Here is a 55,173-nt window from a genome sequence, read left to right as displayed (position 1 = left end):
CGACGCGCTTGTTGTCGACACGTCGCGCTTCCCCGATGTGACGAACCGACCGGGATTTTCCGAATGGTTCGAGTTGCTGCATACCGACCACCATGTCCGGCTATACCGCCTCTTGCCACATCTCTCCAACCTCCGGTGAAACAGGAGGGCTTCGAGACCACAACCCGCGGGGGGCGGGCGCGTGGAGATGAGTCCGTGTCTTCAAGCAACCTGAAAACACGCCCCTCGCCACCACCAAAATGCGCGACCGGCCTCAGGGCCGGTACTCCCACCCATGGGGATTGGTGTCCTTCTGCAAGCACAGCGCCAGCCCCAGCGCCGTGACCGACCCGCTGAAGCACACGAAGGTGGCCTGGTGGGTGCCCCACTCGCGCTGGCAGTGGTGCAGGAAGCCGGCCTTCAGGCGGCCCTGGCGGTGCTCTTCGGCCAGGGCCAGCACGGACGGGTTCCTGGCTTCGGCCTTGAACTCCACGACGAGGTCGCGCCATTCCGGGACCAGGCCATCGAGCTTGCCGGCCGCGCGCTGGCAGACGGCCGCTGAATCGCCGTGCGCCCGCGCCATGGCGGGGGCCGCAGCGCAGCACCCCGCCCACATGAAGAAGAAGAAGAAGAAGATCAAGGCCCCACGCTGCACGACAACTATCTCCCGGACAATGGCGCTCTCTTGCGCAAGAGCCGCAGCATAACGACATACCGCATGCAAGCCCTGAACCTTTGGCCCCCGGAGGCCCGCCGCGACCTGGTGGGCGTTTTCACCGACATCGACGACACCCTGACCACCGAGGGCGCCATCACGCCCGACGCGCTGCAGGCGCTGGCCGACCTGAAGGCGGCGGGCCTCGTGGTCATCCCCATCACCGGCCGGCCGATCGGCTGGTGCGAGCCCTTCATGACCGCAGGCGCGGGCGCGGCCTGGCCCGTGGATGCGATGGTGGCGGAGAACGGTGCCGTGGCGTTTGCGCGGGGCCCGGGCTCCGGGCAGCCGCTGGCCAAGCGCTACCAGCAGGACGCCGCCACGCGCAGCGCCAACCAGGCGCGCATGCGCGAGATCGCGGCCCTGGTGGCGGCCGAAGTGCCCGGCGTGGACTTGAGCAGCGACAGCGCGGGGCGCGAGACGGACATCGCGTTCGACTACGCCGAGTTCGCCCGGCATACGCCCGACACCGTGCAGCGGGTGCTGGCCGTGCTGCAGCGCGTGGGCATGCAGACCACGGTGAGCAGCATCCACATCCACGGCTGCTTCGGTGATTTCAACAAGTGGCAGGGCGCGAACTGGATCGTGCGCGCGCTGTGGGGCCGGGACCTGGCGCAGGAGCTGGACCGCTGGGTGTTCGTGGGCGATTCGGGCAACGACCAGGCGATGTTCGAGCACTTCACCCACAGCGTGGGCGTGGCCAACATCGCGCGCTTTGTGCCGCAGCTGCGGCACCTGCCGCGCTATGTGACAAAGGGCGAACGCGGCGCGGGGTTTGCCGAGGTGGCGCGGGCCATCCTGTCGGGCCACGGGCGCGGCCAGGCGCCGAGCGCCCAGCGAGCCACCCCTGGGCTTGAATGAAAACACCGCTTGGCGCTTGATAGGAAAGCGCCAATAGCTATATATTTTATAGCAAATTAACCACCCGACCCCACGCGGGTGCGCGGGCAGGCGGCGCGCCAGGACATGTACCGAAGGCCGCGCCGCAAGGCGCCCGGGCGCCGTGCCGCGTCGGCATGCGCTGCTGCACGGCCCGGCGGCTCCGTGGCAACTTTGGCAGGCTTGGCAAGCGTCGCAGGCCTATTCGGCGGGCTGGGGCGGCTTGCCCGCCCCGCGCGGTTTGCGCGCGCGGGTTGCCGCTGCCTTGGCGGGCGCGGCCGCAGGGGCCGCCGCCTTGGACGATGGCGCGGCCGGGGCCCCGGCATCGGCCTGCGCTGCGGCGCCCGCCGCGCCGGCCTTGCGCCCGCCGCTGCTCTTGCGCGGGGTGGATGCCGGGCGGCGGCTGCGGGGCGCGGGTGCCGGCGCAGGGGCATCGGGCAGCGCATCGCTCGCGGTCCCTTCCGCCGCCGCCACGGGCGCCTGCACGGGCACGTGCACGGGTTCCTCGTCCGCGAGGTCCTCGCCCTGCGCCGTCTCATGGCCGGATTGCGCCTGGGCCGTCACGGGCGCCGGCAGCTGCGGGCGAAAGTAGCTGCCCGCCGGGCGCTCCGGCAGCGCATCGTCGCGCGCGCCGGAAGCCGGCGGCTCGGCACGGGTTTCTGCCGGCATGTCCTGGCGCGCATCCGGCGGCATCGCCCCGGCGCGCGCAGCGGCATCGCCCCGGCGCCCGCGCGAACGACCGCCACGCCCACCGCCCTCGCTGCCGCCAGCGGATGCCTCCGGCACCGACGCGACCGCATGGAAATCATGGCGGAAGTACCCCGCCCCGCCCTGCCGCTCGGCGGGCGCGTCGGCTCGGCCCACGGGCTCGGCCCCCGTGGCCGCGGGACCGTGGCCCCGGAACACATACGCGCCCGATTTCTCGTCGCGCCCGAACTCCAGCAGCCCCCGCGCCTGCGCTTCTTCGAGCAGGTTGCCAAAGGTGCGAAAGCCGTAGTAGCCCTCGCTGAAATCGGGCTTGCGGCGCTTGATGGCTTCCTTGAGCACCGAGGCCCAGATCTTGCCGCTGTCGCCACGCTCGGAGGTCAGGGCCTCGAAGGTCTCCACCGCCAGCTCGACGCCCTGGGCGCGGCGCACCTCCTGGCTTTCCTTGCGATGGCGCTCTTCCTCGGGGGACCGGCGCGGTGCGGGTGCCGCGCCGGGGGGCTGGCGCCGGGCCAGCGCGCGCTGCTTCTCGCGCACGAGGTCGTCGTAGAAGATGAATTCGTCGCAGTTGGCGATCAGCAGGTCGGACGTGGACTGCTTCACGCCCACGCCGATGACCTGCTTGTTGTTCTCGCGCAGCTTGGACACCAGCGGCGAAAAGTCCGAGTCGCCGCTGATGATGACGAAGGTGTTGACATGCGACTTGGTGTAGCACAGGTCCAGCGCGTCCACCACCAGGCGGATGTCGGCCGAGTTCTTGCCCGACTGGCGCACATGGGGGATCTCGATCAGCTCGAAATTCGCCTCGTGCATGGTCGCCTTGAAGCCCTTGTAGCGCTCCCAGTCGCAATAGGCCTTCTTGACCACGATGGAGCCCTTGAGGAGCAGGCGCTCCAGCACGGGCTTGATGTCGAACTTTTCGTACTGCGCATCGCGCACGCCCAGGGCGACGTTTTCAAAGTCGCAAAACAGGGCCATGCTGATGCTGTCGGAGGGGGATGCCATAAATGCTCGCGGTGTTCCGTTCAATGTTGGGACGGATCATCACACGGAACGTCATACGCCCCTCCAGAGGCCACGTCGCGGTACCGATGAATAGCTTGAGCGCGGACCTTCAGTGACAAAAGTTTGCCAGCGAAACGTCGTAACTGGCGCGTCCCAGGCCAGTGCCCCCGCGCAAGGGCCGCCAAGCCGCTTGCGGCGCTTCACTTCCGTGCGCTGGGGGCGTCCCCCTCCCGCCAGCGCAGCGCAGCGAGAGAGGGGGAAGCGGCGCAGCCGCTCAGGGGGAGCTCACTTCAACTCGGCTTTGCCAGGCCCAGTTTCTCGACCAGCGCCTTCTCGCGCGTGAAGGTGTCCTGCGCGAATTTCTTGTACGCCGCCGTGCTCATGTACATCGGCACCATGTCGTAGCGGGCCAGGGCCGTGCGGTAGCTTTCCTGCTCCATGGCCTGCTTGAACGCGTCGTGCAGGCGCTTGACCACCGCATCGGGCGTGCCCTTGGGCGCGCCGATGCCAAAGGGCGAGTTCTGCACCAGGTTCAGGCCCAGCTCCTTGAGCGTGGGCGCATCGGGGAACTTGGCCAGGCGCTCGGCGCCCCAGGTGTTGAGCACGCGCAGCTTGCCGGCCTCGACCTGCGGCGCAAAACCGGTGGAGTCGGCCGCCGCCATGATCTGCCCGCCCAGGATGGACTGCATGAGGTCGGCGCTGCCCTTGTAGGGCACGTGCAGCAGCTCGATGCCCAGCTGCTGCGCGATGAGCTCCATGGTCAGGTGCGGGCTTGTCATGGTGCCGGTGGAGCCGTAGCTGAGCTTGCCGGGGTTGGCCTTGGCCCAGGCGACGAAGTGCGTCCAGGTCTTGAGCGGCGAGTCGGCGGGTACCACCAGGCCGAACGCATAGCCCGTGACGTTCAGCACGTAGCTGATGTCCTTGACCGGGTCCCAGTTGATCTTGGTGGTGTAGGGCAGGCGGAACACCCCGAGCGGGATCTGCGCCACCGTGTAGCCATCGGCAGCGGCCGATTGCAGCGCCTGCGCGGGCAGCGTGCCGCCGGCGCCCGGCTTGTTCTCCACGATCACGGGCTGGCCCAGGATCTTGCTGGCGTTGTCGGCCAGGGAGCGCATGGTGATGTCGGTGGGGCCGCCCGCCGGGAAGGCGATCACGAGCTTGATGGGCTTGTTGGGAAAGCTCTGGGCCTGAGCCAGGAATGCGGGGGCGGCGAGGCTGGCGGCTCCCCATTGGATGATCTGGCGGCGTTGCATGGCGGGCTCCTGAAAAGGCAAAACGAAGACCCCTTCATTGGACTGCAGCCACGGCGGCCAGGGCATGCGGAAACCCCCTAGCCGCTGTCGCCAACGCGGCACCCCTGGGCCGCGTTTCGCGCCTCGGTGCCACCGCCAGGGGCGGCGGCCGCCGCCGCTCGCCCGCGCCGCGCCGGTGGGGCGGGCATGGGCCGGAATGGGCTGTCCGCCAACCCCGGGGTTCAAGCCTTGTAGGTGGACAGCAGGATGCTGGTCTCGGTGTTGGCGATGCCGGGCGTGAGGCGGATGCGGCCCAGCGCCGCGTCGAACGCCTCCAGGCTCTCGGCGCGCACCTCGGCCACGATGTCCCAGCGGCCGTTGGTGGTGTGCAGCGTGCCCACCATGGGCTCGCCGCGCAGCGCGCGGATCACCTCGGGCGCGGCGTTGCCCTCCACCGCGATGCTCATCCACGCGCGGATGCGCTGCGGTTCGGAATCCGGCCGCAGGCGCACGGTGTAGCCCACGATCACGCCGCCCTCCTCCATCTTGTGCAGCCGGTTCTGCACCGTGCCGCGCGATACGCGCAGCTTCTGCGCGAGGGTGGCCACGGGGGTGCGCGCGTCGGCGCGCAGGATGCTGAGGATTTCCCGGTCGGTGTCGTCCAGCCTGTTCATAGTGGGCCTCATTGCTATCAGAGTGGCAGATTTTGCAGCATTTTGACCAGTTCTAAGGCTATTGGTTGGCGTGGGCTGCCAGCAAAATTCTCCCACCCCCTTCCTTGCACCATCCACCGCCATGCCCACACCTGCTTCCGCCCAGGCCCCCCGCGCCGTCGTGATGGTGCGCCCGCACCACTTTCACCCCAACCCGGAAACCGCGCACGACAACGCCTTCCAAACCCGGCCGTGGAACGCCACCGCGGCAGAGACGGCGCTCCAAGCCCATGCCGAAGTCACGCAGGCCGCCGCGCGGCTCGAAGCCGCGGGCGTGCGCGTGCACCTGTTCGAGGACCGGGGCGAGCGCCACGCGCCGGACGCCGTGTTTCCCAACAACTGGTTCTCCACCCACGCGGGCGGGCACGTGGCCGTGTACCCGATGTACGCCGCGAGCCGCCGGCGCGAGCGCCGCAGCGACGTGCTGGACCTGCTCAAGGCCGAGTACCGCGTGCAGGACGTGATCGACTACTCGGGCCTCGAGGCCGACGGCATGTTCCTCGAAGGCACGGGCGCCATGGTGCTCGACCACATCTCCCGGGTCGCCTACACCGCGCAGTCGAACCGCGCCGACCCCGTGGCCCTGGAGCGCTTTTGCACCCACTTCAACTACGAGCCCATGGTGTTCGCCACCGCCGACGCGCGGGGGCAGCCCTGCTACCACACCAACGTGATGCTCTGCGTGGGCACCGATTTCGCGCTGGGCGGCTTCTACATGATCACCGACCCGGCGCGGCGCGAGGCCGTGCGCGAGCGCCTGCGCGAAACCGGGCGCGAGGTGATCGAACTGAGCGCGGCGCAGATCGCCGACTTCGCAGGCAACGCGCTGGAACTCACGGGCGCCCAGGGCCGCGTGCTGGCCCTGTCGTCGCGCGCGGCGGCCAGCCTGGCGCCCGCGCAAAAGGCCGTGATCGAGCGCAGCGCCCGCCTGCTGCCGCTGGCCGTGCCCACCATCGAACTGGCCGGGGGCTCGGTGCGCTGCATGCTGGCGGGCATCCATCTGGCGCGGCGCCATGCCCCCGTATCCACGGAAATCCATATCAAAGTGGCCGCTAGCGCCTTCTGAACAACCGCGGACAGCTATACATTCAATAGCTAATTCAATCCCGGGAAGGCGGCGGCAACGCCTGCGTGTGCAGCCGCGCATCGCACCCCACGCCCGAGGCGATCCAGCGCCGCGCCAGCGCCGACAGCGCGCGCACGGCCCAGGGGTGGTCCAGGCCGGTCACGCCGGCGGGGTCGGCCACCATGCCGCACCAGTAGCGCTGGTCGGCATCGCTCCAGCGCAGGGCCGTGCACGGCCCCGTGCGGCGCCGCGACACCAGCATGCCCAGCGGGCAGGGCTCCGCCAGGCAGCACAGCCCGCAGCCATTGCAGGGCGCGCCTTCCGGGGGCTTGGGCGGTGCCTGGGTGTGCAGCCACACCACGGCGTGCGGACCAGGGGATTGTGCGGGCATGGAGAAAGCGGATCGAATGGACCGCGCGCAGCGGCCTCGGGCCGCAGCGCTCAGGCCTGCATTGTGGCGCCATGCACGCATGGGCGCGTGGCGCGCCCGCAGGCCGGCCGCAGGGGCATGCACGCAAAAAAGCCCCGCGCGGCCGGGGCCACGGGGGCTGAACCGGTCGAGAGGACCGGGAGAGGGAGACAAGCAAGGGGGAGCGAGCTGCCCCGGAATCAGCAAGGCCGCATCAGCATCCCAGCGGGCGGTTCGGGCGCATGGGGACGATGCCCGAGACACGCAGCGTGGCGCTGGAGCCGTCGGTGGCGGTGAGCGTCTTGCCGGTGAAGCGCACCTGGTTGCTCTCGCGCACCACGGCCGTGTCGGTGGGCTCGCCGCTCGCGTATTCCTTGCCGTCGAAGGTCAGGAACACCTGGTGCAGGCCGGTGGCGTCGGGGCGGTAGCGGATGTCGCCAAAGGCCGTGGCCGACGATCCCACCTTGTTGGCACCGTCGAAGCGGAAGGCGCACAGCTCGGGCACGGAACCGACAGGGTTTTCCTTGTCCACGTCCGTGAGGTTCAGCGTGCCGTTGCCATACACGCCGTTGAGGCCGTCCAGGGTGGCGCTGCTCACGGTGAGCACGCCGGGCTCATTGCTGGGCGTCGGATCGTCGTCATTGCCGCCGCCGCAGGCGACCAGCAGAACGGAGGTGGCTGCAAGGGCAGCGCAGGTCTTGAGCAGTGATTTCATGGTGATGGGTCCGTAGGAGTTGGTGGAGATGTGCGGGGCCGCTGCGCCTGGCGCCAACCCCTGCACTGAATCCTAGAAACCTCACCCCGCGCCGCGCGTGCGCCATGTTCCGCGCCGTGCGTAGGACATGGGCCGACAGTGGCGTGCGCCACCGCCGGGCCCTCCGGTCACCGCGCCAGCACCGCCGCCAGCGCCTTGCCGGTGTGCGTGCCCAGCCGCACCACCTCTTCCGGCACGGTGGCCGCCACGATGCGGCCGCCCTCCCTGCCCCCTTCCGGGCCGAGGTCGATGATCCAGTCGGCCTCGGCGATCACGTCGAGGTCGTGCTCGATCACCACCACGCTGTGGCCGCCGTCGACCAGGCGGTGCAGCACGCGGATGAGCTTGTCCACGTCGGCCATGTGCAGGCCCACCGTGGGTTCGTCCAGCACGTAGAGCGTGTGCGGCACCTTCTGGCCCCGGCGGCCCACCTCGTCGCGCACCTTGGTCAGCTCGGTCACGAGCTTGATGCGCTGCGCCTCGCCGCCCGAGAGCGTGGGCGAGGGCTGGCCCAGCGTGAGGTAGCCCAGGCCCACGTCCTTCAGGAGCTGCAGCGGGTGCGCGATGGAGGGCATGCTGGCGAAGAACTCCACCGCCTCGTCCACCTCCATCTGCAGCACGTCGCCGATGCTCTTGCCGCGCCAGGTCACGGCCAGCGTCTCGGGGTTGAAGCGCGCGCCGTGGCAGGTCTCGCAGGGCACCTTCACGTCGGGCAGGAAGCTCATCTCGATGGTGCGCACGCCCGCGCCCTCGCAGCTCGCGCAGCGGCCCTCGCCGGTGTTGAAGGAAAAGCGCCCGGCCGCGTAGCCGCGCGCCTTGGCCTCCAGCGTTTCGGCGAACAGCTTGCGGATGGTGTCCCAGAAGCCGATGTAGGTGGCCGGGCAGCTGCGCGGCGTCTTGCCGATGGGGGTCTGGTCCACTTCGAGCACGCGGTCGATGCTCTCGAAGCCCGACAGGCCCGTGCAGCCCACCAGCGGCGGCGCCTTGCCCGCGTCCATCGCGTCGCGCCCGGCCTTGGTGGCGCGCTGCTGCACCCAGGCCTGTACGTTGGCCAGCAGCACGTCGCGCGCCAGCGTGGACTTGCCCGAGCCGCTCACGCCCGTGACGGCCACCAGGCGGTGCAGCGGCACGGTGGCCGTCACGTCCTGCAGGTTGTGCAGGTGCGCACCGTGCACGGTAAGCCAGCGGATCGCGGCGCGCGCCTTGGCATCGGCCAGCGCATCGGCCGTGAGCGCCGCCGCCGCCGCGGCCCGCTTCTTGACCGCGGCGCTCTGCCGGCCCTTGGGCACGTCGGCGGGTTCGCCCAGCGCGAGGGCCTCGGCGCTCAGCTCGCTCGGCAGCATGCTGCGGCGCAGCTGCAGCGGGTGTTTCATGGCGTGCAGCAGGTAGCGGCCGGTCTGGGATTCGGGCGCGCCGGTGATGTCGTCCACGCTGCCCTGCGCCACCAGCCGCCCGCCGCGCTTGCCCGCGCTCGGGCCGATGTCGATGATGTGGTCCGCGCGGCGGATGGTGTCCTCGTCGTGCTCCACCACCACCAGCGTGTTGCCCTTGTCGCCCAGCTTGTGCAGGGCGTTGAGCAGGATCTGGTTGTCGCGCGCATGCAGGCCGATGGTGGGCTCGTCGAGCACGTAGCACACGCCCTGCAGGTTGCTGCCCAGCTGCGCGGCCAGGCGGATGCGCTGCGCCTCGCCGCCGCTGAGCGTGGGCGCGCCCCGGTCGAGCGTGAGGTAGGACAGGCCCACTTCCTCCAGGAATTCGAGCCGGCTCTGGATCTCGGGCACGAGGTCGCGGGCGATGTCGGCCTCGCGCCGGCTCATGCCGCCTTCGATCTGCAGGGTCTCGATCCAGCGGCGCACGTCCGTCACCGACAGCGCGGCGATGTCGGTGATGCCGATGCCCGCGAACCGCACCGCGCGCGCCGTGGCGTTCAGGCGCGTGCCCTGGCAGCTGGGGCAGGCGGTGTCGGCCAGGTCTTCCACCTCGGGCTCGGCGAAGGTCTGCTCGCGGCCCTTTTCCTTGTCGTCCTGCACCGAGTCGTCGAACACCTTGCGCTGGTCGCGGGTGAGCTTGACGCCCGTGCCCACGCAATCGGGGCACCAGCCGTGCTTGCTGTTGTAACTGAACAGGCGCGGGTCCAGCTCGGCATAGCTGGTGGCGCACACGGGGCAGGCGCGCTTGGTGGAAAAGGCCTGCAGCTGGCCGATGCCCGCCGTGGGCTGGCCGCTTTCCATGGCGGCGCGCAGGTCGCCGATGCTGCTGAGCACGTGCACCACGCCCTTGCCGTGCGTGAGGGCCTCGGCCAGCGAGGCGCGCAGCAGCGCCTCGTTCCCTGCGGACACCTCGACGCTGGCCACGGGCAGTTCGATGGTGTGCTCCTTGAAGCGGTCGATGCGCGGGAAATGGGTGGTGGGCAGGAAATTGCCGTCCACCCGCAAATGCGTGTAGCCGCGCGGCCGCGCCCAGTCCGCCAGTTCGGTGTACACGCCCTTGCGGTTCATCACCAGCGGCGCGAGCAGCCCGATGTGCTGGCCCCGGAACTGCGTGAGCAGCTGGGCGGCGATGCTCTCGGGCGTCTGCGGCTGCACGGCCGCGCCGTCCTTCACGCAGTGCTGGGTGCCGAGCTTGACGTACAGCAGGCGCAGGAAGTGCCACACCTCGGTGGTGGTGCCCACCGTGGACTTGCGCCCGCCGCGCGACAGGCGCTGCTCGATGGCCACGGTGGGCGGTATGCCGTACACCGCATCCACCTCGGGCCGGCCCGCGGGCTGCACGATGGAGCGGGCATAGGCGTTGAGCGATTCGAGGTAGCGCCGCTGCCCCTCGTTGAACAGGATGTCGAACGCGAGCGTGGACTTGCCCGAGCCGCTCACGCCCGTGACCACGTTGAATTGGCCGCGCGGGATGTTCACGCTCAGGTTCTTGAGGTTGTGCTCCTTGGCGTTGACGATTTCAATGGCGTTTTTGGCCGCTGGCGCTTTATCCATGAGCGCAGAGCGCTCCTGTTTTCGTAGCGCCGCGGCTTTTTCGTGCACCGAGTGGCCGCCGATGCCCAGCGTGAGTTCGTAGTCGCGCAGCGCCAGGCCCGTGTGCGAGGTGGCGTGCTGGCGCACGTCCTCGGGCGTGCCCTCGGCCACGACGAGGCCGCCCGCGTCGCCGCCCTCGGGGCCCAGGTCGATGAGCCAGTCGCTCGCGCGGATCACGTCCAGGTTGTGCTCGATGACGATGAGCGAGTGCCCCGCGTCGATGAGCTTGCGCAGCGCGCGCATGAGCTTGGCGATGTCGTCGAAGTGCAGGCCCGTGGTGGGCTCGTCGAACAGGAACAGCGTGCCCTTGCGCGCCACGGCCTGTCGCGACTTGCTTTGCACACGGGCCGCCTCGGCCAGGAAGCCCGCGAGTTTGAGGCGCTGCGCCTCGCCGCCGCTGAGCGTGGGCACGGGCTGGCCCAGTGCCACGTATTCCAGCCCCACGTCCACGATGGGCTGCAGCGCACGGATCACGTCGCGGTCGGCGGCGAACAGCGCGGCGGCTTCGGCCACGGTCAGGGCCAGCACGTCGGCCACGTTGAGCGTGCGGCCACCGCGCTCGATGGTGATCTCCAGGATCTCGGGGCGGTAGCGCTTGCCGTCGCAGTCCGGGCAGCGCAGGTACACGTCCGACAAGAACTGCATCTCCACATGCTCGAAGCCCGAGCCGCCGCAGGTGGGGCAGCGCCCGTCGCCGCTGTTGAAGCTGAACTTGGCGGCTGTGTAGCTGCGCTGTTTGGACAGCGGCGCGACGGCGAACAGCTCGCGGATGCTGTCCCATGCGCCCACATAGCTCACCGGGTTGGAGCGCGCGGTCTTGCCGATGGGCGACTGGTCCACGAACACCACGTCCGACAGGTGGTCGGCGCCCAGCATGCGGTCGTGCGCGCCCGGCGTGTCGGTGGCCTTGCCGAAGTGGCGCAGCAGCGCGGGGGCCAGCACGTCCTGGATCAGGCTCGACTTGCCCGAGCCGCTCACGCCGGTGACGGTGACCAGGCGCTGCAGCGGGAACTCGACCGACACGTTCTGCAGGTTGTGCTCGCGCGCGCCTTCGAGGATGAGGCGCGGCGTGGCCTCGGTCACCATGCGCTTGAAGCCGAAGCCCACGTGCTTGCGCCCGCCCAGGTAGGCGCCGGTGAGCGTGTCGGCATGGCGCAGGTCGGCCGTTGTGCCGTCGAACACGATCTGCCCGCCCAGGCGGCCGGGGCCGGGGCCCATGTCGATCATGCGGTCGGCCGCGAGCATCACGGCCGGGTCGTGCTCGACCACCACCAGGGTGTTGCCCGCGTCGCGCAGGCGCAGCATGGCCTCGGTGATGCGGTGCATGTCGCGCGGGTGCAGGCCGATGCTGGGCTCGTCCAGCACGAACAGCGTGTTGACCAGCGAGGTGCCCAGCGCCGTGGTCAGGTTGATGCGCTGCACCTCGCCGCCGCTCAGTGTGCGGCTTTGGCGGTCCAGCGTCAGGTAGCCGATGCCCACGTCGCACAGGTACTTCAGGCGCGTGGTGATTTCTTCATGCAGGAGTTTCAGCGCCTGCGCATCGCCACCGGCCGCCGCGTCGCCCACGGGCAGCTCCATGCGGTCGAAGAAGCGGCGCAGCCGGTCGATGGGCAGCAGCATCAGGTCGTGCAGGCACAGGCCGGGCAGGGCTTCGAGCTGCTCGCGCGACCACAACACGCCCTCGGGCATGAAGCGGCGGGCAGGATCGACCGCGGCGTCCGCATCCTCCTTGCTGCCCACGCGCCAGAGCAGGCTCTCGGTCTTGAGGCGCGCGCCCGCGCAGGTGGGGCACGGCGTGTAGCTGCGGTACTTGGACAGCAGCACGCGGATGTGCATCTTGTAGGCCTTGCTCTCCAGGTACTCGAAGAAGCGCTTGATGCCGTACCACTGCTTGCTCCACTGCCCGTCCTTGTAGCCCGGCGTGCCGCCGATGACCCATTTCTTCTGGTCGTCGGTGAGCTTGTACCAGGGGGTGTCGCGCGGGATGCCGGCCGCCTCGGCATGGCGCATGAGGTCGTCCTGCGCTTCCTTCCAGGCGGGGGTCTGGATGGTCTTGATCGCCCCCGCGCGCAGCGTGAGCCTGTCGTTGGGGATCACGAGGCCGTAGTCCACGCCGATCACGCGGCCGAAGCCCCGGCAGCTCTCGCAGGCGCCCACGGCGGAGTTGAACGAGAACATCGAGGGAATGGGGTCGCTGTAGCGCAGGTCGCTGTCGGGGCAGTGCAGGCCGGTCGAGAAGCGCCACAGCTCGGGCTCGCCCTCGTCCACGAGGCGGTACACGTTCAGGCGCCCCGTGCCGCGCTTGAGCGCGACCTCGATGGCCTCGACCACGCGCGCCTTCTCGGCATGGCCCAGGCGGAACCGGTCGGCCACCACATCGAGCACCTTGCGCGGGCCCGTGGGCGTGGCCACCTCGCGCTCGGCCTGCACCTTGGTGAAGCCGCTGGCGGACAGCCACTGCTCGACCTGCTCGGCCGACGTGCCGCCCGGCAGCTCCACGGGGAATGTCAGCACGATGCGGGGGTCGCCGGCCTCGGCGCCGCGGCGCTGCAGCTCGGCGTAGATGGTCTCGGGCGAGTCGTGGCGCACCGGCTGGGCGGTCTGCTTGTCGAACAGCTGTCCGGCGCGCGCGAACAGGAGCTTCAGGTGGTCGTTGAGCTCCGTCATCGTGCCCACGGTGGAGCGGCTGGAGCGCACGGGGTTGGTCTGGTCGATGGCGATGGCGGGCGGCACGCCCTCGACCTTGTCCACCGCCGGCTTGTCCATGCGGTCGAGGAACTGGCGCGCGTAGGCGCTGAAGGTCTCCACGTAGCGGCGCTGGCCCTCGGCGTACAGCGTGTCGAACACCAGGCTGGACTTGCCCGAGCCGCTGGGGCCGGTGACCACGGTGAGTTCCCCCGTGCGGATGTCCAGATCCAGGTTCTTGAGGTTGTGCTGGCGTGCGCCGCGGATACGGATCAGTCCCTGGGTCATGGAGGCAGTCTTTTTCGAGGGTGAGGCGGGACATTCTAGGCACCGCCTCGGACCCCGTCCGGCCATGCCGCAATAGCCCCTGATCGCACATCTGCTGACAAGTCCTGTCACACCTTCGGGTTATGCCGATTCGCAAACCGAGGACATTTGTCTAGAGTGGCCGGACAATTCAAAGGAGACGACCATGCACACATGGACACAATGGGGAGCCGCGACCGCCCTGGCCGCCGCGCTGTGCGGCACCGGCCATGCCCAGATCCTGATCGGCCAGACCGCGGGCTTCTCCGGGCAGGTGGCGGCGGGCGTGAAGGAGACCACCGATGGCGCCCTGCTGCACATCGAGGCCGTCAATGCCAAGGGCGGTGTCCACGGCCAGAAGATCGAGCTGACCTCGCTGGACGACAAGTTCGACCCCAAGCTGGCCGCCGCGAACGCGCGCAAGCTGATCGAGGAGAACAACGTGTCCGCGCTGTTCCTCACGCGCGGCACGCCCCACACCGAAGCCATCATCCCCCTGCTGGAGAAGCATGGCGTGGCGCTGGTGGGCCCGTCCACGGGCGCGATGGTGCTGCACCAGCCGGTGCGCAAGTACATCTTCAACGTGCGCGCCACCTACCAGCGCGAGGCGGAAAAGGCCATGACCCACCTGGCCTCCATGGGCATTTCGCGCATCGCCGTGGTGTACGCGGACGACAGCTTTGGCGCCGACGGCGTGGCCGGCGCCCAGAAGGGCCTGGCGGCCGCCAAGCTCACGCCCGTGGTGCTGGAAAAGTTCGACCGCGCCAAGCCCGATTTCGCGCCCATCGCGGCCAAGGTGGCCAAGGCCGATACCCAGGCCGTGCTGATGATCGCCTCGGGTTCGGCCGTGGTGGACGCGGGCAACGCGCTGCGCGGCGCGGGCTCGGCCGCGCAGATCGTGACGCTGTCCAACAACGCCTCGGGCGGCTTCATCAAGAGCCTGGGGAACAACGCGCGCGGCGTGATCGTGACGCAGGTGTATCCCAATGAGCGCGCGGTGACCTATGCCATGGTGAAGGAGGCCCAGGAACTCGCGCGGGCCAAGGGCCTCACCGAGATCACGCCCGCCATGCTGGAGGGTTTTGCCGCGGCCAAGGTGCTGGTGGAAGGGCTCAGGCGCGCCGGCCCCAAGCCCAGCCGCGAAAAGATCCATGCGGCGCTCGAGAGCATCCGGAAGCTGGACCTGGGCGGCCTGGAGGTCTCCTATGGCCCGGACGACCACACGGGCCTGGACTTCGCGGACTTGTCCATCATCGGCACCGACGGCAAGTTCCGCCGCTGAGGTGTTGTGAAATACCCGCAAACCCGGGAAGAAATTGTTGACAAATCAGTGAAAACACCCCCTGGCCGCTACGCACTTCTACGGATGCCCTGCGGTGCCCAGTCCCTAAACTCGGGCACCTCAATGAAGAGAGGAGCACCATGACAGTCCCTGGCACCCTTGCGAAATGCGCCGCCGCGCTGCTCACCCTGGCGTTCGGCGCGGCCCAGGTCCACGCGCAGATCCTCATCGGCCAGACGGTGGGCATCACCGGCTCCGCCGCCGCCACGGTGGCCGAATCCATGCGGGGTGCCGCCCTCTACCTCGACCACGTCAACAGCAAGGGCGGCGTGGGCGGCCAGAAGGTGGAGGTCGTGTCGATGGACGACAAGTTCGACCCCAAGCTGACGCTGGAGAACACCCGCGCCCTCATCGAGGAAAAAGGCGTGATCGGGCTGTTCATGACGCGCGGCACGCCCCACACCCAGGGGATCATTCCGCTGCTGGAACAGCATGCCGTGCCGCTGGTGGGCCCCTCCACGGGCGCCATCGCGCTGCACCAGCCGGTGAACAAGTACATCTTCAACGTGCGCGCCCCCTACCAGCGCGAAGTGGAAAAGGCCATCACCCACCTCAACACCCTGGGCATCAAGCGCATCGGCGTGGTGCATGTGGACGACACCTTTGGCGCCGACGGCCTGGCGGGCGCGCAGTCCGGGTTCAAGGCCAACCAGCTGGAAGCCCTCTTCGTCGAGAAGTTCGACCGCGCCAAGCCCGACTACAGCGCCATCGCCCCGCGCGTGGCACAGAAGGAGCCCCAGGCCATCATCTTCATCGGCACGGGCGCGGCCGTGGTGGACGGCATCAAGGCGCTGCGCGCCGCCGGCGCGACCGGGCAGATCGTGACGCTGTCCAACAATGCCTCGGGCGGCTTCGTCAAGGCGCTGGGCGAGCAGGCCCGGGGCGTGGTGGTCACGCAGGTGTTCCCGTCGGAGCGGTCCTTGAACTACGCGGTGATCAAGGAGGCCATGGACCTGGTGCGCGCCAGGAACCTGGGCGAGCTGACCCCCGCCATGGTGGAAGGCTTCGTGAGCGCCAAGGTGCTCGTGGAAGGCCTGAAGCGCGCGGGCGCCAAGCCGGACCGCGCCAGGCTGCAGGCCGGGCTGGAGAGCATCCGGAAATGGGACCTGGGCGGGCTGGAACTGAGCTACAGCGCCACGGACCACAGCGGGCTGGATTTCTCCGACCTGTCCATCATCGGAAGCGACGGCCGCTTCAAGCGCTGAGCGAGGCCCCCGCAAAAGAAAAAAGCCCGAAGCCAGTGGCTTCGGGCTTTTTCATGGAGGCCCGCAGGGCCCCGGGGCACGCACCCCGCGCTCCGGGGCCGCCATGGACTCAGCGCATCACTGCGCGCTGGCGGCCGAAGCCGGCGCCGACGCGGGCGCAGCCGCCGCCGGCGCGCTGGCCGCAGGCTCGGGCGCATGCACGGCATCGGCGCCGTGCTTCTCGCCGCCCATGTCGGCCTTGTCGCCCGCCTTGATGATCACGTACATCGACAACGCGGCGAACAGGACGAAACCAACAACAATCTTCCACATATCAATATCTCCTTGGATGGGTTTGTTCAATCAAGGGGCCTGGAGCGCGGCGTTGTAGGTTGTACTGGTGCAGCACAAGCCCCTTGATGGAACACAGGGCCCGACCCTTGCGGGGCGGGCCCTGCACACCGATCAGAAACGGTCAGTCGTTGGCGTAGATGTCAACGTCCTTGGTTTCCTTGACGAACAGGCCGCCGATCACCACGGTGGCGCCCGCGATGATGATGGGGTACCACAGGCCGTTGTACATGTTGCCGGTCTGGGCCACGATGGCGAATGCCGTGGTGGGCAGCAGGCCGCCGAACCAGCCGTTACCGATGTGGTACGGCAGGGACATCGACGTGTAGCGGATGCGGGTCGGGAACATTTCCACCAGCATGGCGGCGATGGGGCCGTACACCATGGTCACCAGCAGCACCAGGTAGGTCAGGATGACCGTGACCATGACCTTGTCGATGCGGGCGGGATCGGCCTTGGTGGGGTAGCCGGCGGCCTTCAGCGCATCGGCCACGGCCTTCTTGAACTCGCCGTCCTTCTTCTTGGCTTCGTCAGCGGGCAGGCCCTTGCTGGAGTACGAGGTGATGACCGTCTCGCCGATCTTGATCGAGGCGGGCGTGCCGGCGGCGGACGTGGCGTTCTCATAGCTCACCGAAGCGCCAGCCAGAACCTGCTTGGCGATGTCGCACGAGCTGGTGAACTTGGAGGTGCCGGTGGGGTTGAACTGGAACGAGCATTCCTTGGGGTCTGCCGTCACGATCACCTGGTTCTTGGCCTGTGCTTCGGCCAGGGCGGGGTTGGCCGCCTTGGTCAGCGCGCCGAACACGGGGAAGTACGTCAGCGCGGCCAGCAGGCAGCCCGCCAGGATGATGGGCTTGCGGCCGATCTTGTCCGACAGCGCGCCGAACACGATGAAGAACGGCGTGCCGATCAAGAGCGACACGGCCACGAAGATGTTGGCGGTGGCGCCATCGACCTTCAGCGCCTGCGTCAGGAAGAACAGCGCATAGAACTGGCCCGAGTACCACACCACGGCCTGGCCGGCGGTCAGGCCCACCAGCGCCAGGATAACGATCTTCAGGTTCTTCCACTGGCCGAAAGACTCGGTCAGCGGCGCCTTGGAGGTCTTGCCTTCGGCCTTCATCTTCTGGAAGGCGGGGGATTCGTTCATCGACAAGCGGATCCAGACCGAGATGGCCAGGAGCAGGATCGACACGATGAACGGGATGCGCCAGCCCCAGTCGGCGAAGGCTTCCTCGCCCATGGCCGTGCGGGTGCCCAGGATCACCATCAGCGACAGGAACAGGCCCAGCGTGGCCGTGGTCTGGATCCAGGCCGTGTAGGCGCCGCGCTTGCCGTGCGGGGCATGCTCGGCCACGTAGGTGGCCGCGCCGCCGTACTCACCGCCCAGCGCCAGGCCTTGCAGCAGGCGCAGTGCGATCAGGATGACGGGAGCCGCCACGCCGATCGATGCATACGTGGGCAGGATACCCACGATGAAGGTCGACAGGCCCATGATCAGGATGGTGACCAGGAACGTGTACTTGCGCCCGATCATGTCGCCCAGGCGGCCGAAGAAGATGGCGCCGAAGGGGCGGACGATGAAGCCCGCGGCAAACGCCAGCAGCGCGAAGATGAACGCCGAGCCGGCATCCAGGCCGCTGAAGAACTGCTTGGCGATGATGGCCGCGAGCGAGCCGTACAGATAAAAGTCGTACCACTCGAAAACGGTGCCGAGGGACGACGCGAAGATGACCTTCCTCTCTTCGGGCGACATCGGCCGCGGTGCGGGATGAACGGTTGCCATGGTGTGTGTCTCCTGTTGGTTGTTCAGACCGCGCTGCGGCGGGCTGCACGCATTCTTGGAGATGGCACTGACCACGCTCTGACGCGAAACCAACACGAGCTTTCACCAAACTGACCGCTCTCTGACAACTTAGGGTGAAACCCGCAGCGCCCCTTTCAGCATCCGGAAATCGCTCACACCTTGCCGGGTAAACCCGATGGGAGCTGGCTGACAGCATCCCAGCCCGGACCGTCGAACCACGCGTCGCCGTCGAGGTACGCACGCAGCATCGGCAGGCCGTCGAGGCCCCAGAACAGCTTGCCGTCCACCTCGAACGCCGGCACGCCAAAAACGCCCGCCGCCTGCGCGGCTTCGGTGTTGGCGCGCAGCAGGGCCTTGGGGCCATCGCTGGCCGCATCCTCGCCGGGCCGCAGCTGGTCCGCGAGTTGCGTGGCCAGATCGGCCAGGCGCGCCGGGTCGAGCGCATCGTGCCCGCCCTGCCACACATGGCGCAGCACCGTGCCGGCCACGAAGCGGTTGATGTGGCCGTCGTCGCTGCAGGCCAGCGCCGTGCGCAGCAGGGGCAGCGGGTTGAACGGATGGCGCGCGGGCATCTGCAGCGGCGTGCCCTGCGCGTGGCCCAGCCAGGTCACATGGCGGTAGGTCCAGTCGCGCTTGGGGGCGATGCCCGCCGGCCCGGGGTTGGCATGCTGCTGCAGCAGCGCACCCAGCAGCACGGGCTGGTAGGCCACGCTGTAGCTCAGCCCCTGCAGCGCCTCGGGCAGGCGCTCGAAGGCCAGCCAGGCGTAGGGGGACACGAAGTCCAGGTAAAAGGTGATGCGCTTCACGGCGATGTCTCCTGTGCCTTCTGCGGGGCGGCCGGGATGCCAGCGCGGCCCAGCAGCTGCGCCCAGATGCCCCGGCGCAAACTGGCGTCGGCACGCGACCAGATGCGGATCTCGTCGAGCGTGCGAAAGCAGCCTTCGCAATGGCTGCGGTCGGGCGACATGCGGCACACCGAGATGCACGGCGAGGGCACGGGCTCCATGCTCTGGGCATCAAAATGGCCGCTAGCGCCCAACTGGTGGGCGCGATCAGCTAGCAAATCAATAGCGTTCATGCGGCGGGCTGCACGCTGGCGTCCACGGGCGCCTGCACCACGTCGACCACGGGCGCCCCGGTCAGGCGCTGCAGGTCGCCCGGATGCAGCGCAAACACGCTGTGCGGGTGCCCGGCCGCGGCCCACACCACGTCAAAGCGCAGCAGGTCCTGGTCGATCAGCGTGACGGGCGGCGTGGCATGCGCCACGGGCGACACGCCGCCGATGGAAAAACCGGTGCGCGACTTCACGAACTCGGCGTCCGCCCGGCCGATCTTGCCGCCCACGTGGGCCTCGACCTTTTTCTCGTCCACGCGCCGGTCGCCCGACGTGACCACGAGCACGGCCACGTCGTCGCTCTTGCGCCGGAAGATGATGCTCTTGGCCACCTGCCCCACGAGGATGCCCAGCGCATCGGCCGCCTGCTGCGCGGTGCGCGCGGCGTCGTCGAGCATCTGCGGCATGTGGGGATGGCCCTGCGATTGCAGCGCCGCGGCCACGCGCTGCACGCCGTCCGGCAAATTCTTCAGTTCAGCTCCGCACACGGTAGTTTTCTCCTGCGCCGGGGGCGCTATCCCGCGCGTTTGGTTAGCAGTGCATTCGCTGCGCGGGAATTGGGTTTACGGTTCAGGAAGCCACTGATGTAGGCCCCCGCATCGATGAGCTTATCAAGATCGATGCCGGTCTCGATGCCCATGCCGTGCAGCATGTAGACCACGTCTTCCGTCGCCACGTTGCCCGTGGCGCCCTTGGCGTACGGGCAGCCGCCCAGGCCCGCCACGGAGGACTGGTAGTTCCACACCCCCAGCTCCAGCGCGGCCAGCGTGTTGGACAACGCCTGACCGTAGGTGTCGTGGAAGTGGCCCGACACATCGTCGATGCCGAAATGCTTCAGCGTCGCTTCCAGCGCGCGCTGCACCTTGCGCGGCGTGCCCACGCCGATGGTGTCGGCCACGTCCACGCGCTGCACGCCGATGCCCTGGAACAGGCCGGCAAGATACTCCACGCGCCCGGGGGCGATCTCGCCCTCGTACGGGCAGCCCACGGTGCAGCTCATCGCACCGCGCACGCCGATGCCGGCCGCCAGCGCCGCCTCGACCACGGGCGCGAAGCGCTCGATGCTCTCGGCGATGGAGCAGTTGATGTTCTTCTGGCTGAAGGCCTCGCTGGCCGAGCCGAAGACCACGATCTCGTCGGGCCGGTCCGCCACCGCGGCTTCATAGCCCTTGAGGTTGGGCGTGAGCACCGAGTAGCGCACGCCGGCCACGCGGTTCACGCCCTGCATCACCTCGTGGTTGTCGGCCATCTGCGGCACCCACTTGGGGCTCACGTAGCTCGTGACCTCGATCTCTTTGAGGCCCGCGTCCTGCAGGCGGTGCACCAGGGCGATCTTGACGTCGGCGGGCACGGGCGATTTTTCGTTCTGCAGCCCGTCGCGCGGACCGACATCGATGAGTTTGACGCGAGAAGGAATGCTCATGGCGGCTACCTGAAAGAAAGGGAAACGGGAAACAGGCCGGACCCTGGCGGCGGCAGCGCCCGGGCGGCGCCGCTGCAGCCCGGGCACCACGGCCGGGAACAGGCCTTCTATTGTCCGGGCTTCGCGGGGTCGGCACCACCCCATATCCTGCCAGACCCTTCCCCGCTCCTGCCATTGCGGCGCCGGCGTCCGAGGCCTCAGCGTGCAGCCCCCTCCTCCATCTCCTGGCGCAGCAGCGCCACCATCTGCACCGCCGCCAGCGACAGGCGCCGCCCGCGCAGCGTGACCAGGCCGATGGGCCGGCGCAGCGAGGGCAGCTTGAGCGGGCGGGCCACCACCTCGGGCCGGCGCACGACCTGCGCGGCCAGCTCGGGCAGCGCGCTCACGCCCAGCTGCGCGGCCACCATGGCCGCGATGGTGGCCAGGTGTTCCACCTCGTAGCGCGGCGCAAAGCGGATGCGGTGCGTGAGCAGCGCCTCGTCGGCGTACTGGCGCACGCTGGTGCCGGCGGGCATGGAGATATGCGGCAGGTCCGCCACGTCGGCCCAGCCCAGGGCTCCGCGGCCGCGCGCCAGCGGGTGGGCGCGGGCCAGCAGCAGCACGAAGCGGTCGGACGACAGCGGGGTGTAGTCGAGGTCGGCATACGCCGGGTTGGCGGCGGTGAGCGCGAAGTCCACGCGCCCTGCGCGCACCATGTCGAACGCCGGGCCCGCCAGGCTGTCGAACAGCTCCAGGTGCACGCCCGGGTGCCCCGCCGCAAAGCGCGCGAACGCGCGCGGCACCACGCCCGCCGCCAGCGACGGCAGCGCCGCCAGCGCCAGCCGCCCCACCTGCACCTGCGCCACGGCCTGCACGCGGCGCACCGTCTCATCCATCTGGTGGCGCAGAAAGCGGGCCTGCTCGGCAAACACCTCGCCCGCCTGCGTGAGCTGCACCGTGCGCGTGGTGCGGTCGAACAGCCGGGCGCCCAGCATCTCTTCGAGCCGCGCGAGCGTGCCCGACACCGCCGACTGCGACAGGTGCATCTGCAGCGCGGTGCGCCGAAAGCTCAGCGTGTCGGCCAGCGCCAGGAACACATCGACCTCGCGGGCCGACCAATTGATCTTCATGGCCGATCAGTCTATCGAAAAATACGTCTGGACCGCGCAATGCCGCCTGCCTAGACTGCACCGCAAGACAACACAAGGAGACACCAGCATGGACATCAGTTCGCCGCGCAATGCACGCACGGTGGTCGTGGGCGGGGGCACCATGGGCGCCGACGTAGCCGTGGTCCTGGCCCGCGGCGGCGCCCGGGTCACGGTGGTGGACCCGCACACCGCACGGCGCGACCTGCTCTTGCCGCACATTGCCGCAGAGCTCGACGCCGCCGGACTGGCCACGAGCGCGGGCCCGGTGGAGGTGTGCGCCAGCCTGCAGGACGTGGCCTGGGACGGCGTGGTGCTGGTGGTCGAATGCATCACCGAGCAGCTGGCCGCCAAGCAGCAGCTGTTTGCCGAGCTGGAAGCCATCGCCCCGGCCAGCGCGGTACTGGCCAGCAACAGCTCGGGTTTTCCGATCAGCGCCATCGCACAGGGCCTGCCCACCGCGCGGCGCATGCTGGGCCTGCACTTCTTCATGCCGGCGCACCTGGTGCCGCTGGTGGAAGTGGTGCTGGGCGAGCGCAGCGACCCCACGCTGGGCCAGTGGCTGCACGGCTTCATGCGCCGCTGCGGCAGCGTGCCGGTGCTGGTGAAGAAGGACAAGCCGGGCTTTCTGGCCAACCGCATGCAGCACGCGCTGTCGCGCGAGGCGTTTGCGCTCATCGACGAAGGCATCGCGTCGCCCGAAGACGTGGACGCCGCCGTGCGCTTTGGCTTCGGCTTTCGCTTCCTGGCGGCGGGGCCGGTGCTGCAGCGCGACCACGCGGGCATCGAGGTGCACTGCGCGGCCGCGGCCACCATGTATCCCACGCTTTCCAACACCGACGTGCCCGCCCAGGCGCTGCGCGACCGCGTGGCCAAGGGCGAGCTGGGCATGAAGACCGGCAAGGGCTTCTTCGACTGGCCCGAGGACCGCAAACGCGCCGAGCGCACCCGCTACGACACGCTGCTGCGCCAGGGCCTGGCCCTGCTGGCCAGCGAGCTACCTGCCATCGAGCCCGCCAGCACACACACCACGCCGGGAGCCACGCCATGAGCGCCACCAGCCAATGGCCTGACCCGCTGATCGTCACCGTGGCGCCCAACGGTGCCTACAAGCTGCCGAGCGACCACCCCGCCGTGCCGACCACGCCGGCCACGCTGGCCGCCACCGCCAAGGCCTGCCTGGATGCGGGCGCGGCCATGATCCACATGCACATCCGCGACGCCCAGGGCCGCCACAGCCTGGACGTGGAAGGCTACCGCGAAGCCCGGCGCGTGGTGCACCAAGCCGTGGGCGATGCCATGGTGGTGCAGGTCACGAGCGAAGCGGCAGGCGTGTACCGCGCCCCGGCGCAGATCGCGATGGTCGAGGCGCTGCAGCCCGAGGCCGTGTCCATCGGCCTGCGCGAGATCGACCAGCCCGAGATCGGCGAGGCGGGGCTGCAGCGCTTCTTCACCGGCCTGGTGCAGCGCCGCTGCATGGTGCAGGTCATCCTGTACGACGTGGCCGACCTGCGCCGCTGGCAGGCGCTGCGCGCCAGCGGCGTGGTGCCGGATGCGCCGTGGTTTTTGCTGTTCGTGCTGGGCCGCTACAGCGCGGGCCAGACATCGAGCCCGCGCGACCTGCTGCCCTTCCTGGCCGCCCACGACGGTCCCGAGCCCTGGGCCGTGTGCGCGTTCGGCGCGGCCGAGAACACCTGCATCACCGCCGCCGCGGTCTTTGGCGGGCATGCCCGCGTGGGGTTCGAGAACAACCTGCTGCGCAAGGACGGCAGCACCGCGCCGAACAACGCCGCCCTGGTGCGCCAGGCGGTCGAGGCCGCGGCAGCGCTGGGGCGGCCGCTGGCCACGGCGCGGGACATCCGCCAGCGCTTCGGCGCGGGCTGAGCCCCTTGCACGCCTCTGCATTTCCCCAACACCCCATCAACCCCATCAGCCCGCGCCAGACGGGCCTTCATCCATCCGCAGGAGACACCATGCAACAACACCCTACCGCCCTCGCCCCGCAGGCACTCCGGGCCACGCGACGCACGGCCATCCGCCTGGCGCTTGCCGTGCCCGCCACCTGGGCCCTGGCCCTGGGCATGGCAGGCCACGCCGTGGCCCAGACGGCCCCGGCCGCCTTCCCCACCAAGACCATTCGCTTCGTGGTGCCCTACCCGCCCGGAGGCCCCACCGACCTGATGGCGCGCATGCTGCAGCCCGAGCTGCAAAGCCGCCTGGGCGTGACCGTGGTGGTGGACAACAAGGGCGGCGCGGGCGGCAACTCCGGCAGCGCCGAGGTGGCCAAGCAGGCGCCCGCCGACGGCCACACCCTGCTGCTGGCCGCCAGCGGCCCGATGGCGGTGAACCCGTCGCTGTACGCCAGCATGCCGTTCAACCCACTGACCGACCTGGTGCCCGTGGTGCAGCTGTCGGCCTTTCCGCTGGTGCTGGAAGTGCACCCCTCGCTGGGCGTGAAGACCTTGCCGGAACTCATCGCCATGGCCAAGGCGGGCAAGCCGGTGCTGAGCTTTGCATCGGCCGGCAACGGCACGCCGCAGCACCTGGCGGGTGAGCTGTTCAACACCACCGCCCACGTGAAGATGGGCCACATTCCGTACCGCGGCGCGGGCCCCGCGCTCAACGACTTGCTGGGCGGCCAGGTGAACGTGATGTTCGACATCGTGGGCAGCTCGCTGCCGCACCTCCAGTCGGGCAAGCTCATCCCGCTGGCGGTCACGTCGGCCGAGCGCGCCAAGGTGCTGCCCAACGTTCCCACCATGGCCGAAGCGGGCGTGCCGGGCTACCAGATCACCGGCTGGCACGGCATCGCCGTGCGCGCGGGTACGCCGCAGGCCGCCGTGGACAAGCTCAACGCCACGGTGAATGCGATCTTCAAGGAACCCGCCTTCCGCGCCAAGTGGGAGGCCATCGGCACGCCGGTGGTGGCGGGCACGGCGGCAGACTTCGGCGCGCTGATCAAGGCCGACGCGCAGCGCCTGGGCAAGCTGGTGCGCGATGCGGGCGTGACGATGGATTGACGGGCTGCCAGCCAGGGGCTCAGGGCGGTGGGGCCGCGGCCCTCGGGCGCAGGCGCAGCAACAGCCAGCCCGCCGCCATGCCCACGGCACCGAACAGCAGCATCACGACGCCGATGAAGCTCCTGATCGTGGTGGAGCTGCTGATCTCGGCCTGCGCGGGGTCCTTGGCGGGATAACGCACCGTGACCGCCTCGCCGACCTTGTGCACCGCCTGAAGCTGGCGCGCCACCGAGTCCGTGAAACGCAGGGTTCGCCCGTCGCCCGCCACGAATTCCACGATGCTCTTCCGGGCGAGCGCCTTGCGGTGGGAGGGGCCGACAAAGGTCTCCTCATGCGCCACCACGCGGCCCTGGGCGGTGAGCGTGCCGCCCAGCAGGCTCATGCCCGAGGCCAGCAGCCACGCCGCGCCCAGCGCGGTCAGGGCACCGGGCACCAGCAGGAACCAGCCCAGGAAGCCAAGCAAGCCGCGAAAGGTTGACGTGTTCATGCCCCCATTTTCAACGCTGGAGACACCGCCGGCCAGCGGCCTCAGTACCCACGCCCGGGGTTCACCACGCCAGCGACCGCCTCGCCCCGCTGCAGCGCGGCCATCTTGCGCGCGATCTGGGCAATGCTCTCCTCGCGCAGCGTGCGCGCCGAGGTGTGGGGGGTGACGGTGATGCGCGGGTGGCTCCAGAACGCGTGGCCCGCGGGCAGCGGCTCGGTGCGGAACACATCGAGCGTGGCGCCGGCCACGTGGCCGCTGCCGATGGCCGCCAGCAGGTCTTCGTCCACGAGGTGCGCGCCGCGCGCCACGTTGATGACGTAGGCGCCCGGCAGCAGGCGGCCCAGCGTTTCCTTGTTGATGACATTGGCCGTGTCGGGCGTGAGCGGCAGCAGGTTGACCAGCACGCGGCTGGCCGCCAGGAAGTCGTGGAACTGCTCCGCGCCACTGAAGGCGCGCACCCCTTCGATGGCCTTGGGGCTGCGGCTCCAGCCGTTGACCGGGAACTCGAACTGCGCCAGCGCCTTGGCCACGCGCTCGCCCAGCACGCCCAGGCCCATCACGCCAATGGGGTAGTCGCCACGCAGGCGCGGCTTGCGGTAGCCCCAGCGCCCTGCCGTCATGTCGGCCTCGTAGCCGTCGAACTCGCGAAAGTGGCGGATGACCGCATGGCACACGTACTCGGCCATCTGCACGGCCATGCCCGCATCGTCGAGCCGCACCACCAGCGCACCGGGCGGCAGGCGCAGCTTGAGCAGCGCATCCACGCCCGCCCCGATATTGAACAGCGCCTTGAGGCCTGGCTGCTCGTCCATGAACTGCTGGGGCGGCGCCCAGACCACGGCGTAGCCGGCCTGCGGCGCACCGGGCTGCCACACGGAAATATCAGCGCCGGGCAATGCGGCGGAAAGCCCCTGGAGCCAGGGGTCGGCCTTGGTGTCGGTACAGCAGAAGGTGATTTTCATGGCGCCCAAGCGTAACGGCATTGCCCCCCGCGCGCTGTCGCATGCGGGGTGCCCTGCGGCCGCCTACGCCTTTTCGGCCACCACCAGCTTGAGCAGCTCCGCGCCTTCGGTCACCTGGTCGCCCGGGGCGTACAGCAGCTCCTGCACCACGCCGTCTGCGGGCGCGGCAATGGTGTGCTCCATCTTCATGGCTTCCATCACCGCCAGCGGCTGGCCCTTGGTGACGGCATCGCCCGCCTTGACGGCAAAAGACACCACCTTGCCGGGCATGGGGGCCGTGAGGCGCCCGCCTTCGGCCGCTGCCTCGCCCGCATGGGCCAGCAGGTCGATGGCGGTGATCTGCGTCGCGCCGCGCGGGGTGAACACATGGTCCACCTCGCCCTGGGCGTACACCGCAGCGCGGGTGCGCTGGCCTGCGAACTGCAGTTCGATGGCGCCGCCTTGTTCCGCGAATTCCAGCGGCCCTGCCACGGCCGCATCGCCCTCGCCAACCGCCAGGTGCAGCGCGCCGTCACGTTCGTAGGTAAGCCAGGCCTTGGCGTGCTCGCCGCCAAACTCGAACTCGAAGCGGCGGCGCGTGAGCGCGTGGGAATGAAAACCGTCGCGGCGGCTGAAGGGGTCCACGCCTTCGCTGGCGCGTTCATGCAGCACCGTCTGCGCCACGGCGGCTGCGGCGGCCAGGGGCAGGCCCACCGGCTCCTGGTGGAACAGCACCGCCTGCTCGCGCGGGATCAGCGCGGTGTCAAGCTGCGCGTTCGCAAACGCACCGGTGCGCGCCACGCGGCGCAGGAACTGCACGTTGGTCGCCAGGCCCACGATGTGCGTCTGCGCCAGGGCCTCGTCCAGCCGCGCCAGCGCCTGCTCGCGCGTGTCGCCGTGCACGATGAGCTTGGCCACCATGGAGTCGTAGAACGGGCTGATCGCATCGCCCTGGCGCACGCCGGAGTCCACGCGCACCGCGCCCCGCTCGAAGGTCACGCACTCGGGCAGCGCGTACACGTTGAGCGCGCCGGTGGCGGGCAGGAAGTTGTTGTCGGGGTTCTCGGCGCAGATGCGCGCTTCGATCGCATGGCCGGTGATGCGCAGCGCGTCCTGTGTCAAAGGCAGCGGCTCGCCAGACGCCACGCGCAGTTGCCACTCCACCAGATCGAGCCCCGTGATGGCCTCGGTCACCGGGTGCTCCACCTGCAGGCGGGTGTTCATTTCCATGAAGTAGAACTTCATCTGGTCGGGCCGCTCGTAGCCGCCCGGCTGCTCCACGATGAACTCCACCGTGCCCGCGCCCACGTAGTTCACGGCCTTGGCAGCGGCCACGGCGGCTTCGCCCATCTGCGCGCGCAGTTCCGGCGTCATGCCGGGGGCGGGGGCTTCTTCCAGCACCTTCTGGTGGCGGCGCTGCACGGAGCAGTCGCGCTCGAACAGGTAGACGCAGTTGCCGTGCGTGTCGCCAAACACCTGGATCTCGATGTGGCGGGGGCGCTGCACGTATTTTTCGACCAGCACCGCGTCGTCGCCAAAGCTGTTGATGGCCTCGCGCTTGCACGATTCGAGCGCGGCGGCGAAGTCCCCGCTCTTGTCCACCGCGCGCATGCCCTTGCCGCCGCCGCCCGCGCTGGCCTTGATGAGCACGGGGTAGCCGATGCGGTCGGCCTCGCGCTGCAGCAGCGCCGGGTCCTGGTCACTGCCGTGGTAGCCGGGCACCAGGGGCACGCCGGCCTTTTCCATGAGCTGCTTGGACTCGGCCTTGAGGCCCATGTCCTTGATGGCCGAGGGTGGCGGGCCGATGAAGACCAGGCCTGCGGCCGCGCAGGCGTGGGCGAAGTCCTCGTTCTCGGACAGGAAGCCGTAGCCGGGGTGGATGGCCTGTGCGCCCGTGGCCTGGGCGGCCTCGATGATGCGCTCCCAGCGCAGGTAGCTGTCCTTGGGCGCGCTGCCGCCGATGTGCACGGCCTCGTCGCACACGGCCACGTGCTTGGCCTTGGCGTCGGCATCGGAGTACACCGCAACGGTCTTCACGCCCAGGCGCTTGGCCGTAGCGGCGACCCGGCAGGCGATCTCGCCACGATTGGCAATCAGAATCTTTTTGAACATTTTTAAGCCACCTTGGCAGAACCAGAAAAGAAAGAAGACAAGCGCCGCACCACGGCGCGCAGAAACTTGAACAGCACCACCAGGAGCAACACCGACACGGCCACCATCAGCACCAGTGCGATGCCGAAGGCCACCGGGTGCTGCGTGGCCAGCCACACCACGGCCACCACCAGGCCGTCTTCGAAAAACGACAGCAGCCAGTTGGAAAACGGCTCGGGCGAGGTGTTGGCCGCTGCGCGCGTGGTCATCTTGGTGGCCATGGACGTGGCGGCCAGCGACCCGCCCAGCAAACCGGCCACCACGCCCATGGTGGCGTTGTCGGCACCGAACACGCCCGCGGCCAGCAGGGCGCCGCCGGGCACGCGGATGACGGTGTGCACGGCGTCCCAGGCGCTGTCGATCCACGGGACCTTGTCCGCAAAAAATTCGACCAGCATCAGGCCGCCCGCCACCAGCAGCACCAGCGGGTTCTGCAGCACGTGCAGACCGGGGGGCAAGGGCATCCAGCCCATGGCACCCATGCCGCCGACGAGGAACACGACCGCGTACAGCCGAAAGCCGCTGGCCCAGCCCAGCGCGGCGGCCAGCGCCAGCAGGCTGGGCATGTCGAGCCGCGCGGTGGCCGTGGCCGCTGCGTCACCCACGGCGCGCGCCGTGCCGCCATCCACATGCAGCCCCAGCGTGTGGAGCCACTGCACGATGTTAAGCCAGAGGGTGTCCATGTCAGTAGGTCTCCCCGACACTGTGAAAGATCGCTGGCCGCGACAACTGGCGCGCCCCAGGCCAGGGACGCCGAGCAAGGGCCGCCCCGCAGCGAGGGCGTCGTCCACCTGCCCGGTGCGCGCAGCGCAACGAGAGCGGGGGGAAGGCGCGCAGCGCCTCAGGGGGGTGTCTCATATCAGCCAGTTCGGCTTGCGCTTGTTCAGGAAGGACTGCACGCCCTCCTTGCCCTCGTCGCTGGCGCGGATGTCGGCAATGCCCTGCACGGTGGCGGCGATCAGGCCCGCGTTGATTTCCCGCTCGGCCACATCCATCACCAGCTTCTTGCATACGCGCACGGCGTTGGGACTGGCGCTGGTCAGGGCTTTCAGCAGTTCGTCCACCTTGGCGTCGAGTTGGTCGGCCGCCACCACCTCGTGCACGAAGCCGATGCGCAGCGCCTCGGCCGCGCCGAAGCGCTCGGCCGTCAGGAAATAGCGGTGCGCGGCGCGCGCCCCCATGGCACGGATCACATAGGGGCTGATGGTGGCGGGGATGAGGCCCAGCTTCACCTCGCTGAGACAAAAGCCCGCCGTGTCCACCGCCACCGCCATGTCGCACGCGGCCACCAGGCCCATGCCGCCCGCGTACACATCGCCCTGCACGCGGGCGATGGTGGGCTTCTCGCATGCGTAGATCACGCGCAGCATCTCGGCCAGCTTGCCGGCGTCGGTGATGTTTTCGTCGCGCGTGTAGTCGGCCATGCGGCGCATCCAGTTCAGGTTGGCGCCCGCGCAGAACGCGGGCCCTTCTGCGGCCAGCACCACGGCGCGCACATCGGCACGCCCGCCCACCTCCATGAAGGCGGCGGTGATCTCGGCGATGACTTCGTCGCTGAAGGCATTGCGGATCTCGGGCTGCGTGAGCGTGATGCGCGCCACGGCGCCGGTGTGGGTGATGGACAGGTTCTGGCTCATGGCTTGGGCGGGTTTTGCAGGAAGTAGACAAGGTCCAGCTCGGGGCTGGACTGGCCCAGGGCGGTCAATGCGGCGGTGATCTGGCCCCGGTGGTGCGTGCCGTGGTTGAACACATGCGCCAGCGTGGCCGCGAACGGCAGCGATGCCGCCGTGCCGCGCATGGTGGTGTAGTCCAGCGTACCGTCCCAGCGGCCTGGGGCGAACGAAGCGATCAGCGGTGCCCAGCGGGCCGCGCCCTCGCGCAGGCGGGCATCCAGCCGCGCGCGGTCGCTTTCCAGTTCGGCGTCCAGCGCCATCTTGGGCGAGGTGCCTTCGGCAAACCGCACGAACCACAGATGGTGTTCGCCCACCAGCAGGTGGTTGAGCGTGCCGTGGATGCTCTTGAAGAACAGGCCCACATCGCGCCGGTAGGCCTCTTCAGGCAGCGCCCGCACGGCATCGAGCAGGCGCGCCGTGGCCCACACGTTGTAGCGTGCGAGCTGGGTGAAGTGGGCGACGGCGTCCATGGCGGCTCCCGGCACGGTCACATGCGGAACAGGCCGAACCTGGTGTCTTCGATGGGCGCATTGCGCGTGGCCGCCAGGCCCAGCGCCAGCACGCGGCGGGTGTCGGCCGGGTCGATCACGCCGTCGTCCCACAGGCGGGCAGTGGCGTAGTAGGGGTGGCCCTGGTCTTCGTACTGGCGGCGGATGGGTGCCTTGAAGGCTTCTTCTTCCTCCATGCTCCACTGGCCGCCCTTGCCCTCGATGCCATCGCGCTTGACGGTGGCGAGCACGCCGGCCGCCTGCTCGCCGCCCATCACGCTGATGCGCGCGTTGGGCCACATCCACAGGAAGCGGGGCGAGTACGCGCGGCCGCACATGCCGTAGTTGCCGGCGCCAAAGCTGCCGCCGATGATGATGGTGAACTTGGGCACGCTGGCCGTGGCCACGGCCGTGACCATCTTGGCGCCGTTGCGCGCGATGCCTTCGTTCTCGTACTTGCGCCCGACCATGAAGCCGGTGATGTTCTGCAGGAACACCAGCGGGATCTTGCGCTGGCAGCACAGCTCGATGAAATGCGCGCCCTTCAGGGCCGACTCGGAAAACAGGATGCCGTTGTTGGCGATGATGCCGACCATCATGCCTTCGATGCGCGCGAAGCCCGTGACCAGCGTGGTGCCATAGCGCGCCTTGAACTCGTCGAACTCGCTGCCATCGACGATGCGGGCAATGATCTCGCGCACGTCGAAGGGCTTGCGTGTGTCGACGGGGATCACGCCGTAGAGCTCTTCAGCTACAAATTTAGGAGCTACTGGCGCTTGATCGGCGGGCGCTGGAGCCTTGTTTTTGTTCAGATTTCGCACCGCATTGCGCGCCAGTTGCAGCGCATGCAGGTCGTTTTGCGCCAGGTGGTCGGCCACGCCCGACAGGCGCGTGTGCACGTCGCCACCGCCCAGGTCCTCGGCCGTGACGACCTCGCCCGTGGCGGCCTTGACCAGCGGCGGGCCGCCCAGGAAGATGGTGCCCTGGTTCTTGACGATGATGGACTCGTCGCTCATCGCCGGCACGTAGGCGCCGCCCGCCGTGCAGCTGCCCATGACCACGGCGATCTGCGAGATGCCCATGGCGCTCATGTTGGCCTGGTTGAAGAAGATGCGGCCGAAGTGGTCGCGGTCCGGAAAGACCTCGTCCTGGTTGGGCAGGTTGGCGCCGCCGGAGTCCACCAGGTAGATGCAGGTAAGGTGGTTCTGCTGCGCCACTTCCTGCGCGCGCAGGTGCTTCTTGACGGTGAGCGGGTAGTAGGTGCCACCCTTCACCGTGGCGTCGTTGCACACGATCATGCAGTCCACGCCGCTCACGCGGCCGATGCCGGCAATCAGCCCCGAACTGGGCGCATCGTTGTTGTACATGTTGAGCGCGGCCAGCGGGGCCAGCTCCAGAAACGGCGTGCCCGGGTCCAGCAGCATCTGCACGCGCTCGCGCGGCAGCAGCTTGCCGCGCGCGGTGTGCTTGGCGCGGGCCGCCTCGCCGCCGCCCTGGGCGACCTTGTCGAGCTGGGCGCGCAGGTCGTCCACCAGCGTGCGCATGGCCGCGGCATTGGCCAGGAAGTCCGCCGAGCGGGCGTTGAGTTGGGTGTCGAGAATGGTCATGCTGTGTTGCTTCTTGTGTGTTTCACGCGGTCTTGGCTTCGACCAAACCGAGCTGATCCTTCATCTCATCGCGGATCTTGAACTTCTGGATCTTGCCCGTCACCGTCATCGGGAAGCTGGTGACGAAGCGGATGTAGCGCGGCACCTTGTAGTGCGCGATCTGGCCCTTGCAGAAGGCGCGGATGTCGTCTTCGGTGGGCTTCGTGCCCGGCTTGGCGATGATCCAGGCGCAGAGCTCCTCGCCATACTTGGCATCGGGCACGCCCACCACCTGCACGTCCTGCACCTGCGGGTGGCGGTACAGGAACTCTTCGATCTCGCGCGGGTAGATGTTCTCGCCGCCACGGATCACCATGTCCTTGATGCGGCCGACGATGTTCACATAGCCCTCGGCGTCCATGGTGGCGAGGTCGCCGGTGTGCATCCAGCCGCCTTCGTCGATGGCTTCGCGGGTCTTGGCATCGTCGCCCCAGTAGCCGTGCATCACCGAATAGCCCTTGGTGCAGAACTCGCCGCGCTGGCCGATGGGCACCACGGCGCCGGTGTCGGGGTCCACGATCTTGACCTCCAGGTGCGGCTGCACCTGGCCCACGGTGGAGACGCGCTTGTCGAGCGGCGTGTCGGTGCTGCTCTGGCAGCTGACCGGGCTGGTCTCGGTCATGCCGTAGGCGATGGTGATTTCGCGCAGGTTCATCTGCTCCACCACGCGCTTCATCACCTCGGTGGGGCAGGGAGAGCCCGCCATGATGCCGGTGCGCAGGGTGGACAGGTCGAACTCGGCGAACCGCGGGTGGTCCAGCTCGGCGATGAACATCGTGGGGACGCCGTGCAGGCCGGTGCAGCGCTCGTCCTGCACCGTCTGCAGCACGGTGAGCGGGTCGAACCCGTCGTTGGGGTACACGATGGTGGCGCCGTGTGTCAGGCACGCCAGGTTGCCCAGCACCATGCCGAAGCAGTGGTACAGCGGCACGGGGATGCACAGGCGGTCCTCGGACGTGAGCTTCATGCATTCGCCGATGAAGAAGCCGTTGTTCAGGATGTTGCGGTGCGTGAGCGTGGCGCCCTTCGGGAAGCCCGTGGTGCCGCTGGTGAACTGGATGTTGATGGGGTCGGTGGCCTTGAGCGTGGCGGCCACCCGGGCCAGGCGCGGGTCGGCCGCATCGCCGCGCGCGATCAGGTCCGAAAAGCGCAGCAGCCCGGGCTCGTCGGCGCCCTGGCCCGCCTCGTCGATCCACACCACCGTGTGCAGGTGGGGCAGCTTCACCGCGCCCAGCTGGCCCGGCTGCTGGTGCTGCCACTGGGGCGCCAGCTCGCGCAGCATGCCCAGGTAGTCGCTGGTCTTGAAGCGCGCCATGGTCACCAGCAGCTTGCAGCCCACCTTGTTCAGGGCGTATTCGACTTCGGACGTGCGGTAGGCCGGGTTGATGTTGACCAGCACCAGGCCCGCCTGCGCGGTGGCCAGCTGCATCAGCACCCATTCGGCGTTGTTGTGCGACCAGATGCCCACGCGGTCGCCGGGCACCAGGCCCTGGCCGAGCAGCGCGCTGGCCAGGCGCTGCGCCTGGACCTGCAGTTCGGCGTAGGTGTAGCGGCGCCCCTGGTGCACGCTGACCAGCGCCTCGCGCCCCGGCTGGCGGGCCACCATGCCGGCAAAGAAGTCGCCGATGGTCTGCTCGATCAGCGGGACGCCGCTGGCGCCACGGGCGTGGCTGCCGGTGAGAGGGGCTGCGGCGGCAAAGGCGGCAGGGGTCGTCGTCATGTTGTGTCTCCTTGCATGGCTCTTCCTCCCGCGTGCGGCGGCGGGGCGGCGATCCGTAAGCATAGAAGCCCTGGTCCGGCCCTGGTTGCCACAAAGGTTGCAAATCGTGCCACGCATCGGGCACACTGCCTTGTGTGAAACCCGTTGCCCCCACCCCCGAGCCGGCTTGGCAGGCCCTGGCCCCCGCCAGCGCACCCGCCGTGACGCCCATGGCCTTCGTGCGGGCGATCGCGCTGGCCTACGAACGCCGGGGCATGGGCCCCGAACGCGCCCTGGCGCAGGCACAGATCGCGCCGGAGCTGCTGCACGATCCCCATGCCCGCATCACCGCCTGGCAGATGGAGCAGATCTCCGATGCCGCCATGCAGGAGCTGGACGACGAGGCCCTGGGCTGGTTCAGCCGGCGCCTGCCCTGGGGCAGCTACGGCATGCTGGCGCGCGCGTCCATCAGCTCGCCCAACCTGCAGGTGGCGCTGGCACGCTGGTGCCGCCACCACGGGCTGCTCGCGGACGATATCGCGCTGCACCTCACGGTCCAGGGCGGCACCGCCACCCTGGGCATCGCCGAAGCACGCGACCTGGGCGCGTTGCGCGAGTTCTGCCTGGTCTCGGTACTGCGCAATGCACACGGGCTGGCCTGCTGGCTGGTGGATTCGCGCATACCGCTGATCGCCGCCGAGTTCGCGTTCGCCGCGCCGCCGCATGCGGACGCGTACGCGGTGCTCTTCCGCGGCCCGGTGGCCTTTGGCGCCCCGCGGACGGCCATCCACTTCGATGCGCGCTACCTCAGCCTGCCCCTGCGGCGCGACGAGCAGGCCCTGCGCCAGATGCTGCAGCACGCCCTGCCCCTGACGGTGCTGCAGTACCGGCGCGACCGGCTGCTGGTGCAGCGCGTGCGCCAGCTGCTGGGCGCCCCCGTGGCCGGGCAACTGGCGCATGCGCTGCCCCAGCACAGCGCCGAATCGCTCGCGGGCCTGCTGCATGTGTCGCCGCGCACGCTGCACCGCCAGCTCAAGGAAGAAGGCGCCACGCTGCAGGGCCTGAAGGACGAGGTGCGCCAAAGCCGCGCCGTGGACCTGCTGCACCGCACGGACCGCCCCATCAAGCAGGTGGCCGAGGCGGCGGGCTTCGTCAACGAGAAGAGCTTCATCCGCGCGTTCCGCGGCTGGACGGGGGATTCGCCGGCGGAGTTCCGGCGCAAGGCGCGCAACGCCGCATGAAGCGTTGCGGCGCTGCGTGACGAGCGTCGCCAGGACGGCACCGGCCAGCGCACTTTCGCCACCCGCCACTACACTGGCGGGCCCGGCCACCACACCGCCATGCCCCCACCGCACCCATGATCCATCTGTACCACTGCGTCAGCGCCCGCTCCTTCCGTCCGTTGTGGATGCTGGAAGAGCTGCGGCTGCCGTACGTGCTGCACATGCTGCCGTTTCCGCCGCGCGCGCACGCCCGCTGGTTCCTGGAAGAGAACCCGCTGGGCACCGTGCCGCTGCTGGTGCAGGGCAAGGCGCCACACCAGGTGCGCATGACCGAATCGGCCGCCATCTGCCAGTACCTGGCCGCCGCGCACCCGGACGCCGGGCTGGACGTGCGCCCCCCCGACCCGGCCTTTGGCGCCTACCTGAACTGGCTGCACCTGGGCGAGGCCACACTCACCTTTCCGCAGACGCTGGTGCTGCGCTATGGGCGTTTCGAACCCGCGGACCGCAAGCAGCCTCAGGTGGTGGAGGACTACAGCCGCTGGTTCCTGGCGCGCCTGCGCGCGGTGGAGGCCGCCGTGGCCCGCAGCGACTACCTGTGCGCGGGCCGCTTCACGGCGGCCGATGTGTCGGTGGGCTATGCGCTGCTGCTGGCCCAGCACCTGGACCTGGAGCCGCAGTTCGGCGAGGCCACGCGCGCCTACTGGCAGCGGCTGCAGCAGCGCCCCGGCTACCAGAGGGCCCTGGCCGCGCAGATCGAAGCGGCCGAGGACCAGGACGTGCCCACCACCCCCGCGCCCGACACGCGGCCCTGAGCCAGGGACGAAAGGCCTGCCCGCGCGGGCTGTCGGCCTACCTGCCCCGCGCCTCTGTCACTGCGACGGCTGCGGCGACCTGGGTGCGCCGTGCAGCAATGACTGCACCAGCGCGCGGAACTCGGGCGAATGCCGCAGCACGCTGCCGCCGGCCTCGATGAGGTCGGTGACCTCTTCGTGGGAGATGGAGAACGCCGTGGGCACCTGCAGCAGGCGCCGCCGCGCCACGTCGTCCGGCGCGTCGCGCAGGTTCACGGGAATCACATGGATCTCGGCATCGGGCGCGAAGGCATCGCCGCTGCCCGTGGAGCCCGCGGCCAGGGCCTGGCGCCACTGCTGGGTGATGTCGCGCAGGAACTCCTGCGTCTCGCGCGTGGCGCGTGCGCCGGTGCCGAACAGCAGCGCATCCACCACCTGGGCCATGTTGGGCACCTGGTCGCTCATGTCGATGTTGACCGACGGGTCGCGCTCCGCGTTCACGGTGATCAGCACCAGCTTGCGGATGGTGGCGGGCGGGATGCCCACCTCGCTGAACGTCTGGCGCAGGCCGCCGCCCGCCAGGGCCCGGTCCAGCAGGCGCTGCACGCCCAGGTTGTCGGCCAGACCGCCGTCCACCAGGTGGATGTAGGGCTTGCGCTGCGCGTCGGTGTAGCTCAGTTCGTGCGCGCGGTACAGCCGGGCACGGTAGTCGCCAGCGGCCGCGGCGCGCGCGCTGGCCGTGGAGCCGGTGCGGCGTTCAGGGCACTGGTCGGCGTAGTTCTTGAGCGTCATCGGGCTGAGCAGCAGCGGCACGGCCGACGAGGACGCCACCGCGAAGGACAGCGGCACCTTGCGCAGGTCCGAGCAGATCAGCGTGAACTGCTCCCAGGTGAACTCGAAGCCCGTGCCCAGCGACATGTCGGTGGCGGTGATGAACAGTTGCGGGTGGCGCGGGCGCCGCTCCACATCGCCGAAGGTCAGCCCGCCGTACAGGTCGTCCAGCCGCCGCGCGAGCAGGTGGGTGCGGCCCAGCCAGGGCGAGGTCAGGTCCACCAGGTTGCCGGGCCGCAGGGCCTGGGTGATGAGGCTGTTCTGGAAGTTCTGCCGCAGGAAGTCGTGCTCGAACCGGGGCAGCCCCTCGATGCCATGCGCCGCGAAGTAGGCGGCAACAATGCTGCCGCCCGACACGCCGCTCACCACGTCCGTGGCGTCCAGCAGGGTGGTGTCCCGCCCGTTCCAGCGAAAGCGGGTCTGCTGCATCTCGGTCAGCACGCCGAAGCCGAAGGCCGCCGCGCGCGCGCCGCCGCCCGAAAGCGTCACGGCCACCAGGATGGTGGGGTCGCGCTCGGACTTGCGCACGGGGATGTCCCGGTCTTCGGGCGGCAGCGGCTCGTTGATCCAGGGGCGCACCGACGAGCAGCCCATGAGAACGCCGAGGGCCGCGAGCGCGGCGCAGTTGCGTAGCCACCGTGGCAGCTGGCTGCTGTGCTTGGGCATGGCGTGTCCTGGTGCGAACAGCAGCGGTCAGCAGCCCAGCAAGGCCGGCAGCTCGGCCATGCTGCGAAACACCTCAGACGCCCCCGCCGCGCGCAGGGCCTCGCCATCGTCCAGCGGCGCATAGGCAAACACCGTGGCGCCCGCCGCCACCCCCGCAGTGACGCCCGTCACCGTGTCTTCGACCACCGCGCAGCGCAGGGGCTGCGCCTGCAGCGCGGCGGCCGCCGCCAGGTACACGTCCGGCGCGGGCTTGGTGCGCGGCATTTCGTGGCCGCTGAAGATGCGGCCCTCGAAGAAGGGCGTGAGGCCCACCTTGGCCAGCTGCATCTCCACCTTGTGCCGGTCGGCCCCCGAGGCGCAGGCGATGCGCCCGCCGTGGTGCGCGTGCACGCGCTCGATGGTGCCGTGGATGTGCTCGATGGCCGTGAGGCGCTGGTCCAGCTCGGCATTGCGCCGCGCATAGAAATCGGCCATCCATGCATCGGTGAGCGGCCGGCCGGTGTGGGTCTCGATGCGGGCGGCCTCGCTGCCCACGGTCTTGCCGATGAAGATGCGCATGCACTCCTGGGCGCTCAGGGCCCAGCCGGCCTCCGCGAGCATGTCGCGCAGCACGCCGTTGGTGATGGGTTCGCTGTCCACCAGGACCCCGTCGCAGTCGAACAGTATTGCTTCAAATTTCATAGCTTATGGCGCTTATGGATAAAGGACTTGAGGTCATTTTCATGCAAATTTCAACCGTGGACATCGCCATCCACATAGAACCAGCGCCCGCCTTCGCGCACGAAGCGGCTGGTCTCGTGCAGGCGCACGGCACGGCCGCCCACGCGGTAGCGCGCCACGAACTCGACTTCCGCACGGCCTTCGCCCGTGGCGCGGTGGCCGCGCACCGCAAGCCCGAGCCACCGCGCGCCCGCATCGAAATCCATCGACGCGGGGCGCGTGGTGGGGTGCCAGGTGGCCTGCAGGTACTCGGCCCGCTCGCCCACGAACGCGGTGTACCGGGACCGCATGAGGCTTTCGGCGTCGGGCGCGGGCGCCGCTTCCAGATGGTCCACATAGCGGCCGCAGCAGTCGGCATAACGCAGCACGGCGGCCGTGCCGCCGGCGCGCCGGCCCGCGGGCGCCACGGTGCGTCCGCACGGGCAGGGTGCGCTGTCGGCCAGGGCCATGGGCGGGGTGCGCATCGCGGTGAACGGCGATCAGCGCAGCGCGCCGAACACCTTGCGGGCGATGGCACTGCCCGCGCCGGCCGGGTCCTGGCGGATGCGGCGCTCTTCCTCGCCGATCATGGTGTACAGGCCATCGAGCGTCTTGCCGGTGACGTACCGCGCCAGGTTGGCCTCTTCGGGCTTGAGCAGTCCGAAGCCCGCGGCCTTGCCAGCGAAGGCGTTGTACTTCTGGGTGAGGCCCACCTTCTCCGTCGCCTGGTCCACCACCGGCAGGAAGCGCTCCCCCAGCGGCACGCGCGTCTTCTCGGCGAAGAAGGCCGTCACCGAGGTGCTTCCTCCCGCCAGGATGTTCTTGGCGTCCGTCACCGTCATGTTCTGCACCGCGCCCACGAGCAGGTCCTTGCCCATGGGCACGGCGGCCTCGGCGGCGCGGTTGATGGAGGTGACCAGCTCATCGACGCGCTTGCCCTGGCCCAGCGACTTCATGACCTTGGCCGCGTCGTCCAGGTAGCCGGGAAGCCCGATGCGCACCTTGGGATTGCCCAGGAAACCGTCGGGCCGCCCCAGCAGCGACACCGCGGCCTGGGCGCCCTGGCCCAGCGCGGCCTTGAGGCCGCCCGTGGCATCGGCATTGGAGAGATCGCCCAGCGACAGGGCCCAGGCCTGCTGCCAGCTGGCGCACAGCAGCGCCCCCAGGGCACTGGCTTGGTGGAATTGGCGGCGTTGCATGGAGGTGTTTCTTTCTGTGAAGGGACCGGGGCCGCACGGGGTGTGGGCCGGCCTGGCAGGTGGCATGTCCGGGATTTTCGCTCAGCGCCGTAGACTGGCACGCGACACAACCCTCCAACAAGGAGCCTGCAATGTGGGAAATGAATGTGCCGTGGTGGGAGTTCGTGCTGCGCGGCGTGGTGGTCTATGTCTTTTTGCTGGTGTTCCTGCGCCTGACAGGCAAGCGGCAGACAGGGCAGTACGCGCCGTTCGACCTCGTGCTGCTGCTGATCCTGTCCAACGCGGTGCAGAACTCGATGAACGCGGGCGACAACTCGCTGGTGGGCGGACTCGTCTCGGCCACCACGCTCATCGGCTGCCACGTGGTGCTGGCGCAGCTGACGTTCCGCTTCGCGTGGATGGAGCGGCTGATCGACGGCACGCCGCGGGTGCTGGTGGAGCAGGGACAGGTGAACGCCGACCTCCTGCGCAAGGAGCTGCTTTCACCGGACGACCTCGAGGCCGCGCTGCGCGCCAGCGGATGCCTGCACCTGCACGAGGTGGAGCGCGCGACCATCGAGACCAATGGGCAGATCACGGTGGTGCTGCGGCGCCGGGGCAGTGGCGGCTGAAATTCCGCCCCGCCCCCCGTCCAGCCGCCCGGCCCGCAGGGAGCACGGGGGTTCAGTTCTGGGTGTAGCAGGCCTTGTTCTGGATGGAGATGTCGGCCGAGGCCTCCACGGCGGCGGCCGAGCCGAACAGGCTGGGGTTCTGGTCGCCCAGCGGGCACAGATAGGGGCCCTTGCGCGCCCACACGGTGCGCGAGGTCAACCCCGTGACCTGGGCCCAGCTGCCCCAGAAGGCGGCGAGCGTGGGTGTCGCGCCCGTGCGGTCAAACGTGAAATTGCCCCCATCGCCCCCTTGCCCGCCAATGACCGCGCCCGCGGCGGTGCAGTTCGCGTCGGAGTAGGTCGCCACGCCCAGGCTGACCGTGGCCCGGGTCTCGCCTTGCCGCGCGATGCGCCACAGCGACCGGCCCCATTGGCCCGGGCCGATGGGCGTGCAACGCTCCTGCTTCCAGTCCCCCTGCGGCAGTGCCACGGCCGTGGTGCAGGCCACCTCCACCGAGCCGACATGGGCCGAACCCACCGTGCCGCTGCCGTTGCGCACCGCGCAGTTCTGGCCTGCGGGCGGGGTCTTCACCGTGACGGCATAGGGGCTGCCCGTGGCCACCGCCGTGGAAAACGCGAAGCCGCCGTTGCTGGCCAGGGACAGGTCATCGCCGCCGTTGTTCTGCAGCACCACTGCGCCGCCCGCCAGGCCCGATACCGAGCCCCCCACCGTGAAGGTGGCCGCCGCCAGGTTCTCGCAGCGCACCTGCACATCGCCCACGTTCGCGGTGGCGGTGCCCGTGCCTTGCGCCACGGCGCAGCGCTGGCCGCCGGGCTGCGTCCTGACGGTGACGGCATAGGCCACGCCGCGGTCCAGCCGGGCCGCGAACACAAAACCGCCGTTGGCGCTCACGGCCAGGTCATCGCCGCCATTGTTCTGCAGGGTCAGCGCCTTGCCGGCGCCCAGGCCGACCACGGAGCCCCCCACGGTGAAGGCCCCGGCCGTGGGCGGGGGCGTGGTGCCGCCGTCGCCATCGCCGCCCCCGCAGCCCGCCAGCAACACCGCGGCCAGCCCAAGAGGGGCCCAGCGGACTGCGGGCCGTGCGTGGTGCCGGGTGAACTTTGCGCTTGTGGGGGTCATGAACGGAAACCTCCTGGGTGGTGAAGGAATGAATGGATGAAAGAGGGGCGGATTCTGTGCGGCACGCCGCCCGCCGCAAAACCCTACCGAGGTAGGGTTTGCGCGCCGCCCCTTCCGGTCCACACTTGGCAGAATTTGCTTTGCTGCGGCATCCCGGCGCCCGGCGCCGCAGCGCCCCCCGGCCCCCATGTCACCCTATGCACTCATCCTGGACGACCACCCGCTGGTAGCACGCGGCGTGGCCGAATTCCTGCGCTTGCGCCTGCCCTACCTGGAGGTGGCCGTGGCCGGGTGCGCCGATGACTTTCTGCCGCTGGTGGCCACGCGGGGTGCCCCCGCCATCGCGCTCGTCGACTTCTGGCTGGCCGAAGGTGCCGCGCTGGGCCTGATCGCGCTGGTGCGCGAACACTGCCCCGGCACCGCGCTGGCGGTCGTCAGCGGCGACGACGACCCGGCCATGATGGAGCGCGTGCGCCAGGCGGGTGCGCACGGCTTCATCCACAAGCAGGCTCCGCCAGAGATCTTCGCCCAGGCGGTGGAGGCCCTGCTGGGCGGCCTGGCCTGGTTTGTGCCCGCCCCCCCCGGCAACCAGCCCCCGCGCAGCCGCGACCTGCCGGTCACGCCCGCCGAACTGGGCCTGTCGGTACGCCAGGGCGAAATCCTGGCGCTGGTGCTGCAGGGGCTGCCCAACAAGCGCATCGCGCTGCAGTACGACCTGTCGGAGAGCACGGTCAAGGAGCACATGAGCGCCATCCTCCTGCGCCTGGGCGCACGCACCCGCGTGGAGGCCATCACGGGACTGCGCGGGCGCCGGCTGGTCCTGCCCGATCCACCCGCCTGAACACCGGCCCGCCCGCGCCCCATGCCACTCCAGTTCTTGCCGCGCCGCTGGTTTCCCCACCCCCATCCCCGCGCCGGCACCGGACCGGGCGAGCGCGGCCAGGTGCGCATCCCGGCCTGGACCGCGGTCCAGGCCCGCGCGGCCCTGGGCATGTGGCGGCAGGCGCGCCGGCTGCGGCGCCGCCGGGAGGCGGCGGCCGCCTTCGCACGCACATGACGCCCAACACCAAGGTCCCGGGCCACGCGCACGGCGCGCCCAGCGCACAAGGCTGGCTGCTGCTGCTCGAAGCCTCTTTTGCGCGCCTGCGGCTGGGCATGTCGGTCATGCCCGCCATGGGGCTGCTGTTTGGCCTGCTGCTGGGCTGGCAGGGTGGGCAGGCCATGCCGCTGCTGGCGTGGGGAGGCGCATACCTGCCCGTGTTGCTGTTCGTGGGGTGGGGCCACCGGCAGTACCGGCACGAACGCGCCTTGCGGCCGCCCGAAGCCCTGCTGCCCCCCTGGACCCGCCGCGTGTGCTACCTGGCCTTGGCGCACGGGGTAGGCGTTTCACTCTCGATAGCGTTGTCGCTGGGCCACGCCAGCTACGAATACATGCTGTTGCTGCATATCACGCTGGCGGGCATTCTGGCCGCCAACGCAGCGCAGATGACCGCCACGCTCGCTGTCTACCGCATGTATTTCGTGGGTGCGGTGGGTGGGCTGGCGATGATCCCCTGGGCGTTTCCGGCGCAGTGGCCGTTTGTACTGCCCATGACGCTGGTGATGGCCGCCGTGATCTACCGCAGCGCCATGAACTCGCACCGGTTCTTCGTGCGCCAGGTGGTGCTGGAAGAGCGCAGCCGCGACCTGGCCGAGCGCTACCGCGAGGCCAGCGACGCGGCCGAAGCCGCGCTGGCCGAGAAGAACCGGTTTCTGAGCACCGCCGCCCACGACCTGCGCCAGCCCGTGCACGCCATGGCGTTGCTGGCCGAAGCCATTGCGCTGCAGGGCCAGGACCACCCGCACATCGGCCCCTTGCTGGGCCAGTGGCGGCTGAGCATGCACTCGCTCAGCCAGATGTTCGACGCCCTGCTCGACCTGTCGCGCATCGAATCAGGCACGGTGGAGCTGCGGCCCGCGCCCGTGCCGCTGGCCCACCTGTTCGACGACCTGCGCCACCAGTTCGTCACCGAAGCCACCGCGCGCGGGCTGGCCCTGCGCATGCGCCCGCCCCCGGCGCACGCCACGGTGCTGGCAGACCCCGCGCTGGTGCGGCAGTCGCTGGCCAACCTGGTGCACAACGCCTTGCGCTACACACTGCGGGGCGGGGTGCTGGTGGGCGCACGGCAGCGCGGTGGCCACTGGCGGCTGGAGGTGTGGGACACCGGCGAAGGCGTGGCACCACAGGAGCAGGCCGCCATCTACCAGGCCTTCTACCGCCCGCAGAGCGCGGGGCACCTCCACCGCGAAGGCCACGGCCTGGGGCTGGCCGTGGTGGCGCGCTGCGTGGCGCTGATGGGTGCACGCCAGGGCATGGCCTCACGTCCGGGGCGGGGGTCGTGTTTCTGGATCGAGCTGCCGGCCACGGCCGCGCCTGCGCTGGCGCCCGACGCACGTGGCACCGCCGCGCCACGCACCTGGCCCCGCCTGCAGGGCCGGTGCCTGGTGCTGGACGACGATCCCCACGTGCTGCGGGCCTGGTCGGCCCTGCTGGGCGGCTGGGGCATCGCGTTGCGCACCGCCCGCACCCCCGGCGAGGCCCACGCCCACCTGGACAACGGCTTTGCACCGCAGGCCATCCTGTGCGACCAGCACCTGTCGTCGGGCGATAGCGGCTTTGACGTGCTGCGCGCCCTGCTGGAGCGCTGCCCCGCCGCGCGCGGAGCCATGGTGAGCGGCGAGTTTGACTCACCCGCCCTGCACGAGGCCGATGCCGAGGGCTACCTGGTGCTGCGCAAGCCCGTGGATGTGGACGCGCTCCATGCGGTGCTGGCCCAGTGGCTGCCGCCGCAAGAAACTTGAACAAAACAGGCCCTGGCGCTTTCCCATTCTGCGCCAACAGCTATTCAATTCATAGCAGTCAGCATCAAGCCAGCGCACGCTGAATGATGATCTTCTGCACATCGCTCGTGCCTTCGTAGATCTGGCACACGCGCACGTCGCGGTAGATGCGTTCCACCGGGAAGTCGTTCACCACGCCGTAGCCGCCCAGGGTCTGGATGGCGGCGCTGCACACGCGTTCGGCCATCTCGCTGGCGAACAGCTTGGCCATGGCGGCTTCCTTCAGGCAGGGGCGGCCCGCATCGCGCAGCGCGGCGGCGTGCCAGATGAGCTGGCGCGCGGCCTCGATCTGCGTGGCGCAGTCGGCCAGGCGAAAGCCCACGGCCTGGTGGTTGAAGATGGCGGTGCCGAAGCTCTCGCGCTCTTTCGAATACGCCAGCGCCGCATCGAAGGCACTGCGTGCCATGCCCACGCTTTGCGCGGCGATGCCGATGCGGCCGCCCTCGAGCGCGCCCAGGGCGATCTTGTAGCCCTCGCCTTCCGCGCCGATCAGGTTCTCGGCCGGAATGCGGCAGTGGTCGAAGTTGATCTGCGCCGTGTCGCTGCTGTGCTGGCCCAGCTTGTCTTCGAGCCGCGCGACCACGTAGCCCGGGTTGCTGGTGGGCACGAGGAAGGCGCTCATGCCCTTCTTGCCCGCGCCCTTGTCGGTGACGGCGATGACGATGGCCACGTGGCCGTTCTTGCCGCTGGTGATGAACTGCTTGACGCCGTTGATCACGTATTCATCGCCCTGCCTGACGGCCGTGGTGCGCAGTGCCGAGGCATCGGAGCCCACATGCGGCTCGGTCAGGCAGAACGCGCCCAGCATCTCGCCACGGGCCAGCGGCGTGAGCCAGTCGCGCTTTTGCTGGGCGTTGCCGTAGCGCATGAGGATGGCGTTGACCGGGCAGTTGGTCACGCTGATGGCGGTGCTGGTGCCGCCGTCGCCGGCCGCGATCTCTTCAAGCACCAGCGCGAGGGTGACGTAGTCGAGGTGTGCGCCGCCAAATTCTTCGGGCACGCAGATGCCATACGCGCCCAGTGCGGCCAGGCCCTGGTGCGCCTCCTTGGGGAAGTGGTGTTCCTTGTCCCAGCGCGCGGCGTGGGGCCACAGCTGTTCCTGCGCGAAGTCGCGCACCGCGTCGCGGATCATTTCCTGGTCTTGGGTCAGCAGCATCGGGGTTGTCTCCAGAAGTCGTTGTGGGTTCGGTCGAAAGGGTTACCAGTGGGTGGCGCGGCGGCCGTCGTGGTGCAGCAGGCGGCCCTTGTCGGCGGCGGTGACGCCCGCCACGGTGGCGCGCAGGCCGCGTACGCTGTCCTGCACCGTCAGCGCGGCGCCTTCGCCGCCCATGTCGGTCTGCACCCAGCCGGGGTCGATGGTGATGAGCGTGGCGCCTGGGTAGTCATGCTGGGCCGCGGCCACCGCCATGTTCAGCGCCGCCTTGCTGGTGCGATACAGCCAGGAGCCGCTGCCCGGCACGCTGCCAATCTGCGACATGGACGAGGACAGGAACGCGAACACGCCCTGCGCGTCGGCCACCAGGGGCGCGACCTGCGGCAGCGCCTGCATGGCGCCCAGCACGTTGGTGTGCATGACGGCGTCGAAGTCCTGCTGCGTGGGCGGCGTGAGCGCGTTGGGACGGCGGATGACGCCCGCCACGTACCAGGCGGTCTCGATCTTTTCGCCGTCCAGTTGCCAGGCCAGCGCGCTCACACTGGCGGGGTTGGCCACGTCCACGGTGAGCACCTCGGCGCCCAGGGCCTGCACCCGCTCGCGGCCCGCGTCGTCGCGCACCGTGGCGATCACGCGGCGGCCCGCCTCGGCGTACTGGCGCACCAGCTCCAGACCGATGCCGCGCGATGCGCCGATGACAAGTATGGATTTCATGGTTGAAATTTGGATTGAATTGGGCCCTGGCGCTTATGCATCAAGCGCCGATAGCTATCAAAATAGTAGCAATCACTCTCAACACCCTCAGGCGTCGCCGAGCTGCTGCTCCTGCGCCAGTTGGGCGCGGTAGCGCTGCAGCATCGCCACTTGCGACTCAGGCTCGGTGGCGAGGCCCATCTGGTCGTGGATCATCTGGCCCATCGTGGGCAGCGCGGCGCGGTCCACCTGCGCATCGGCGGACCACAGCCGCGAGCGCATGAAGGCCTTGGAGCAGTGCAGATACGCCTCGGCCACGCGCACTTCGATCACCATCTTTGGGCGCTGGCGCCCGGCCGTGAAGAAGTCCGTGTACAGCGCCTCGTCGCGCAGGCGCGCCGTGCCGTTCACCCGCAGGGTTTCGTCCACGCCCGGAATCATGAACAGCAGGCCGATGCGCGGGTCATCGAGCAGGTTGGTCAGGGTGTCGAGCCGGTGGTTGCCCCCCGCGTCGGGCAGCAGCAGGGTGTGCGCATCGGGCGACTTCACGAAACCGGGCGCACCGCCGCGCGGCGAGGCATCGAGCAATGCGCCATGGAGACCACCACTGGCCACCACGCAGAACGGCGACAGGGCAATGAAGCGCTGGCAGTGCGCATCCAGCTGCGGTTGCTGCTTGTGCAGGGCCCGCTCGCTTGGGGCGGCATACAGGGCGCGCAGCTGCTCGGTGGTTTCGATCATGGTCGCGTCCAGGTCAATGCACGGCAAATTCGAAGTAGCCCGACCACGCCGGGTCATAGGTGGTGGACAGCACCAGCGACTCGGCCTCGTCCCGCAGCAGCAGGGGTGCCAGCGCCTGCCTGGCCAGTTGCTCGTCGCCCACGTAGTAGACGGCCTTGCGGCGCCCGGCACGGGTCAGGGTGTAGGCCAGGATGCCCAGCTGGGGCAGCTCCAGCAGCGTGGCGGCCTGGTCCTGCAGCGCCTGCACGGCGGCCAGCTCATCGCGGTCCCCCACGGCCAGGTCCAGCACCAGCGCGTGCGACAGGTCGGCGCGCATGGCCACGGGGCTGGCGCTGCGGTTGACCATGACAATGGCGGTGTCCTCGCGCACCCCGGGGCCTTCGTCGTCGTCGCCATCTCCGGGCTCGCCGCCGAACGCCAGCGTCATGCCCGACCAGTCGTGTTCACCCGCCGGGAAGTCTCCCGTGCGGCCCAGCGTCTCGACCCAGTAGCGATCAAACACCGGAGGCAACTGGCTGAGTGGGACCCACTGCGCCTGCGGGTCGCCAGCCTGCCCGACAAAATCCACCGCCCCCACCTTGACGGCGAAGTCGTACTCGCCGAGCACATGGTCGAGCATGATGAACGCCATGTTGCGCGCATGGTCCTGGTAGTCGCTCGGGATCTCGCGGCCAAAGCGGATCTCCAGCGCGGCCTGCCCGCAATCCTGGTCCAGGGCGATGAGCACCTCGGACGTGGCCAGCTGGAAACCGTCCATACCGATGGGAAAGTCCGGCTGCGTGGTGCGCTCGCGGAACGCGCGCACGCGGTAGTTCTGCAGCGCGGGCGCGGCCGCCACCGCCTGCATCAGCAGTGGAAATTTTTCGGTGCTGCCGTGGGCGGTGACGATGAGGTCCACCACCGCATCGCCGTCGCCGCCGGACATCTCCAGCGCCAGGCCGCCCAGGTGGCGCTCGATGAGCGCGTTGGCAGACTCGACCCGCTCGCGCAGCGGCTGGGCCTGGAGCGATGCCTGGGCATCGGAAAACGCGCGCCAGAAGGCGGTGATCTCGGGAGAGGGTGCGGTCATCACTGTCCTTGCGAAAAGAGCCAAATCATCCCATCTCCCTCCCGCATCAAACGAGTTCCAGCGCCACCGCCGTGGCTTCGCCGCCGCCGATGCACAGCGTGGCCAGGCCCTTGGTCAGGCCGCGCGCCTGGAGGGCATACATCAGCGTGACCATGATGCGGGCGCCGCTGGCACCGATGGGGTGGCCCAGGGCGCAGGCGCCGCCGTTCACGTTGACCTTGTCGTGCGGCAGGTCCAGCTCTTTCATCAGCGCCATGGGCACCACGGCGAAGGCCTCGTTGATCTCCCACAGCTGCACGTCGCCCACTTCCCAGCCGGCCTTAGCCAGCGCCTTCTGCGTGGCGCCCAGGGGGGCGGTGGCGAACCACTCGGGCTCTTGCGCGTGGGTGGCGTGGCTCACGATGCGCGCCAGCGGCTTGGCCCCGAGCTTCTTCGCGGTGGATTCGCGCATCATCACCAGCGCGGCGGCGCCGTCGTTGATGCTGGAGCTGGATGCGGCGGTGATGGTGCCGTCCTTCTTGAAGGCGGGCTTCAAGGTGGCGATCTTCTCCAGCTTGACCTTGCCCGGGCCTTCGTCCACCGACACCACGGTCTCGCCCGCGCGGGTCTTGACGGTGACGGGCACGATCTCGGCCGCGAACGCGCCGGACTCGGTGGCGGCCTTGGCGCGCTGCACGCTGGCCGTGGCGAACGCGTCCTGCTGCTCGCGCGTGAACTGGTACTTGGCCGCGCAGTCTTCGCCAAAGGTGCCCATGCTGCGGCCTGCTTCATAGGCGTCTTCCAGGCCGTCGAGCATCATGTGGTCGAAGATGCGGTCATGTCCCAGGCGGTAGCCGCCACGCCCCTTCTGCAGCAGGTAGGGGGCGTTGGTCATGCTCTCCATGCCGCCGGCCACCATCACGTCGTGCGTGCCGGCCAGCAGCATGTCGTGCGCCATCATCGCGGCCTTCATGCCCGAGCCGCACATCTTGCTGAGCGTGACCGCGCCAGCGCCCTTGGGCAGGCCGCCCTTGAAGGCCGCCTGGCGCGCGGGCGCCTGGCCCTGGCCGGCCATCAGGCAGTTGCCGAACAGCACCTCGCCCACGGCGTCGGGCGACACACCGGCGCGCTCGATGGCGGCCTGGATCGCGGCGCCGCCCAGGTCGTGCGCGGCCAGGCTGGAAAAGTCGCCCTGCAGCGAGCCCATGGGGGTGCGCGCGGCGCCGACGATGACGATGGGGTCTTGGGTGGATGCGGACATGGTGCAAATCTCCTGGGAAGGGTTCAGACGAAAGTCGGGGGTTGAATGAAATGGACTACCGGGCCGGCGCGCCCTGCGCGAAGCGCCGGTCCGTGTCGTAGGGAAAAACGTCGAACATGTGGCCCGCCTGGATGCGCTCCTTGTGCGACTGCCAGAACGCGGCGTCGAGCAGGTCGGCGTGGTGCGACATGAACACCTCGCGCACGGCGTCGTTGCCGAGCAGGAAAGGGCCGAAGGTTTCGGGGAACACATCGCGCGGGCCCACGCTGTACCAGACCTCGCCGCTCATCTCTTCCTCCTCGTTGCGCGGCGTGGGCACGCGGCGGAAGTTGCAGTCGGTGAGGTATTCGATCTCGTCGTAGTCGTAGAACACGACCTTGCCATTGCGCGTGACGCCGAAGTTCTTCCACAACATGTCGCCGGGGAAGATGTTGGCGGCCACGAGGTCCTTGATGGCGTTGCCGTATTCGATGACGCTGTGCTCCATCTGCTGGCGCGCACGCGGGTCGGAGAGCCCGGTGTCAAAGGCTTCCTGCAGGTAGATGTTGAGCGGGATCATGCGCCGCTCGATGTACAGGTGCTTGATGATGACTTCGGTCTGGCCGTCGCCATCGCGGTCGCTGATCTCCAGCTGGCTGGGGGCGAACTTCTCGATCTCGGCGATGAGCGCATCGTCAAAACGGTCGCGGGGAAAGGCCACCTCGCTGTACTCCAGCGTGTCGGCCATGCGGCCCACGCGGTCGTGCTGCTTGACCAGCAGGTACTTGGCCTTGATCTGCTCGCGCGTGGTTTCCTTCTGGTGCGGGAAATAGTCCTTGATGAGTTTGAACACGAACGGAAAGCTCGGCAGGTCGAACACCAGCATCACCATGCCCTTGATGCCAGGGGCGATGCGAAACTGATCGCTGGAATGCTTCAGGTGGTACAGGAAGTCGCGGTAGAACAGGGTCTTGCCCTGCTTGGCCAGGCCCAGCGCGTTGTAGATCTCGGCCCGCGGCTTGCGCGGCATGAGGCTGCGCAGGAACTGCACGTAGGCGCTGGGCACCTCCATGTCCACCATGAAGTAGGCGCGGGCGAAACTGAACAGCATCTGCATATCGTCTTCGCCGAACAGCGCGGCGTCGATGAAAAGCCTCCCAGCATCGTCGTGCAGGATGGGCAGCGCAAACGGCACTTCGTTGAAGCCGTTGATGATCTTGCCCACCACATAGGCGCCCTTGTTGCGGAAGAACAGGCTGGTGAGCACCTGGATCTGGAAGTTGGCGCGCAGCCGCACCTTGTCGAGGCGGCCGCGCACGGCGGCCACCACGCAGGCACTGTCTCGCGCCAAGTCCGCAAACTCACGCTGCAACTGGAAGTTCTCGATGATGGTCTGGAACGTCTCGTGCAGGTTGTCGCCGGAGGGGTAGTACGCGCGGTAGGTGGGGCGCGCCGCGGGCTCTTCGTTCTCGATGTATTCGGTGCTGACCGCGGGCCGCACGAAGATGAAGTCGTTGTGAAAATGCGTGCGGTGCAGGATCTTGGTCGTGACCGAGTTGAAGAAGGTCTCGGCCAGTTCGGGCTGGTGGTGGTTGACCAAGAGGCCGATGTAATGCAGCTTGATCTGGTGCCACACGTCCATGGGCTGCGCGCCCGCGTTGAATTCCTTCTCCAGCCGGCGCACGCATTCTTTCACGCGCAGGTCATAGAACTCGATGCGTTCGCGCTGCGCCCGCTGCTGGCCGTGCCAGTCGCCGGTTTCGAAGCGGTGCTTGGCCCGCGCCGACTCGGTGCGGAACAGCCGGTAGTGCCGGTTGAAACCGTCCATCATGGCCTTGGCAATGCCGTAGGCCTGGGGAGCATCAAGCCGTTGCGGGAACATGGCAGTCTTTCAGCGCAGGCATCGCAATGCGGTCAGGCAAGAGGCGGGCTATTGCCTTTTGACGGCAGCCACACCAGCGATCGCCGCCTTGTACAGCGAGTCCAGGCCTTCGGTGCTGCCCACGGACATGTGCAGGTTGTTGATGAGACCGTCCTTGAGCCCATAGCACCAGCCGTGCAGCGTGACCTTCTGGCCCCGTCCCCACGCATCGAGCATCACCGTGGTCTGGGCGATGTTGACCACCTGCTCGATGGCGTTGAGTTCGCACAGCACGTCGTGGCGCCACTCCGGGGCGGTGGCGGCAATCAGGTCGCGGTGGCGGTCACGCACGTCCTGCACATGGCGGATCCAGTTGTCGGCCAGGCCCACGCGCGTGCCTTCCAGGGCCGCCAGCACGCCACCACAACCATAGTGCCCCACCACCATGAGGTGCTCGATGTGCAACTGGTCCACCGCGTACTGGATGGTGGAAAGGCAGTTCAGGTCGGTGGGCACCACCACATTGGCCACGTTGCGGTGCACGAACACTTCGCCCGGCTCCAGGCCCGTGATCTGGTTGGCGGGCACGCGGCTGTCGGAGCAGCCGATCCACATGTACTTGGGCTTTTGCTGGGCCAGCAGGCTGGTGAAGAACCCGGGCCGCTCGCGCTCCATCTGGGCCGCCCAGGCGCGGTTGTGAACAAACAGGTCGTCGATCGAGGAGGGCATGTTGTCCTTGGAGAGTCAGTGAAAGAAGTGAAGCTCAGCAGGTTTCGGCGAACAGCTCGCGGCCGATCAGCATGCGGCGGATCTCGCTGGTGCCCGCACCGATCTCATACAGCTTGGCATCGCGCCACAGGCGGCCCAGCGGGTATTCGTTGATGTAGCCATTGCCACCGTAGATCTGCACGCCTTCGCCGGCCATCCAGGTCGCCTTTTCCGCGCACCACAGGATCACGCTGGCGCAGTCCTTGCGCACCTGGCGCACGTGGTCGGTGCCGAGCATGTCGAGATTCTTGGCCACAGTGTAGGCAAACGAGCGCCCCGCCTGCAGCACGGTGTACATGTCGGCCACCTTGCCCTGAATGAGCTGGAACTCGCCAATGCTCTGGCCGAACTGCTTGCGGTCGTGAATGTACGGGATCACGTTGTCCATCACGGACTGCATGATGCCCAGCGGGCCGCCGGTCAGCACCGCACGTTCGTAGTCCAGGCCGCTCATCAGCACCTTGGCGCCCTGGTTCAGGCCACCGAGCACATTGGCGGCGGGCACTTCGACATTGTTGAAAACCAGCTCGCCCGTGTGGCTGCCACGCATGCCCAGCTTGTCGAGCTTTTGCGCAATGCTGAATCCAGGCATGCCTTTTTCGATCAGGAAGGCCGTGACGCCACGCGCGCCCATTTCGGGTTCGGTCTTGGCGTACACCACGAGGGTGTCGGCATCCGGACCATTGGTGATCCACATCTTGTTGCCGTTGAGCAGGTAGTAGCCGCCCTTGTCCTCGGCCTTGAGCTTCATGCTGATCACATCGGAGCCCGCGCCCGGCTCGCTCATGGCCAGCGCACCCACATGCTCGCCACTGATGAGCTTGGGCAGGTACTTGGCCTTTTGTGCCTCGCTGCCGTTGCGGTTGATCTGGTTCACGCACAGGTTGCTGTGCGCGCCGTAAGACAGGCCCACGGAGGCGCTGGCGCGGGAGATTTCCTCCATGGCCACCATGTGGGCGAGGTAGCCCATGGCGGCGCCGCCATATTGCTCGGGCACCGTGATGCCGAGCACGCCCAGGTCGCCCATCTTGCGCCACAGGTCCATGGGGAACTGGTCGCTGCGGTCGATCTCGGCCGCGCGCGGCGCGATCTCGGCCTGCGCAAAGTCGCGCACGGCATCGCGCAGGGCATCGATATCCTCGCCCAGTTGGAAGTTGAGGCCAGGCAGGTTGGCGGGAATGCTCATGGTGAATGTCTCCTCAAAACAGATGGTGGAAGGTGGCTTGTTCAGCCTTGGATGTTGTCGCGCCCGGTGACGGCCATGAGGGTGCACCCCATGGTGGCCACCAGCTTTTCCTGGGAGTTTTCTATGGCGAAGGCACGGCCCTCGCACACGGTGATGGTGCGGCCGGGCTTCAGCACCCGTCCCTCCATGCGAAAACGCTGGCCCTTGGCGGGGGCCAGCAGGTTGATCTTGAATTCGATGGTGAGCACGGCGGCGTCGGGGCCCATCAGGGTGAACCCCGCATAGCCACAGGCCGAATCCAGGGCGGTGGCCACCATGCCGGCATGCAGGAAGCCATGCTGCTGGGTAAGTGCCGGAGCCCATTCGAGCTCGATGTCGACCGCCCCCGCCGCCACGCGGGCCAGGCGCGCGCCCAACGTCTGCATGGCGCCCTGAAGGGCGAAGCTGGCGCGCACGCGCTCCGCGTAGTCAGCGCACCGGGGCTCAAGGGGGGGCGTGCTCAAGGCAATCTCCTGATCAGCGTTTACGTTTACGTAAACGTCAATTATGAATCATTTTTGCTTTTCGACCTTCAGCAGGAGTGCCCGCGCCTCGTTTTCATGCTCCTGGACCTCCTCCAGATTGGCCTGCAGGTCAGCCATCTGTTCCTCGAGCTGCTTGCGATGGACGACAAGCACATCCAGAAACTTGCGCAGCTGCACGCCCGTGTCGCGGGGACTGTCGTACAGATCGATGATCTCCTTGGCCTCCGTCAGCGACAGCCCCAGTCGCTTGGCGCGGAGCGTGAGGCGCAATCGGGTCCTGTCACGGGCACTGTAGACGCGGTTTCGGCCCGCTGGTCCCGTGCGTTCCGGTTGCAGCAGGCCCATGTCTTCATAAAAGCGGATCGCCCGCGTGGTGAGATCAAACTCCTTGGCGAGATCGCTGATGGTGTAGGTGTTGGCCATGGTGGGTAGTGCGTGCAGCAAGGTCGGTTTCGCACAGGAGACAGCCCCGCGGCCGCAGCTCCCTACAATGCATCGGATGCATGACGTTTACGTTAACGTCAATGCTAACCCATACCACGACCGCCATGAACCCACTCGAACACCAGATCCACTACCCGCTTGGCGATGCGCTCCCTCCGCAGGGGGGCACCATGGAAGTCGCACCTGGCGTCAAGTGGATCCGCATGGGCCTGCCATTCGCGCTGGACCACATCAACCTGTGGCTGCTGCGCGACCGGCAACCCGACGCCGACGGCACCATGGTCAGCGGCTGGACGGTGGTGGACTGCTGCATCGACAGTGCGACCACACGAGCACAGTGGGAACAGGTTTTTGCGAGCAGCCTGGAAGGGTTGCCGATTTTGCGCGTGGTCGTGACCCACATGCATCCGGACCACATCGGGCTGGCGCATTGGCTGTGCGACCGATGGAAAGTACGCCTGTGGATCAGCGCCACCGACTACAACGTGGCGAGAACTGCGGTATACGACCGCAATGGATTCGGTGGCGAGGCCAGCGCCGACTTCTATGCCCTGCATGGCATGCAGGATGTGGAATTTCTCCAGCATGTCCGGGGACGCGTGTCGTACTTCCCGACCCTGGTGCCCGCCCTGCCTCCGACCTTCCGCAGGCTTATGGAAGGTGATGTCATCGAAATCGGTGGCCGCGATTGGCAGTGCATCAGCGGGTACGGGCATGCGCCTGAGCACATTGCCCTGTATTGCGCAGAATTGTCCTCCCTGATCAGTGGCGACATGGTGTTGCCGCGCATTTCCACCAACGTCAGCGTCCACGCGGCAGAACCTGAATCGGACCCTCTGCGGCTTTTTTTGGCCTCCCTGCTCCGGTACCTCGCATTGCCGGCTGACACGCTTGTCCTGCCGTCTCATGGCAAACCCTTCCAGGGATTGCATGAACGCATCCAGCAACTGCAGAACCATCACCGGGATCGGCTGGCAGAAATCCTGGAGGCTGCGAAATCGGGCCCTTTGTCAGCGGCGGATGTGCTGCCCATCATGTTCAAGCGAAAGCTGGATGCCCACCAGATGACCTTTGCCATGGGCGAGGCGCTGGCCCATCTGCACCTGCTGTGGTTTGACCGCCAACTGCATCGGGTTCTCGACGCCGCTGGCGTTCACAGGTTTGCCCCCCCACGCAAGCATTGAACTTGCGCGAACCGCCGGTGAATTGGAGCTCAGGCGCCTTCGCCATGCGTGTGGGTGGCGCAGTGGTGGAAAGGCGCTGCCCCCGTATAGGCAGGTGCCGCAGAGTGATGAAGAAGACGCGTGGCGGGATTTTCCGCGAAGCGGGAGCACAAGACCAGGGTGAGTCCATCCCATCCAGGCGCTCATAGAGCTCACCAAGGTCCAGACCAGCAGAGAACCCAACTGAATGGATGCTTGCTTTTCGCCATCCCCCAATTTCGCCATCCCCCAAAGCAAAAAACCCCAGTCATTGCTGACTGGGGTTTTCTGGGCTGTAAGAGCCTGACGATGACCTACTTTCACACGGGAACCCGCACTATCATCGGCGCAAAGTCGTTTCACTGT

Annotated in this window: 52 protein-coding genes (1 of these 52 only partly in view); 15 read left to right on the top strand and 37 right to left on the bottom strand. The window is 68.7% G+C overall.

Translation table 11 applies throughout. From position 1 onward, the window contains the following. A protein-coding gene (locus tag AC1RCS_RS10760) for an ArnT family glycosyltransferase (RefSeq protein ID WP_492244666.1) crosses the window boundary here: on the top strand, positions 1–139 show its 3' portion. The gene continues 1,604 nt to the left of window position 1, outside the view; 139 of the gene's 1,743 nt are visible here — the last part of the coding sequence; its start codon lies off the left edge, out of view; the stop codon is at positions 137–139. A 114-nt stretch (positions 140–253) separates the two neighbouring features. Here AC1RCS_RS10760 and AC1RCS_RS10755 read toward each other — a convergent pair whose 3' ends face one another. Next, positions 254–634 carry a hypothetical protein gene (locus AC1RCS_RS10755; RefSeq protein ID WP_492266990.1) on the bottom strand — a complete coding sequence of 127 codons (381 nt, stop codon included), beginning with the start codon at positions 632–634 and terminating at the stop codon, positions 254–256. A gap of 63 nt (positions 635–697) precedes the next feature. Between AC1RCS_RS10755 and AC1RCS_RS10750 the strand changes: the two genes are divergently transcribed. Next, complete coding sequence (locus AC1RCS_RS10750) at positions 698–1,555, top strand: HAD family hydrolase (protein WP_492244668.1); 858 nt, start codon at positions 698–700, stop codon at positions 1,553–1,555. A 219-nt stretch (positions 1,556–1,774) separates the two neighbouring features. Here the strand turns inward: AC1RCS_RS10750 and AC1RCS_RS10745 are convergent, their stop codons facing one another. The 3 genes from AC1RCS_RS10745 to AC1RCS_RS10735 form a co-directional block, all read right to left on the bottom strand. Next, entirely contained in the window at positions 1,775–3,283 is a 1,509-nt protein-coding gene (locus AC1RCS_RS10745; protein ID WP_492244669.1) for an NYN domain-containing protein, read from the bottom strand. Between the two features lie 290 nt (positions 3,284–3,573). Next, complete coding sequence (locus AC1RCS_RS10740; protein ID WP_218296253.1) at positions 3,574–4,536, bottom strand: Bug family tripartite tricarboxylate transporter substrate binding protein; 963 nt, start codon at positions 4,534–4,536, stop codon at positions 3,574–3,576. 221 nt (positions 4,537–4,757) lie between these two features. Further along, complete coding sequence (locus AC1RCS_RS10735) at positions 4,758–5,189, bottom strand: Lrp/AsnC family transcriptional regulator (RefSeq protein WP_218296254.1); 432 nt, start codon at positions 5,187–5,189, stop codon at positions 4,758–4,760. 121 nt (positions 5,190–5,310) lie between these two features. Between AC1RCS_RS10735 and ctlX the strand changes: the two genes are divergently transcribed. Next, a complete protein-coding gene (ctlX, locus tag AC1RCS_RS10730; RefSeq protein ID WP_492244670.1) occupies positions 5,311–6,294 on the top strand; it encodes a citrulline utilization hydrolase CtlX in 984 nt (327 codons plus the stop codon). 34 nt (positions 6,295–6,328) lie between these two features. On the opposite strand, the gene AC1RCS_RS10725 is transcribed toward ctlX, so the two are convergent. The 3 genes from AC1RCS_RS10725 to uvrA all read right to left on the bottom strand — a co-directional run bounded on the left by AC1RCS_RS10725 (position 6,329) and on the right by uvrA (position 13,453). Then, entirely contained in the window at positions 6,329–6,685 is a 357-nt protein-coding gene (locus tag AC1RCS_RS10725) for a hypothetical protein (RefSeq protein ID WP_492244671.1), read from the bottom strand. A 232-nt stretch (positions 6,686–6,917) separates the two neighbouring features. Next, positions 6,918–7,418, bottom strand: coding sequence for a hypothetical protein (locus AC1RCS_RS10720; protein ID WP_369643462.1), 501 nt, complete (start codon positions 7,416–7,418; stop codon positions 6,918–6,920). A gap of 167 nt (positions 7,419–7,585) precedes the next feature. Continuing rightward, positions 7,586–13,453 carry an excinuclease ABC subunit UvrA gene (uvrA, locus tag AC1RCS_RS10715; protein ID WP_492244672.1) on the bottom strand — a complete coding sequence of 1,956 codons (5,868 nt, stop codon included), beginning with the start codon at positions 13,451–13,453 and terminating at the stop codon, positions 7,586–7,588. A 184-nt stretch (positions 13,454–13,637) separates the two neighbouring features. Between uvrA and AC1RCS_RS10710 the strand changes: the two genes are divergently transcribed. Both AC1RCS_RS10710 and AC1RCS_RS10705 read left to right on the top strand, forming a co-directional pair. Then, positions 13,638–14,753 carry an ABC transporter substrate-binding protein gene (locus AC1RCS_RS10710; protein ID WP_218296259.1) on the top strand — a complete coding sequence of 372 codons (1,116 nt, stop codon included), beginning with the start codon at positions 13,638–13,640 and terminating at the stop codon, positions 14,751–14,753. A 140-nt stretch (positions 14,754–14,893) separates the two neighbouring features. Further along, entirely contained in the window at positions 14,894–16,018 is a 1,125-nt protein-coding gene (locus tag AC1RCS_RS10705; RefSeq protein ID WP_369643464.1) for an ABC transporter substrate-binding protein, read from the top strand. Between the two features lie 117 nt (positions 16,019–16,135). Here the strand turns inward: AC1RCS_RS10705 and AC1RCS_RS10700 are convergent, their stop codons facing one another. The 7 genes from AC1RCS_RS10700 to AC1RCS_RS10670 form a co-directional block, all read right to left on the bottom strand. Further along, positions 16,136–16,330 carry a hypothetical protein gene (locus AC1RCS_RS10700; RefSeq protein WP_218296261.1) on the bottom strand — a complete coding sequence of 65 codons (195 nt, stop codon included), beginning with the start codon at positions 16,328–16,330 and terminating at the stop codon, positions 16,136–16,138. A gap of 142 nt (positions 16,331–16,472) precedes the next feature. Next, positions 16,473–18,134 carry an MFS transporter gene (locus tag AC1RCS_RS10695; protein ID WP_218296262.1) on the bottom strand — a complete coding sequence of 554 codons (1,662 nt, stop codon included), beginning with the start codon at positions 18,132–18,134 and terminating at the stop codon, positions 16,473–16,475. Between the two features lie 173 nt (positions 18,135–18,307). Next, a complete protein-coding gene (locus AC1RCS_RS10690; RefSeq protein ID WP_492244673.1) occupies positions 18,308–18,961 on the bottom strand; it encodes a 2-hydroxychromene-2-carboxylate isomerase in 654 nt (217 codons plus the stop codon). Beyond that, on the bottom strand, positions 18,958–19,233 hold the full coding sequence (locus tag AC1RCS_RS10685; protein ID WP_492244674.1) for a DUF1289 domain-containing protein: 276 nt from the start codon (positions 19,231–19,233) through the stop codon (positions 18,958–18,960). The genes AC1RCS_RS10690 and AC1RCS_RS10685 overlap by 4 nt, the downstream gene beginning before the upstream one ends. Continuing rightward, positions 19,230–19,757 (bottom strand): YbaK/EbsC family protein, encoded by a 528-nt coding sequence (locus AC1RCS_RS10680; protein WP_492244675.1) that lies wholly within the window; start codon positions 19,755–19,757, stop codon positions 19,230–19,232. Before AC1RCS_RS10680 ends, AC1RCS_RS10685 begins: the two co-directional genes overlap by 4 nt. A 26-nt stretch (positions 19,758–19,783) precedes the next feature. Beyond that, the gene (locus AC1RCS_RS10675; protein WP_492244676.1) at positions 19,784–20,692 is read right to left on the bottom strand and encodes a hydroxymethylglutaryl-CoA lyase; all 909 of its coding nucleotides are present in this window, start codon (positions 20,690–20,692) and stop codon (positions 19,784–19,786) included. Positions 20,693–20,889: 197 nt separating this feature from the next. After that, a complete protein-coding gene (locus tag AC1RCS_RS10670) occupies positions 20,890–21,801 on the bottom strand; it encodes a LysR family transcriptional regulator (RefSeq protein WP_218296267.1) in 912 nt (303 codons plus the stop codon). An 88-nt stretch (positions 21,802–21,889) separates the two neighbouring features. Between AC1RCS_RS10670 and AC1RCS_RS10665 the strand changes: the two genes are divergently transcribed. The 3 genes from AC1RCS_RS10665 to AC1RCS_RS10655 all read left to right on the top strand — a co-directional run bounded on the left by AC1RCS_RS10665 (position 21,890) and on the right by AC1RCS_RS10655 (position 24,839). Then, entirely contained in the window at positions 21,890–22,870 is a 981-nt protein-coding gene (locus tag AC1RCS_RS10665; protein WP_218339882.1) for a 3-hydroxyacyl-CoA dehydrogenase family protein, read from the top strand. Continuing rightward, the gene (locus AC1RCS_RS10660; protein WP_492244677.1) at positions 22,867–23,703 is read left to right on the top strand and encodes a beta-keto acid cleavage family enzyme; all 837 of its coding nucleotides are present in this window, start codon (positions 22,867–22,869) and stop codon (positions 23,701–23,703) included. The genes AC1RCS_RS10665 and AC1RCS_RS10660 overlap by 4 nt, the downstream gene beginning before the upstream one ends. Before the next feature lie 89 nt (positions 23,704–23,792). After that, a complete protein-coding gene (locus tag AC1RCS_RS10655; RefSeq protein WP_492244678.1) occupies positions 23,793–24,839 on the top strand; it encodes a Bug family tripartite tricarboxylate transporter substrate binding protein in 1,047 nt (348 codons plus the stop codon). 19 nt (positions 24,840–24,858) lie between these two features. Here the strand turns inward: AC1RCS_RS10655 and AC1RCS_RS10650 are convergent, their stop codons facing one another. The 8 genes from AC1RCS_RS10650 to AC1RCS_RS10615 all read right to left on the bottom strand — a co-directional run bounded on the left by AC1RCS_RS10650 (position 24,859) and on the right by AC1RCS_RS10615 (position 33,945). Next, entirely contained in the window at positions 24,859–25,326 is a 468-nt protein-coding gene (locus AC1RCS_RS10650; RefSeq protein WP_218296271.1) for a DUF3592 domain-containing protein, read from the bottom strand. 41 nt (positions 25,327–25,367) lie between these two features. Further along, entirely contained in the window at positions 25,368–26,288 is a 921-nt protein-coding gene (locus AC1RCS_RS10645) for a 2-hydroxyacid dehydrogenase (RefSeq protein ID WP_492244679.1), read from the bottom strand. 63 nt (positions 26,289–26,351) lie between these two features. Beyond that, the gene (locus tag AC1RCS_RS10640; RefSeq protein ID WP_492244680.1) at positions 26,352–28,379 is read right to left on the bottom strand and encodes an acetyl/propionyl/methylcrotonyl-CoA carboxylase subunit alpha; all 2,028 of its coding nucleotides are present in this window, start codon (positions 28,377–28,379) and stop codon (positions 26,352–26,354) included. Positions 28,380–28,381: 2 nt separating this feature from the next. Next, positions 28,382–29,101 (bottom strand): DUF4126 domain-containing protein, encoded by a 720-nt coding sequence (locus AC1RCS_RS10635; protein WP_369643473.1) that lies wholly within the window; start codon positions 29,099–29,101, stop codon positions 28,382–28,384. 171 nt (positions 29,102–29,272) lie between these two features. After that, positions 29,273–30,055 (bottom strand): enoyl-CoA hydratase/isomerase family protein, encoded by a 783-nt coding sequence (locus AC1RCS_RS10630; protein WP_492244681.1) that lies wholly within the window; start codon positions 30,053–30,055, stop codon positions 29,273–29,275. Then, positions 30,052–30,561, bottom strand: a complete 510-nt coding sequence (locus AC1RCS_RS10625; protein ID WP_218339893.1) for a DinB family protein — start codon at positions 30,559–30,561, stop codon at positions 30,052–30,054. Before AC1RCS_RS10625 ends, AC1RCS_RS10630 begins: the two co-directional genes overlap by 4 nt. A 17-nt stretch (positions 30,562–30,578) precedes the next feature. After that, positions 30,579–32,186 carry a carboxyl transferase domain-containing protein gene (locus AC1RCS_RS10620; protein ID WP_369643475.1) on the bottom strand — a complete coding sequence of 536 codons (1,608 nt, stop codon included), beginning with the start codon at positions 32,184–32,186 and terminating at the stop codon, positions 30,579–30,581. Positions 32,187–32,208: 22 nt separating this feature from the next. Beyond that, on the bottom strand, positions 32,209–33,945 hold the full coding sequence (locus AC1RCS_RS10615; RefSeq protein ID WP_492244682.1) for an AMP-binding protein: 1,737 nt from the start codon (positions 33,943–33,945) through the stop codon (positions 32,209–32,211). Positions 33,946–34,154: 209 nt separating this feature from the next. Between AC1RCS_RS10615 and AC1RCS_RS10610 the strand changes: the two genes are divergently transcribed. Further along, positions 34,155–35,165: an AraC family transcriptional regulator gene (locus tag AC1RCS_RS10610; protein ID WP_255594798.1), complete on the top strand. Its 1,011-nt coding sequence runs from the start codon at positions 34,155–34,157 to the stop codon at positions 35,163–35,165. A 116-nt stretch (positions 35,166–35,281) separates the two neighbouring features. Next, positions 35,282–35,962, top strand: coding sequence for a glutathione S-transferase family protein (locus AC1RCS_RS10605; protein WP_218339899.1), 681 nt, complete (start codon positions 35,282–35,284; stop codon positions 35,960–35,962). Positions 35,963–36,019: 57 nt separating this feature from the next. Here AC1RCS_RS10605 and AC1RCS_RS10600 read toward each other — a convergent pair whose 3' ends face one another. The 4 genes from AC1RCS_RS10600 to AC1RCS_RS10585 are packed head-to-tail and all read right to left on the bottom strand — an operon-like array spanning position 36,020 to position 39,336. Then, positions 36,020–37,438: a patatin-like phospholipase family protein gene (locus tag AC1RCS_RS10600; RefSeq protein ID WP_218296281.1), complete on the bottom strand. Its 1,419-nt coding sequence runs from the start codon at positions 37,436–37,438 to the stop codon at positions 36,020–36,022. Between the two features lie 27 nt (positions 37,439–37,465). Next, positions 37,466–38,119, bottom strand: a complete 654-nt coding sequence (locus tag AC1RCS_RS10595; protein WP_492244683.1) for an HAD family hydrolase — start codon at positions 38,117–38,119, stop codon at positions 37,466–37,468. A gap of 50 nt (positions 38,120–38,169) precedes the next feature. Then, entirely contained in the window at positions 38,170–38,622 is a 453-nt protein-coding gene (locus tag AC1RCS_RS10590; protein WP_255591056.1) for a YchJ family protein, read from the bottom strand. 15 nt (positions 38,623–38,637) lie between these two features. Further along, a complete protein-coding gene (locus tag AC1RCS_RS10585; RefSeq protein ID WP_218296283.1) occupies positions 38,638–39,336 on the bottom strand; it encodes a DUF4197 domain-containing protein in 699 nt (232 codons plus the stop codon). Positions 39,337–39,467: 131 nt separating this feature from the next. Here AC1RCS_RS10585 and AC1RCS_RS10580 point away from each other — a divergent pair, with 131 nt between their 5' ends. Further along, positions 39,468–39,947 (top strand): DUF421 domain-containing protein, encoded by a 480-nt coding sequence (locus AC1RCS_RS10580; RefSeq protein ID WP_218296284.1) that lies wholly within the window; start codon positions 39,468–39,470, stop codon positions 39,945–39,947. Between the two features lie 52 nt (positions 39,948–39,999). Here the strand turns inward: AC1RCS_RS10580 and AC1RCS_RS10575 are convergent, their stop codons facing one another. Continuing rightward, positions 40,000–41,067 (bottom strand): hypothetical protein, encoded by a 1,068-nt coding sequence (locus tag AC1RCS_RS10575; protein ID WP_492244684.1) that lies wholly within the window; start codon positions 41,065–41,067, stop codon positions 40,000–40,002. A 187-nt stretch (positions 41,068–41,254) separates the two neighbouring features. On the opposite strand from AC1RCS_RS10575, the gene AC1RCS_RS10570 reads away from it, so the two are divergent. Genes AC1RCS_RS10570 through AC1RCS_RS10560 form a run of 3 tightly spaced genes read left to right on the top strand, consistent with a single transcriptional unit; the run spans position 41,255 to position 43,908 of the window. Then, the gene (locus tag AC1RCS_RS10570) at positions 41,255–41,908 is read left to right on the top strand and encodes a LuxR C-terminal-related transcriptional regulator (protein WP_218339904.1); all 654 of its coding nucleotides are present in this window, start codon (positions 41,255–41,257) and stop codon (positions 41,906–41,908) included. Between the two features lie 21 nt (positions 41,909–41,929). Beyond that, the gene (locus AC1RCS_RS10565) at positions 41,930–42,124 is read left to right on the top strand and encodes a hypothetical protein (protein WP_492244685.1); all 195 of its coding nucleotides are present in this window, start codon (positions 41,930–41,932) and stop codon (positions 42,122–42,124) included. Beyond that, positions 42,121–43,908 carry a hybrid sensor histidine kinase/response regulator gene (locus AC1RCS_RS10560; protein ID WP_492244686.1) on the top strand — a complete coding sequence of 596 codons (1,788 nt, stop codon included), beginning with the start codon at positions 42,121–42,123 and terminating at the stop codon, positions 43,906–43,908. Before AC1RCS_RS10565 ends, AC1RCS_RS10560 begins: the two co-directional genes overlap by 4 nt. Positions 43,909–43,972: 64 nt before the next feature. Here AC1RCS_RS10560 and AC1RCS_RS10555 read toward each other — a convergent pair whose 3' ends face one another. The 10 genes from AC1RCS_RS10555 to AC1RCS_RS10510 form a co-directional block, all read right to left on the bottom strand. After that, on the bottom strand, positions 43,973–45,103 hold the full coding sequence (locus AC1RCS_RS10555; protein ID WP_218296289.1) for an acyl-CoA dehydrogenase family protein: 1,131 nt from the start codon (positions 45,101–45,103) through the stop codon (positions 43,973–43,975). Between the two features lie 42 nt (positions 45,104–45,145). After that, on the bottom strand, positions 45,146–45,814 hold the full coding sequence (locus AC1RCS_RS10550) for an SDR family oxidoreductase (protein WP_369643483.1): 669 nt from the start codon (positions 45,812–45,814) through the stop codon (positions 45,146–45,148). A gap of 87 nt (positions 45,815–45,901) precedes the next feature. Next, positions 45,902–46,534: a pyridoxamine 5'-phosphate oxidase family protein gene (locus tag AC1RCS_RS10545; RefSeq protein WP_492244687.1), complete on the bottom strand. Its 633-nt coding sequence runs from the start codon at positions 46,532–46,534 to the stop codon at positions 45,902–45,904. A gap of 13 nt (positions 46,535–46,547) precedes the next feature. Then, entirely contained in the window at positions 46,548–47,603 is a 1,056-nt protein-coding gene (locus tag AC1RCS_RS10540) for a DUF695 domain-containing protein (protein ID WP_492244688.1), read from the bottom strand. A 46-nt stretch (positions 47,604–47,649) separates the two neighbouring features. Continuing rightward, positions 47,650–48,843: an acetyl-CoA C-acyltransferase gene (locus AC1RCS_RS10535; RefSeq protein ID WP_218339913.1), complete on the bottom strand. Its 1,194-nt coding sequence runs from the start codon at positions 48,841–48,843 to the stop codon at positions 47,650–47,652. 55 nt (positions 48,844–48,898) lie between these two features. After that, positions 48,899–50,704, bottom strand: coding sequence for a bifunctional isocitrate dehydrogenase kinase/phosphatase (gene aceK / locus AC1RCS_RS10530; protein WP_492244689.1), 1,806 nt, complete (start codon positions 50,702–50,704; stop codon positions 48,899–48,901). A 48-nt stretch (positions 50,705–50,752) separates the two neighbouring features. Next, entirely contained in the window at positions 50,753–51,412 is a 660-nt protein-coding gene (can, locus tag AC1RCS_RS10525; RefSeq protein WP_010466789.1) for a carbonate dehydratase, read from the bottom strand. A 34-nt stretch (positions 51,413–51,446) separates the two neighbouring features. After that, positions 51,447–52,637, bottom strand: coding sequence for an isovaleryl-CoA dehydrogenase (locus AC1RCS_RS10520; RefSeq protein WP_218339915.1), 1,191 nt, complete (start codon positions 52,635–52,637; stop codon positions 51,447–51,449). Between the two features lie 41 nt (positions 52,638–52,678). Continuing rightward, positions 52,679–53,140 (bottom strand): PaaI family thioesterase, encoded by a 462-nt coding sequence (locus AC1RCS_RS10515; RefSeq protein WP_218296296.1) that lies wholly within the window; start codon positions 53,138–53,140, stop codon positions 52,679–52,681. Between the two features lie 48 nt (positions 53,141–53,188). Further along, positions 53,189–53,584, bottom strand: a complete 396-nt coding sequence (locus tag AC1RCS_RS10510; protein ID WP_218296297.1) for a MerR family transcriptional regulator — start codon at positions 53,582–53,584, stop codon at positions 53,189–53,191. A gap of 125 nt (positions 53,585–53,709) precedes the next feature. On the opposite strand from AC1RCS_RS10510, the gene AC1RCS_RS10505 reads away from it, so the two are divergent. Then, a complete protein-coding gene (locus AC1RCS_RS10505) occupies positions 53,710–54,789 on the top strand; it encodes an MBL fold metallo-hydrolase (RefSeq protein ID WP_492244690.1) in 1,080 nt (359 codons plus the stop codon). Positions 54,790–55,173 lie beyond the last annotated feature (384 nt).

The organism is Acidovorax sp. GW823-FHT01C06, assembly GCF_058798375.1.
This window is presented reverse-complemented; position numbering and strand designations above follow the sequence as displayed.

Excerpts from the sequence above, each read along its gene's own strand:
- AC1RCS_RS10750 (WP_492244668.1), top strand. The coding sequence starts at position 698 with ATGCAAGCCCTGAACCTTTGGCCCCCGGAGGCCCGCCGCGACCTGGTG.
- AC1RCS_RS10745 (WP_492244669.1), bottom strand. The coding sequence starts at position 3,283 with ATGGCATCCCCCTCCGACAGCATCAGCATGGCCCTGTTTTGCGACTTT.
- AC1RCS_RS10740 (WP_218296253.1), bottom strand. The coding sequence starts at position 4,536 with ATGCAACGCCGCCAGATCATCCAATGGGGAGCCGCCAGCCTCGCCGCC.
- AC1RCS_RS10735 (WP_218296254.1), bottom strand. The coding sequence starts at position 5,189 with ATGAACAGGCTGGACGACACCGACCGGGAAATCCTCAGCATCCTGCGC.
- ctlX (WP_492244670.1), top strand. The coding sequence starts at position 5,311 with ATGCCCACACCTGCTTCCGCCCAGGCCCCCCGCGCCGTCGTGATGGTG.
- AC1RCS_RS10725 (WP_492244671.1), bottom strand. The coding sequence starts at position 6,685 with ATGCCCGCACAATCCCCTGGTCCGCACGCCGTGGTGTGGCTGCACACC.
- AC1RCS_RS10720 (WP_369643462.1), bottom strand. The coding sequence starts at position 7,418 with ATGAAATCACTGCTCAAGACCTGCGCTGCCCTTGCAGCCACCTCCGTT.
- uvrA (WP_492244672.1), bottom strand. The coding sequence starts at position 13,453 with ATGACCCAGGGACTGATCCGTATCCGCGGCGCACGCCAGCACAACCTC.
- AC1RCS_RS10710 (WP_218296259.1), top strand. The coding sequence starts at position 13,638 with ATGCACACATGGACACAATGGGGAGCCGCGACCGCCCTGGCCGCCGCG.
- AC1RCS_RS10705 (WP_369643464.1), top strand. The coding sequence starts at position 14,894 with ATGACAGTCCCTGGCACCCTTGCGAAATGCGCCGCCGCGCTGCTCACC.
- AC1RCS_RS10700 (WP_218296261.1), bottom strand. The coding sequence starts at position 16,330 with ATGTGGAAGATTGTTGTTGGTTTCGTCCTGTTCGCCGCGTTGTCGATG.
- AC1RCS_RS10695 (WP_218296262.1), bottom strand. The coding sequence starts at position 18,134 with ATGGCAACCGTTCATCCCGCACCGCGGCCGATGTCGCCCGAAGAGAGG.
- AC1RCS_RS10685 (WP_492244674.1), bottom strand. The coding sequence starts at position 19,233 with ATGAACGCTATTGATTTGCTAGCTGATCGCGCCCACCAGTTGGGCGCT.
- AC1RCS_RS10675 (WP_492244676.1), bottom strand. The coding sequence starts at position 20,692 with ATGAGCATTCCTTCTCGCGTCAAACTCATCGATGTCGGTCCGCGCGAC.
- AC1RCS_RS10670 (WP_218296267.1), bottom strand. The coding sequence starts at position 21,801 with ATGAAGATCAATTGGTCGGCCCGCGAGGTCGATGTGTTCCTGGCGCTG.
- AC1RCS_RS10665 (WP_218339882.1), top strand. The coding sequence starts at position 21,890 with ATGGACATCAGTTCGCCGCGCAATGCACGCACGGTGGTCGTGGGCGGG.
- AC1RCS_RS10660 (WP_492244677.1), top strand. The coding sequence starts at position 22,867 with ATGAGCGCCACCAGCCAATGGCCTGACCCGCTGATCGTCACCGTGGCG.
- AC1RCS_RS10655 (WP_492244678.1), top strand. The coding sequence starts at position 23,793 with ATGCAACAACACCCTACCGCCCTCGCCCCGCAGGCACTCCGGGCCACG.
- AC1RCS_RS10650 (WP_218296271.1), bottom strand. The coding sequence starts at position 25,326 with ATGAACACGTCAACCTTTCGCGGCTTGCTTGGCTTCCTGGGCTGGTTC.
- AC1RCS_RS10645 (WP_492244679.1), bottom strand. The coding sequence starts at position 26,288 with ATGAAAATCACCTTCTGCTGTACCGACACCAAGGCCGACCCCTGGCTC.
- AC1RCS_RS10640 (WP_492244680.1), bottom strand. The coding sequence starts at position 28,379 with ATGTTCAAAAAGATTCTGATTGCCAATCGTGGCGAGATCGCCTGCCGG.
- AC1RCS_RS10635 (WP_369643473.1), bottom strand. The coding sequence starts at position 29,101 with ATGGACACCCTCTGGCTTAACATCGTGCAGTGGCTCCACACGCTGGGG.
- AC1RCS_RS10630 (WP_492244681.1), bottom strand. The coding sequence starts at position 30,055 with ATGAGCCAGAACCTGTCCATCACCCACACCGGCGCCGTGGCGCGCATC.
- AC1RCS_RS10625 (WP_218339893.1), bottom strand. The coding sequence starts at position 30,561 with ATGGACGCCGTCGCCCACTTCACCCAGCTCGCACGCTACAACGTGTGG.
- AC1RCS_RS10620 (WP_369643475.1), bottom strand. The coding sequence starts at position 32,186 with ATGACCATTCTCGACACCCAACTCAACGCCCGCTCGGCGGACTTCCTG.
- AC1RCS_RS10615 (WP_492244682.1), bottom strand. The coding sequence starts at position 33,945 with ATGACGACGACCCCTGCCGCCTTTGCCGCCGCAGCCCCTCTCACCGGC.
- AC1RCS_RS10610 (WP_255594798.1), top strand. The coding sequence starts at position 34,155 with ATGGCCTTCGTGCGGGCGATCGCGCTGGCCTACGAACGCCGGGGCATG.
- AC1RCS_RS10605 (WP_218339899.1), top strand. The coding sequence starts at position 35,282 with ATGATCCATCTGTACCACTGCGTCAGCGCCCGCTCCTTCCGTCCGTTG.
- AC1RCS_RS10600 (WP_218296281.1), bottom strand. The coding sequence starts at position 37,438 with ATGCCCAAGCACAGCAGCCAGCTGCCACGGTGGCTACGCAACTGCGCC.
- AC1RCS_RS10595 (WP_492244683.1), bottom strand. The coding sequence starts at position 38,119 with ATGAAATTTGAAGCAATACTGTTCGACTGCGACGGGGTCCTGGTGGAC.
- AC1RCS_RS10590 (WP_255591056.1), bottom strand. The coding sequence starts at position 38,622 with ATGCGCACCCCGCCCATGGCCCTGGCCGACAGCGCACCCTGCCCGTGC.
- AC1RCS_RS10585 (WP_218296283.1), bottom strand. The coding sequence starts at position 39,336 with ATGCAACGCCGCCAATTCCACCAAGCCAGTGCCCTGGGGGCGCTGCTG.
- AC1RCS_RS10580 (WP_218296284.1), top strand. The coding sequence starts at position 39,468 with ATGTGGGAAATGAATGTGCCGTGGTGGGAGTTCGTGCTGCGCGGCGTG.
- AC1RCS_RS10575 (WP_492244684.1), bottom strand. The coding sequence starts at position 41,067 with ATGACCCCCACAAGCGCAAAGTTCACCCGGCACCACGCACGGCCCGCA.
- AC1RCS_RS10570 (WP_218339904.1), top strand. The coding sequence starts at position 41,255 with ATGTCACCCTATGCACTCATCCTGGACGACCACCCGCTGGTAGCACGC.
- AC1RCS_RS10565 (WP_492244685.1), top strand. The coding sequence starts at position 41,930 with ATGCCACTCCAGTTCTTGCCGCGCCGCTGGTTTCCCCACCCCCATCCC.
- AC1RCS_RS10560 (WP_492244686.1), top strand. The coding sequence starts at position 42,121 with ATGACGCCCAACACCAAGGTCCCGGGCCACGCGCACGGCGCGCCCAGC.
- AC1RCS_RS10555 (WP_218296289.1), bottom strand. The coding sequence starts at position 45,103 with ATGCTGCTGACCCAAGACCAGGAAATGATCCGCGACGCGGTGCGCGAC.
- AC1RCS_RS10550 (WP_369643483.1), bottom strand. The coding sequence starts at position 45,814 with ATGAAATCCATACTTGTCATCGGCGCATCGCGCGGCATCGGTCTGGAG.
- AC1RCS_RS10545 (WP_492244687.1), bottom strand. The coding sequence starts at position 46,534 with ATGATCGAAACCACCGAGCAGCTGCGCGCCCTGTATGCCGCCCCAAGC.
- AC1RCS_RS10540 (WP_492244688.1), bottom strand. The coding sequence starts at position 47,603 with ATGACCGCACCCTCTCCCGAGATCACCGCCTTCTGGCGCGCGTTTTCC.
- AC1RCS_RS10535 (WP_218339913.1), bottom strand. The coding sequence starts at position 48,843 with ATGTCCGCATCCACCCAAGACCCCATCGTCATCGTCGGCGCCGCGCGC.
- aceK (WP_492244689.1), bottom strand. The coding sequence starts at position 50,704 with ATGTTCCCGCAACGGCTTGATGCTCCCCAGGCCTACGGCATTGCCAAG.
- can (WP_010466789.1), bottom strand. The coding sequence starts at position 51,412 with ATGCCCTCCTCGATCGACGACCTGTTTGTTCACAACCGCGCCTGGGCG.
- AC1RCS_RS10520 (WP_218339915.1), bottom strand. The coding sequence starts at position 52,637 with ATGAGCATTCCCGCCAACCTGCCTGGCCTCAACTTCCAACTGGGCGAG.
- AC1RCS_RS10510 (WP_218296297.1), bottom strand. The coding sequence starts at position 53,584 with ATGGCCAACACCTACACCATCAGCGATCTCGCCAAGGAGTTTGATCTC.
- AC1RCS_RS10505 (WP_492244690.1), top strand. The coding sequence starts at position 53,710 with ATGAACCCACTCGAACACCAGATCCACTACCCGCTTGGCGATGCGCTC.